This is a genomic window from Neobacillus sp., assembly GCF_031988165.1.
In the GTDB taxonomy this organism is placed as follows: Bacteria; Bacillota; Bacilli; order Bacillales; family Cytobacillaceae; genus Neobacillus; species Neobacillus rhizosphaerae.
The window spans coordinates 1-41364 of record NZ_DALZYO010000045.1; the positions used below are offsets into that span (position 1 = coordinate 1).

The 41364-nt window shown below is 39.4% G+C and carries 39 protein-coding genes, 6 tRNA genes, 1 riboswitch and 1 other annotated feature; of the genes, 16 read left to right on the forward strand and 29 right to left on the reverse strand.

The window, feature by feature from the left end; genetic code table 11:
• Positions 1-113: 113 nt before the first annotated feature.
• The 7 genes from RTR43_RS21610 to RTR43_RS21640 form a co-directional block, all read right to left on the reverse strand.
• A tRNA-Leu gene (locus RTR43_RS21610) sits at positions 114-199 on the reverse strand.
• A gap of 62 nt (positions 200-261) precedes the next feature.
• Positions 262-346 (reverse strand) — tRNA-Leu (locus tag RTR43_RS21615).
• Positions 347-377: 31 nt separating this feature from the next.
• Positions 378-452, reverse strand: a tRNA-Gln gene (locus RTR43_RS21620).
• A gap of 56 nt (positions 453-508) precedes the next feature.
• A tRNA-Glu gene (locus tag RTR43_RS21625) sits at positions 509-580 on the reverse strand.
• 9 nt (positions 581-589) lie between these two features.
• Positions 590-680, reverse strand: a tRNA-Ser gene (locus RTR43_RS21630).
• A gap of 4 nt (positions 681-684) precedes the next feature.
• Positions 685-759: transfer RNA gene (locus RTR43_RS21635), tRNA-Asn, on the reverse strand.
• Positions 760-868: 109 nt separating this feature from the next.
• Complete coding sequence (locus RTR43_RS21640) at positions 869-1342, reverse strand: SprT family protein (RefSeq protein ID WP_312475111.1); 474 nt, start codon at positions 1340-1342, stop codon at positions 869-871.
• Positions 1343-1439: 97 nt separating this feature from the next.
• Here RTR43_RS21640 and cmpA point away from each other — a divergent pair, with 97 nt between their 5' ends.
• Positions 1440-1553, forward strand: coding sequence for a cortex morphogenetic protein CmpA (gene cmpA, locus RTR43_RS21645; protein WP_312475113.1), 114 nt, complete (start codon positions 1440-1442; stop codon positions 1551-1553).
• Positions 1554-1572: 19 nt separating this feature from the next.
• Here the strand turns inward: cmpA and RTR43_RS21650 are convergent, their stop codons facing one another.
• From RTR43_RS21650 to acpS, 6 genes are all read right to left on the reverse strand, one after another.
• A complete protein-coding gene (locus tag RTR43_RS21650; RefSeq protein WP_396954610.1) occupies positions 1573-3759 on the reverse strand; it encodes a Tex family protein in 2187 nt (728 codons plus the stop codon).
• Positions 3760-3931: 172 nt separating this feature from the next.
• Positions 3932-4282: a type II toxin-antitoxin system endoribonuclease NdoA gene (gene ndoA / locus RTR43_RS21655; protein ID WP_007083556.1), complete on the reverse strand. Its 351-nt coding sequence runs from the start codon at positions 4280-4282 to the stop codon at positions 3932-3934.
• A 4-nt stretch (positions 4283-4286) separates the two neighbouring features.
• Complete coding sequence (locus tag RTR43_RS21660; RefSeq protein ID WP_248734830.1) at positions 4287-4568, reverse strand: CopG family ribbon-helix-helix protein; 282 nt, start codon at positions 4566-4568, stop codon at positions 4287-4289.
• Between the two features lie 263 nt (positions 4569-4831).
• Positions 4832-5998, reverse strand: coding sequence for an alanine racemase (gene alr, locus RTR43_RS21665; RefSeq protein ID WP_312475128.1), 1167 nt, complete (start codon positions 5996-5998; stop codon positions 4832-4834).
• Between the two features lie 309 nt (positions 5999-6307).
• Entirely contained in the window at positions 6308-7321 is a 1014-nt protein-coding gene (locus RTR43_RS21670; protein ID WP_312475130.1) for a LolA family protein, read from the reverse strand.
• A 162-nt stretch (positions 7322-7483) separates the two neighbouring features.
• On the reverse strand, positions 7484-7831 hold the full coding sequence (gene acpS, locus RTR43_RS21675) for a holo-ACP synthase (RefSeq protein WP_248734833.1): 348 nt from the start codon (positions 7829-7831) through the stop codon (positions 7484-7486).
• 90 nt (positions 7832-7921) lie between these two features.
• Between acpS and RTR43_RS21680 the strand changes: the two genes are divergently transcribed.
• The 5 genes from RTR43_RS21680 to RTR43_RS21700 all read left to right on the forward strand — a co-directional run bounded on the left by RTR43_RS21680 (position 7922) and on the right by RTR43_RS21700 (position 12939).
• Positions 7922-8650 carry a rhomboid family intramembrane serine protease gene (locus RTR43_RS21680; protein ID WP_312475132.1) on the forward strand — a complete coding sequence of 243 codons (729 nt, stop codon included), beginning with the start codon at positions 7922-7924 and terminating at the stop codon, positions 8648-8650.
• Between the two features lie 240 nt (positions 8651-8890).
• Positions 8891-10441, forward strand: coding sequence for a spore germination protein (locus RTR43_RS21685; protein ID WP_312475134.1), 1551 nt, complete (start codon positions 8891-8893; stop codon positions 10439-10441).
• Positions 10441-11598: a Ger(x)C family spore germination protein gene (locus RTR43_RS21690; protein ID WP_312475136.1), complete on the forward strand. Its 1158-nt coding sequence runs from the start codon at positions 10441-10443 to the stop codon at positions 11596-11598. The genes RTR43_RS21685 and RTR43_RS21690 overlap by 1 nt, the downstream gene beginning before the upstream one ends.
• Positions 11598-11816: a hypothetical protein gene (locus tag RTR43_RS21695; RefSeq protein ID WP_312475138.1), complete on the forward strand. Its 219-nt coding sequence runs from the start codon at positions 11598-11600 to the stop codon at positions 11814-11816. The genes RTR43_RS21690 and RTR43_RS21695 overlap by 1 nt, the downstream gene beginning before the upstream one ends.
• A gap of 10 nt (positions 11817-11826) precedes the next feature.
• Positions 11827-12939 (forward strand): GerAB/ArcD/ProY family transporter, encoded by a 1113-nt coding sequence (locus tag RTR43_RS21700; RefSeq protein ID WP_312475140.1) that lies wholly within the window; start codon positions 11827-11829, stop codon positions 12937-12939.
• A 98-nt stretch (positions 12940-13037) separates the two neighbouring features.
• Here the strand turns inward: RTR43_RS21700 and cshA are convergent, their stop codons facing one another.
• The 5 genes from cshA to RTR43_RS21725 form a co-directional block, all read right to left on the reverse strand.
• Positions 13038-14522 (reverse strand): degradosome RNA helicase CshA, encoded by a 1485-nt coding sequence (cshA, locus tag RTR43_RS21705; RefSeq protein WP_312475142.1) that lies wholly within the window; start codon positions 14520-14522, stop codon positions 13038-13040.
• A gap of 235 nt (positions 14523-14757) precedes the next feature.
• Positions 14758-15447, reverse strand: coding sequence for an alpha/beta hydrolase (locus tag RTR43_RS21710; protein ID WP_248734836.1), 690 nt, complete (start codon positions 15445-15447; stop codon positions 14758-14760).
• Positions 15448-15554: 107 nt separating this feature from the next.
• Positions 15555-16934, reverse strand: coding sequence for a UDP-N-acetylmuramoyl-tripeptide--D-alanyl-D-alanine ligase (locus tag RTR43_RS21715; protein ID WP_312475147.1), 1380 nt, complete (start codon positions 16932-16934; stop codon positions 15555-15557).
• A gap of 132 nt (positions 16935-17066) precedes the next feature.
• A complete protein-coding gene (locus RTR43_RS21720) occupies positions 17067-18146 on the reverse strand; it encodes a D-alanine--D-alanine ligase (protein WP_312475150.1) in 1080 nt (359 codons plus the stop codon).
• Between the two features lie 112 nt (positions 18147-18258).
• Positions 18259-19035, reverse strand: coding sequence for a hypothetical protein (locus tag RTR43_RS21725; protein WP_312475152.1), 777 nt, complete (start codon positions 19033-19035; stop codon positions 18259-18261).
• A 349-nt stretch (positions 19036-19384) separates the two neighbouring features.
• On the opposite strand from RTR43_RS21725, the gene mgtE reads away from it, so the two are divergent.
• The 3 genes from mgtE to uptA all read left to right on the forward strand — a co-directional run bounded on the left by mgtE (position 19385) and on the right by uptA (position 22986).
• Positions 19385-20731 carry a magnesium transporter gene (gene mgtE / locus RTR43_RS21730; RefSeq protein WP_396954611.1) on the forward strand — a complete coding sequence of 449 codons (1347 nt, stop codon included), beginning with the start codon at positions 19385-19387 and terminating at the stop codon, positions 20729-20731.
• Positions 20732-21076: 345 nt separating this feature from the next.
• The gene (locus RTR43_RS21735) at positions 21077-22261 is read left to right on the forward strand and encodes an FtsW/RodA/SpoVE family cell cycle protein (protein WP_312475156.1); all 1185 of its coding nucleotides are present in this window, start codon (positions 21077-21079) and stop codon (positions 22259-22261) included.
• Between the two features lie 131 nt (positions 22262-22392).
• Complete coding sequence (gene uptA, locus RTR43_RS21740; RefSeq protein ID WP_312475158.1) at positions 22393-22986, forward strand: undecaprenyl phosphate transporter UptA; 594 nt, start codon at positions 22393-22395, stop codon at positions 22984-22986.
• Here uptA and RTR43_RS21745 read toward each other — a convergent pair.
• From RTR43_RS21745 to argS, 6 genes are all read right to left on the reverse strand, one after another.
• Positions 22983-23312 (reverse strand): hypothetical protein, encoded by a 330-nt coding sequence (locus RTR43_RS21745; protein ID WP_312475160.1) that lies wholly within the window; start codon positions 23310-23312, stop codon positions 22983-22985. The two genes, uptA and RTR43_RS21745, sit on opposite strands and share 4 nt — an antisense overlap.
• 76 nt (positions 23313-23388) lie before the next feature.
• Positions 23389-23533, reverse strand: a riboswitch (guanidine-I (ykkC/yxkD leader).
• 56 nt (positions 23534-23589) lie between these two features.
• On the reverse strand, positions 23590-25416 hold the full coding sequence (locus tag RTR43_RS21750; protein ID WP_312475164.1) for an APC family permease: 1827 nt from the start codon (positions 25414-25416) through the stop codon (positions 23590-23592).
• 204 nt (positions 25417-25620) lie between these two features.
• A complete protein-coding gene (locus tag RTR43_RS21755) occupies positions 25621-26802 on the reverse strand; it encodes a NupC/NupG family nucleoside CNT transporter (RefSeq protein WP_312475166.1) in 1182 nt (393 codons plus the stop codon).
• Positions 26803-27106: 304 nt separating this feature from the next.
• Positions 27107-28285, reverse strand: a complete 1179-nt coding sequence (locus RTR43_RS21760) for an MFS transporter (RefSeq protein WP_312475168.1) — start codon at positions 28283-28285, stop codon at positions 27107-27109.
• 103 nt (positions 28286-28388) lie between these two features.
• Positions 28389-28856 carry a DinB family protein gene (locus RTR43_RS21765; protein WP_312475171.1) on the reverse strand — a complete coding sequence of 156 codons (468 nt, stop codon included), beginning with the start codon at positions 28854-28856 and terminating at the stop codon, positions 28389-28391.
• A 72-nt stretch (positions 28857-28928) separates the two neighbouring features.
• A complete protein-coding gene (gene argS / locus RTR43_RS21770) occupies positions 28929-30623 on the reverse strand; it encodes an arginine--tRNA ligase (protein WP_312475173.1) in 1695 nt (564 codons plus the stop codon).
• Between the two features lie 55 nt (positions 30624-30678).
• Positions 30679-30892 (reverse strand) — a binding site (T-box leader).
• Between the two features lie 103 nt (positions 30893-30995).
• Here argS and RTR43_RS21775 point away from each other — a divergent pair.
• The 3 genes from RTR43_RS21775 to RTR43_RS21785 all read left to right on the forward strand — a co-directional run bounded on the left by RTR43_RS21775 (position 30996) and on the right by RTR43_RS21785 (position 32302).
• Complete coding sequence (locus RTR43_RS21775) at positions 30996-31250, forward strand: alpha/beta-type small acid-soluble spore protein (protein WP_312475175.1); 255 nt, start codon at positions 30996-30998, stop codon at positions 31248-31250.
• A 104-nt stretch (positions 31251-31354) separates the two neighbouring features.
• On the forward strand, positions 31355-31612 hold the full coding sequence (locus RTR43_RS21780; RefSeq protein WP_312475177.1) for a hypothetical protein: 258 nt from the start codon (positions 31355-31357) through the stop codon (positions 31610-31612).
• A 138-nt stretch (positions 31613-31750) separates the two neighbouring features.
• Positions 31751-32302: a GNAT family N-acetyltransferase gene (locus tag RTR43_RS21785; RefSeq protein WP_312475205.1), complete on the forward strand. Its 552-nt coding sequence runs from the start codon at positions 31751-31753 to the stop codon at positions 32300-32302.
• A 201-nt stretch (positions 32303-32503) separates the two neighbouring features.
• Here the strand turns inward: RTR43_RS21785 and RTR43_RS21790 are convergent, their stop codons facing one another.
• Entirely contained in the window at positions 32504-33076 is a 573-nt protein-coding gene (locus RTR43_RS21790; RefSeq protein WP_312475180.1) for a TetR/AcrR family transcriptional regulator, read from the reverse strand.
• A gap of 346 nt (positions 33077-33422) precedes the next feature.
• Between RTR43_RS21790 and RTR43_RS21795 the strand changes: the two genes are divergently transcribed.
• Entirely contained in the window at positions 33423-34373 is a 951-nt protein-coding gene (locus RTR43_RS21795; RefSeq protein ID WP_312475182.1) for an SMI1/KNR4 family protein, read from the forward strand.
• A 240-nt stretch (positions 34374-34613) separates the two neighbouring features.
• Positions 34614-35168, forward strand: coding sequence for a DUF4240 domain-containing protein (locus RTR43_RS21800; RefSeq protein WP_312475185.1), 555 nt, complete (start codon positions 34614-34616; stop codon positions 35166-35168).
• 364 nt (positions 35169-35532) lie between these two features.
• Here the strand turns inward: RTR43_RS21800 and RTR43_RS21805 are convergent, their stop codons facing one another.
• Complete coding sequence (locus RTR43_RS21805) at positions 35533-36477, reverse strand: helix-turn-helix transcriptional regulator (RefSeq protein WP_312475187.1); 945 nt, start codon at positions 36475-36477, stop codon at positions 35533-35535.
• A gap of 189 nt (positions 36478-36666) precedes the next feature.
• Here RTR43_RS21805 and RTR43_RS21810 point away from each other — a divergent pair, with 189 nt between their 5' ends.
• Positions 36667-37170 (forward strand): DinB family protein, encoded by a 504-nt coding sequence (locus RTR43_RS21810; RefSeq protein ID WP_312475189.1) that lies wholly within the window; start codon positions 36667-36669, stop codon positions 37168-37170.
• 277 nt (positions 37171-37447) lie between these two features.
• Here the strand turns inward: RTR43_RS21810 and RTR43_RS21815 are convergent, their stop codons facing one another.
• From RTR43_RS21815 to RTR43_RS21825, 3 genes are read right to left on the reverse strand one after another with little or no spacing between them, the layout of a single operon-like run.
• Complete coding sequence (locus RTR43_RS21815) at positions 37448-38230, reverse strand: ABC transporter permease (protein WP_312475191.1); 783 nt, start codon at positions 38228-38230, stop codon at positions 37448-37450.
• A 6-nt stretch (positions 38231-38236) separates the two neighbouring features.
• On the reverse strand, positions 38237-39040 hold the full coding sequence (locus RTR43_RS21820; RefSeq protein ID WP_312475194.1) for an ABC transporter permease: 804 nt from the start codon (positions 39038-39040) through the stop codon (positions 38237-38239).
• Positions 39037-40014 (reverse strand): ABC transporter ATP-binding protein, encoded by a 978-nt coding sequence (locus RTR43_RS21825; RefSeq protein ID WP_312475197.1) that lies wholly within the window; start codon positions 40012-40014, stop codon positions 39037-39039. The genes RTR43_RS21820 and RTR43_RS21825 overlap by 4 nt, the downstream gene beginning before the upstream one ends.
• 202 nt (positions 40015-40216) lie before the next feature.
• Between RTR43_RS21825 and RTR43_RS21830 the strand changes: the two genes are divergently transcribed.
• Positions 40217-41122, forward strand: coding sequence for a nuclease-related domain-containing protein (locus RTR43_RS21830; protein WP_312475200.1), 906 nt, complete (start codon positions 40217-40219; stop codon positions 41120-41122).
• The last annotated feature ends 242 nt before the right edge of the window (positions 41123-41364 follow it).

Here is a 41364-nt window from a genome sequence, read left to right on the forward strand (position 1 = left end):
CACAACCTTCTGATCCGTAGTCAGACGCTCTATCCAATTGAGCTACGGGCGCATTTTTTAAAAACAACTTTTAAATCATATCATGCTCAGTCTGGCATGTCAACAACTTTTTTTGGTGCGGCCGAGAGGACTTGAACCTCCACGGGGTTGCCCCCACTAGGCCCTCAACCTAGCGCGTCTGCCATTCCGCCACGACCGCATAATAATTAGCGACAAAAATAATCATAACAGATTATTCATTTTAACGCAAGTGGAAATGATTGGTGCGGGTGAAGGGAGTCGAACCCCCACGCCTTGCGGCGCCAGATCCTAAGTCTGGTGCGTCTGCCAATTCCGCCACACCCGCAAATTAATAATTATAAACTCAAAAAAAGAAATGGCTGGGCTAGCTGGATTTGAACCAACGCATGTCGCAGTCAAAGTGCGATGCCTTACCGCTTGGCTATAGCCCAATATATAACAAGAATAAGAAACAGGAAATGAACTCGAAATCATTCCCCGCTCCTGATGACCCCTACGGGATTCGAACCCGTGTTACCGCCGTGAAAGGGCGGTGTCTTAACCGCTTGACCAAGGGGCCGTTTTTTTATGGCGGAGAAGGAGGGATTTGAACCCTCGCGCCGGTTACCCGACCTACACCCTTAGCAGGGGCGCCTCTTCAGCCTCTTGAGTACTTCCCCGAAATGGCTCCGCAGGTAGGACTCGAACCTACGACCGATCGGTTAACAGCCGATAGCTCTACCACTGAGCTACTGCGGAAAAATTCAATACAATAAGGTAGTTACCTTATCGACTCTTTACATTATAAAGACGAAAAAGGCGAAAGTCAATATCCTTTTTCGATAAAGGTTTCTTCCAATTTATACTGTTATAACAGGATTTCTTCTTTAACTTTTAACAATTTACCTCTACATTTTCCGCACACATATCTGCTTGTATCAATGCTTCTTTTTCTCTTATATGAAAGCTGACATTTTGCGCACTGATATATTAAGATTTTTTTCTGTGTATGTTTCATTTTCATATCAGGGAGTTGTGTGCAAAAACGCGGCGCCCCTACTTTTTTCAATAATTGTTTAAACTCTAGGTCTCGATGTTGATAGCCCTTTCCTTCAAGGTGAAGATGATAATGGCAAAGCTCATGCTTTATAATCCCGATCAATTCTTTCTCACCGAGCTGTTCTAAATACTTTTTATTTATTTCAATATTGTGCGTGCCAAGAAGGTATCTTCCTCCCGTTGATCTTAATCTAGGATTAAACATTGCTTGATGCTTAAACGGTTTTCCAAATGAAGCAACCGATATCTTTTCAACCATTGATTGGAGTTGTCTCTCTTCCATTTTAGAGGCCCTCACTTTCTTAGCGAACGTGACAACCTATTATAGCATATATTGTATATACCTTTAACGATGATGTATTTTTCGGGAGGTTTTACTAATGCCAAATTGGTTGCAAAACCAAATGCAAAGAGCTTTCTATGAGAAGGACCGCTATCAGATCAAGCTATTAAATCAATGCTGGTTTTTTTACAGAAAAAAACACTGCTCCTAAATGCAGTGTTTTCCCTTGTCTATGATGGCGCCAGCATAGTCAATGCCACTCGACCTTTTTTCATATCGACTGAGTCTACCCAAACCGTAACAACATCACCAACAGATACAATATCCAATGGGTGTTTTACAAATCGATTGCTCAGCTTTGAAATATGCACAAGTCCATCCTGTTTTACACCAATATCGACAAATGCACCAAAGTCAACAACATTGCGAACGGTCCCCTGAAGCTCCATGACTGCTTTCAAGTCCTCCAGCTTTAGAACATCTTTTTTCAGAAGAGGACGTGGTAAATCATCGCGTGGATCTCGTTCCGGTCTTACTAAGGCATCAATAATGTCCTTTAAGGTTAATTCACCAATGGCAAGTTCTCCGGCAACAGATTTTAATTCAAGACCGCTAAGGGCAGCCTTCAACTCTTCTGAACCAAGGTCATCGGTTGTAAGACCAAGACTCGCCAATAACTTCTTCACTTCATCGTAATTTTCCGGATGAATTCCCGTTCGGTCTAGCGGCTGCTTTCCATCCAGGACACGTAAGAAACCAATGGCCTGTTCATAGGTTTTTGCACCAAGACGCGGTACTTTCTTTAATTGAACCCTACTAGTAAATTTCCCTTCCTCTTCGCGCTTTTTAACAATATTGCTTGCAGCTGTTTTATTTAGCCCAGCAACATACTGCAAAAGCGAGGAGGACGCAGTATTCACATTGACACCAACACGGTTAACCGCTGTTTCAACGACAAAATGCAAGGATTCAGAAAGCCGCTTCTGGGAAACATCATGCTGGTACTGGCCGACCCCTACGGATTTCGGGTCTATTTTCACCAATTCAGCTAACGGATCCTGCAAACGGCGGGCAATTGAGACGGCACTTCTTTCTTCAACATGGAAATTCGGGAACTCTTCCCTTGCCAAATCAGAGGCTGAGTAAACACTGGCACCGGCCTCATTTACGATTAGATAAAAGATTTCATCCTTCATTTCTTTTAAAATATCTGCAACAAACTGCTCTGTTTCTCGTGAGGCCGTGCCGTTTCCGATAGCTGCCATTTCTACTTTATATTCACGCAGAAGGTTTATAAACTTTTCGCGCGCTTCTTTTGTTTTTGAAACTGGCGGGTGCGGGTAGATAACATCGATTTTCAACACCTTACCTGTTTCATCAACGACCGCTAATTTACATCCTGTTCTGTAAGCAGGGTCGACACCGATGACTACTTTTCCTTTTAACGGTGGCTGAAGCAACAAATTTCTTAGGTTTTCAGAGAATATATGTATTGCTTGTTCTTCGGCTTTTTCCGTTAACTCACTGCGAATTTCCCGTTCGATTGAGGGCTGAATTAATCTTTTATAGCTATCCTCAATCGCTTCATTGACAACAGGTGCTGCTGGAGAATAGTCCTTTTGGATCCACTTTTTCGCGAGATAAGACATAATTAAATCGGAATTCATTTTAATTGAAACCCGAAGAATATCTTCCTTTTCCCCACGATTTAAGGCAAGGCTTCGATGGGGAACAATTTTGTTTACTGGCTCTTCATACTCATAATACATTTCGTAAACATTTTTCTCGTCTTTTTCTGCATCTTTCACTACAGAAACAACAGCACCTGATCTAAATGTTTCTTTACGAATCCATTTGCGGCTATCAGCATCATCCGATACCCATTCAGCAATGATGTCTTTCGCGCCGGCAATGGCATCTTCTATTGTAAGGACTTCTTTTTCTTCCGATAGAAATTCCCGTGCTTTTTCATCGATGCTTTCTTTAGAGAATGTCATCAGCCATTTTGCAAACGGTTCTAAACCTCTTTCTTTAGCAATAGTCGCCTTTGTTCGTCTTTTTTGTTTATATGGACGATATAAATCTTCAACCTCTTGAAGTTTTTCTGCCTTCGTGATGGATTGACTCAGTTCAGCTGTTAATTTTCCTTGTTCTGCAATGATGCGAAGAACCTCTTCTTTTCTTTGTTCAAGATTCTGGATATACTGCCAGCGGTCCATGATGTTTCGTATCTGCACTTCATCAAGGGCACCCGTCATTTCCTTACGGTACCGCGCAATAAATGGTACGGTGTTGCCTTCATTCAATAACGAAATAACACTTTTCACCTGTTTATAGGAAATCGCTTGTTCAGTGGCAATTTTACCTAACAGCTGATCATCTTTTACGACTGTATCATTCACAAAACAATCCTCCATTCCGATAATATTCTTATTGTATCAAAATAGCCTCGTCGTTTCATTAAACGAACCAGCTCCGCCCCTTTTCCACGCAAAAGAAAAGCAAGCTGCAATAGCTTGCCTTTAAGCAGAATTATTAGGTCAGGATATGTACGAAAAAACGCTCTTTCTAAAAAGAGCGTGTTTTAAACTAAAATTCGATGAGACCTAGGCTTACCTGCAAGGCTTCATCCACTTTCTCCATCATTTCATCATCGAGATGGGTAATTTTATCGGTTAACCGCTGCTTATCAATTGTACGAATTTGCTCTAACAGAATGACTGAATCTCGTTCAAATCCGTAGCGCTTCGCATCAATTTCTACATGAGTAGGAAGCTTCGCTTTTTGAATTTGAGCTGTAATCGCTGCAACAATCACTGTGGGACTAAACCGATTCCCGATGTCATTTTGGATGACAAGTACAGGACGGACGCCGCCTTGTTCAGAACCAACAACTGGGGATAGGTCCGCGAAATAAACGTCACCACGCTTGACAATCAAAAGATTATCCCCCACTTACAAGACGTTCAACTGTGTGTTCTGCCTCATATTCTGCTTGAAAGGCTTCAGATGCAATCCCAAGATTAATCTTTGCCATTTCCATGTATCCACGTCTCATGGACTCGCGAATTTGTCTCTTTTTTCGTTCGCGCAAATACATTTTTGTTGCCTGATAGATAAACTCACTGCGGTTTACATTTTCTTGCTTAGCAAAACCATCTAATTCAGTTAAAAGATGTTGCGGTAACTTCACTAAGATTTCCGTAGTTGCGCCGATTTCAGACACAAACATACACCTCCACCATCACTACACACCATTTTTTCGCTAATCAGAATTTATTTCCTAAATTCCGAAAGCATAATTCAACTAAACCTTTGTCTTCGCCAATCGGCGAGTTTTCTTTATCTATACCATATTTTATAATAACACTAAACACACTTAATGCATAGACTAAATATAATTCTACTGTATTATAAGCCAATAAAAGCTGCTTTTATGCACAAAATCATCGCAATATCATAAATATGTGCGATTTTCTAAAAATACGCCTATTTATCGTTAAGAAGATAATTTTTTAAATCGACAATTTCTCCGCCTTTTTTGTAAAGACGCGGAACACGATTCGCAATGATACATGGTACCTCATAGTTAATCGTATCAAGTTTTTCAGCAATTTCATTAATTGAAATGAATTGTTCCGCCTGCCCGCCAATGAGTGTCACCGTTGTCCCAACCGGAACATCGTATGGGAGTAGAATCATACATTGGTCCATGCAAATTCTGCCGACAATTGGCGAACGTTTGCCGTCCACTAACACTTCTTGCCCTTGCAATCTGCGGATCCAGCCGTCTGCATATCCAATTGGAATAGTGCCGATCCACTCTTCTCCCGTACTTTCATAGGTTGCCCCGTAGCTAACCTTTTCTCCCTTTTGCAGTTTTTTCACATGGACAAGCCGTGACTTAAGTGAAAACGCCTCTCTTAGCGGGAAAGGAATTTCCTTTTCCATTTCAAGTGACGGCGTTAACCCATACATGGCAATGCCCAGCCGGACTGTGTTAAAATATGCCTTTGGAAAACGGATGGCCGCTGCACTATTGCTGGAATGAATATACTTTGGTCGTTCCGTCAATGCACTGACTATGTGTTCAAATCGAGCTAGCTGTTCCTCAAAATAAGTTGTATCTAATTCATCAGCTGTTGCAAAATGCGTATAAATCCCTTCAAGATGGAAGCGTTCATCTTCAGCCGCGATTCTCTCGATTGCTCTTAATTCATCTGTGCTTCGAACTCCGATTCTCCCCATCCCTGTATCTACTTTAATATGAATAAGCAGTCTTTCATTTGTTTGAATATGCTTTTTCGCCTCTTGCAGCCATTCCTCTTGAAAAATAGTAAGGGTGATCTTATATTTTACCGCAACGTGTGCATCTGTTGGACGCGTTGCTCCTAAAACAAGAATCGGTGCGCTAATTCCTTTATTTCTTAGGGCCATCGCTTCATCCATAAAGGCAACTGCTAAATAAACCGCTCCTGCTGTAAGTGCGGTTTCTGCTACCTGAACATCCCCGTGGCCGTAAGCATTTGCTTTGACAACCGCAATAACGCCAACATTCTGAGGCAGATGCTTTTTTACAAGGGCAACATTCTCAGAAATGCAATTTAAATCCACTTCTGCCCATGTATCTCGATAGAAATATCCCTGCTCGTCCATACTTCCACTTCCTAATATTAATTAAAACATTATCCCATTTTACCATAAAAAACTATCATGAGCCTCAACTCCCAACCCAACCATGGAAATAAATTTAGAGAACAAGCCGTAGTCACCTAATAAAGGCGGTGAGAGCAGAGCTAGACTTCACATCTTTCGTCTAGTGAAATGGGTATTTCACTTTAACTGGTTAAAGTGATTCATTTTTGCGGCGCTCCGCCCCTTTTCCACAGAAAAGCGCAAACTGCCTTTCGATATAACTTAATAAAAAAACAGACCCTTATTAAAGAGTCTGCAAAATGTATCATGTTATTTAACCGCTTCGCCTTGAACCGATTTTGCTACCTCAATCAGTTCATTCTTGGTAAGGTTCTTCGAGGCAATCATGTAATCTATTCCGTCATGAGACCAAGAAATTGAATGGTCAGAAACGGCACCAATCGTCACACCTAAGTCAACGATATCACCTTCCACATAGGTTGGAGTGGAAGATGCTACCTTCACCGTTACCTTTTCCTGAACAAGTGTATATGATTTTTTACCGTCATAGGTAAGGACAACCCTCTTCCCATCTTCAATCTTGACTTCTTTTTCCCCAATAAACTTCGTCCCTTTAAGTTCAAATGTCGGATACTTAACGGTAAAGGCACTATCTTTACCATTCGCCATGGCAGGTAGCCCAAGCTGGGCACGCGTCATGTTCTTCTTCATATCGAAATCGTCCTTGTCAAAGTTCGTATTAAATTTTACCTTTGAAAATTCGACAGTTACAAGAGCATTCCGGTCGGGATCCATTACCTTAACAATGGCAGGTGATAAGTCACTTTTATTCAATTTAATTTCTTGGAATGGAAGCATGCTATTATTTTGATAACGGGTTTTTGTTTCAAAGATATAATAGTCTTTCGTGGTAGAGAATTTGGCGCTTTTATCCATGACGATATCCTTTATTAGTGATTCATACAAATACGCCTGACTGCTGTTTTGTGGCCAATCGCTTTGGAAACGGAAGCTCTTATTTAGTGCAGGAGTTAGGACAAATACCCCTTGGTTATTTCGTAAAATCATTTGACTTTGGTCTTTTTCAGCATTTTTCAAATTCACCCGATAGAAGGTAGGATCTTTGTGCCAAATTTCCACGTTATAAATCTGTGAATCTGAGCCCATTTTCAACGTCATTTTTGCTTTCACCTTGTAACTGGTTAAGTCCCCCTGTTTACTCTTTAACTCCTTTACCACATCATCTTGTGATTTAGAGCCACAGGCTGCGAGTAGTAAGATGACACTCAGTGTTGTCATAAGCAGCAACAACTTTTTCCTCATTCCTTCAACCCCTTCTTGTCTCATTTCATATGATTATAAGAAGAGAAAGGTAGTGAAGGATTATAGCTGACCTTGTCTCTCCTATTTCCCTATGAATATATGAGACAACCTAGGGGAATATGCTTATGAGGTTGCCATGCTCTTTATATTTATTAAAAAATGTTATTCCTCAATGACAACCTGGGCAACAGCATAGTCTCTGCTGTGGGAGATTGACAAATGGGCTGGAACATCTGGTTTTGCAAAAAACGGTTTCCCGGAATCGTCCGTTCCAATTTCAATATCTAAAAATGACAGTTCTTTCCCGATACCTGTCCCAGCCGCTTTTGAGAAAGCTTCTTTTGCTGCAAATCTTCCTGCTAAAAATTCAACTTTCCTGTGCTCCGATAACTCTTCAAACTTTCCTTTTTCATTACTAGTTAACACACGGTCAACAAATTTCCTTTGTCTGTTGATGATTTCCTGCACCCTGGAAAGTTCTATAATATCAATCCCAATCCCTTTTATCATCATGCATCTTCCTTCTAATTAAATTTCTGTTAGCATATTAGTGTACAAGATAGAAATTAAGTCTATGATGTTAATGAAAGGAGGTTTATCATGTTTACCAGAACCGAAAGCTTTCGCGAGTTTATTCGCTTTTATCCAGTTGTTTCTACTATTATTACCATTCATTTAGCCTTATACTTGTTAACCGTTTTACCAATCTTCCCAAACTATTGGTTCTTTGAAACCCTTTCAGGGGTAAACCTTTATATTATGGAAGGGGAATATTGGCGGTTGATTACACCGATCTTTATGCATAGCGGCTTTACTCATATGCTGTTTAATAGTTTTTCACTTGTGTTATTTGGACCGGCACTTGAGCGCATACTTGGCGGTGGCAGGTTTCTATTCGTTTATCTTCTCTCCGGACTGATCGCCAATGTGGCCACGCTTCTGCTTGAGCCATTAACCTATACCCACGTTGGCTCAAGCGGTGCCATTTTTGGACTGTTTGGCTATTATATTGCCATCATCATGTTTCGAAAACACTGGCTATCCAAGCAAAACTCACAAATTATTCTTACCCTTTGTGTCATCAGTTTGATTATGACCTTTTTACAGCCCAATATAAATATTACTGCCCATCTGTTCGGATTTTTTGGCGGTTTTTTACTTGGGGCGATTCCTTATTTTAATAAAAGGGACTTTTCTGATTCCATCAAAAGCACGGCAAACTGGGCCGGAAACAAGAGGAAGGCCATTTCCTTCCAATCCCCTTGGAAAGTACTGATTTGGGCAGCAATATTCATTATCGCCATCCTAGGATTTTTAACTCAAAAATAACAGGGATTGTAACCGGACCTAACATTCGGCTGCATCCCTTTTTTCTATTTCCGAGAATACCACCCATAGGAAACCATGCCTTTCCTCCTTATTCATTAATCTTCCAATATGTTTAGTATACAAATAGTTCGAACAAAAGTACCACTCAAATTTATTTAGTTGAGACTCTAATATTTATCTAAGGAAAATATTATAAAAAAGAAAGGGAAAGCTAAAAAAAAGTTCGTGGAGTGAAGGAACATGTCGATTTTCTCGAAATTCAAAAATAAGGAAAAGTCTCAACAAGGAACAACAAACGAGCAAGTATTTCTTGGAGAGGATTTTGACGTGCGCTTGAAATGGTTTAAAGATACCTTTCAGAAAAGTGATGATATCACCTTTCATGAAATAATTACTTGTAAGACCCGCTGCGGAATCGTCTTTGTACAGTGTATGGTTAATCAACAAGTATTTGACGATCAGGTGTTAAAGTATATTGTTTCACCTAATTTCGCTTCATCTCGAAAGGAATTAATTCATAAAATACTTGATCTAAAATCGATAAGTACGATGTGTACCAGTATTCTGACAGACATGAAAGAAGCAACTGATCTTGTATTGGATGGAAAAATAATCATCTTTTTCGAAGGTGACAGTCGAATGCTAGCTATTCCGCTCACTAGCTTTGAAAAGCGAGCGGTAGGTGAAACTGCTAACGAGAACGTAATTAGAGGTCCACAAGAAGCGTTTGTTGAGGATATTCATACAAATATTACGATGGTCCGACGAAAAATTAAATCTTCAAACTTAAAAATGGAACAGTTACTCATTGGAAAATATACGAAAACGAAGGTAATCATTAGTTATATCGAAGGAATATGCAAAGAAGAGTTAATCGCAGAAGTAAAACGAAGGTTAAACCGTATCGAAATCGACGGCGTTTTGGGAAGCAGTTATTTGGAAGAGTGTATCGATGATAGTCCATTATCACCATTTCCACAAGCACAAAAGACGGAACGCCCAGATGTCGTTGCCGCAGCCTTGCTGGAAGGAAGAACAGCTATTTTTGTAGACGGAACCCCCATCCCCCTTATCGTACCGGTTAGTTTTTATATGTACATTCAGTCTGCAGAGGACTATTATCAGCGATATTTTCTTACTAGTATTATTCGGTTGCTTCGCTTCGCCTATTTAGTCGTTTCACTGCTTTTTCCTTCGTTTTATATTGCGATTACTACGTTTCATCCGGAAATGATTCCAACCACCTTATTAATTAGCGTGGCTGCTTCTCGAGAATATGTTCCGTTTCCTGGTTTAGTGGAAGCGTTTATTATGGAGGTCGCCTTTGAAGGATTGCGTGAAGCAGGAATCCGTACACCGAAAGCTGTCGGGCAGGCTATTGGAGTACTTGGCGCTTTGGTGATTGGACAAGCTGCCGTGCAGGCAGGGATTGTATCAGCCCCGATTGTGATCATCGTTTCCCTTACAGGAATTGCATCATTTATTATTCCAGCCTATGATTTGGCGTTTGCCATTCGATTACTTCGCTTTCCAATTATGATTTTATCCGGTTCATTTGGCATTTTTGGTTTAATGATTGGCTGTATTCTTATTTATATTCACGTAGTGAGCATAAACTCTTTTGGACTTCCCTATCTTTCACCAACTGCCCCCTTGCGTCCGAGCGATTTAAAGGATGTATTTATACGGGCTCCTTGGTGGTCCATGCAACGCCGGCCGTCATTTGTCGGAACAACCGATTCAAATCGATTAACGGTCAAGAAATCATTGCCTGAGGATGATGAAGATTAATGAGAGCTCTAAAATGGTCTATCGTGTTGAGTACCTTATTATTAACAGGCTGTTGGTCAAGTTATGAAATCAATGACCGCTCCTTTGTTACAGCCATGTACGTTGACAAAGGCAAGGATGGCCAAATGGAGATAACACTTTCGTTTCCACTTCCCAATCGGCTTGTTCCAGGTGGTATCGGCGGCGTCGGAGCAACGGGTAATCCGTATACGCAAGTCTCAAGTATGGGAAAAACGGTTACGGATGCCTATCACAAAATGCAGTTGGATTTACCTCGAGAAATTAGTTGGGGGCATGCAAGGATTATTGTTATTAGCGAGGATATGGCAAAGGAAGGAATTGGACCTATATTAGAATTTATTGTCCGCGAACCGAAATTAAACATCAATAATGCCATATTGATTGCACCAGGAAAAGCCAAAAACATCGAAAATTTAGCTGCGGCTTTCGAACAATTCCCAAGTGAGATTGTCCGAGAATTTACCCAAGAAAAAATCACCTTATATACTACACCAAAGGACTTCCTTGAAACAGAGAATGGCGATATGATTGCTGGCTTACTAACAAAAGGAAAGAAAAAAATGCTTAGTGAGATGGGGAAAGAGAAATTGTGGGTTGGCACAGGAGGAATGGCAATGTTTCATAACTATAAAATGGTTGGCAAGATCGATCCTAAGGAAGGCGACGGAGCTTTATGGCTACGTAACTCCATAAAAAGTACTGTCGTTACCATTAAGTCTCCTACCGACAAAAAGGATATTAGTTTATTAGTTTTAAGGTCAAAGACAAAAATCCGCCCCTCCAAGAACAACCCGTTAACGTTTGATGTTTATGTAACAGCCGAAGATGATATTTCAGAATCTCAATCCAACATAGATGTAACAAATGCAAAGAACATTTATCAGTTAGAACGAATAGCCGAAAAGGATATTACGGACAGGATTGAAAAGGCCTTTAAGGCGTCCAAAGAAGTAAAAGCAGATGTTTTTCAATTCGGTGCATACTTATCATGGTACAAACCGAAAATATGGAAAAAGGTCAAAGAAGATTGGCCTTCCGTCTATCATGATAAAGTGAAGTTAAATATTCATGTAGACTTAAAAATCAAACGGCCTGGCGCAGAAAATAATCCAATTTGGATAAAGGAAAAAAGCTAATGATGATTATCATACTCTTTTTCTTGTTGATTGTTGGTTACGAAATGGCCTATCTAAAGAAAAAAAATCGTAAAAAAAGAACGTACTGGATCGTCTTTTGTATTATGGGAGTTTCTTTTTCTTACTGTATGGCTACAGTAGTTTTCAAGCAAATGCCTAGTCCCAACGATTTGATTCTATTCCTATTTAAACCACTGCAACAAAAAATTCTAGGTTAGGTGGATTAACTTGAAAACTGAGCAGATATCACAGAATCAACTGTTACTTTTTTTCACCCTTTTTTTTTACTCCACCTTAGTAGGGTTTTTTGCTGGTCATTTGATTGAGCTATCCCAATACGATTCGTTGCTGGTCCTTTTTATAGATGGAGTAACTGGGGGCCTTTATGCCTATTTTGTCATCAAGCTTGCCAATCGAAGACCGAATGAATTTTTTGTTAACTATGGAAAAGAAATATTCCCCAAATGGATTCATATCATCTTTATGGTATTCTTTTTCTATAACTTTCTTCATAAAAGCGCCTCTATTCTAAGAGAATATGAAGATTTTATCGTGCAAACCTATCTATCGGCAACACCCAACTGGGCAGTTGGTACTTTACTTGGCTTGGTCGTAGCGATAACGGCACGATTAGGAATTCAAACCTTATTTCGAACAGCTCAAGGATTATTTTTTCTTATCCTGATTGCCGATATAATGAACAACATTTTTATTGGAAAGGAATTGAAATGGGATCGTTGGATGGCCTTTATTACCAACCATAGCGGGCACGGGATATTTACAGGTAGTTACTCTACCATGCCCTTTTTCGGAGAGGTAATGGTATTGGTGTTTATATTCCCTTATCTTACCCAAAAAAGTAAAACGCTTAAATCAACATCATGGGCAATTTTTCTGTCCTTGCTATTTATCATTGTTAAAATTGCTTTTTTATTACTACTATTCGGGCCAAATTTAGCCAGCCATTTAACCTACCCCATGTTAGAAATGGTTCGTTATATTCGCATAGCTGATTTCATTGAAAACTTAGATCCTTTTTTAATATCTATTTGGTCTACAACTGTTTATTTAAAAATTTCTCTTTTTTTCTTTCTTTCAGTTCAAATTCTCACTCAACTATTCCACTTAAAAGATCACCGTCCCCTGACTTTTTCACTAGCGGCTGTGATGATCGCATTATCCTTACAAATTTCAGAAGGCGCAACATCTCTTAATAGTTTTTATGAAGATTCATGGGCAACCTATTCCTATGTTATCCAAGGTATCCCCTTACTTTATTTACTAATTGAAACGATAAAGCGATATATAAAGAAAAAAATTGTAGGAAAAGGAGCATCATGAGTTACACCTTCTCGAGCTAATTAAAAGAGCATGGACAACGTTGTCCATGCTCTTTCTTGTGCTGGTCGCTCCTGATCAAGGCGCTTCCGCTTTTCTATTTATTGATGATTAAAGCTTCTTGGTTTTGATGATTTTCCACCAGTTCTTTTTTCACCACTTCTTGGCTTGACCGGTGCCTTTTTTCTGTTACGATCCCCGCTATACGACCCTCTAGAATCGTCTCTTCTGCGACGATCACGGTCTTGCGGTTTTCTGTCTCTCTTTTGTGGAAGCTGTTCTTCCGTTAGCTTAACCGGTGTCGTATCCGGTTCCTTTGTTAACATTTTCAAAACAGCCGCAATAACTGTTGATGCATCATTTTCTTCTAGTAATTCTTGAGCTGCTGCCTTGTAATAATGTAAGTTGTTCGATTCAATCGTTTGGACAATTTTTTCAACAACCGCTTTTTGCTGGCCTTCTAATGCTTCATCAAGCGTTGGAGCCTTCATTTTTTCCATCTTGCGTTTTGTTGTTTTTTCAACAACTGCTAGATATGACTTTTCACGCGGTGTAATAAAGGTTAATGCGATACCCTTTTTACCGGCACGGCCTGTACGGCCAATACGGTGCACATAGCTTTCTGGATCCTGAGGGATATCAAAGTTATATACATGGGTAACTCCAGAAATATCAAGTCCCCTTGCGGCTACGTCTGTTGCAACAAGGACATCGATCGTTCCTTCTTTAAATTTACGAAGGACAGATAAACGTTTTGCCTGGCTTAAATCGCCATGGATCCCTTCTGCCGTATATCCTCGTAAGGTTAATGCTTCTGATAGCTCATCGACACGGCGCTTCGTCCGGCCAAACACAATCGCAAGTTCCGGTGATTGAATATCAAGAAGTCTTGTTAACACATCGAATTTATTTCTTTCTTGAACTTCAAGGTAATATTGTTCAATCGACGGAACGGTCATTTCTTTCGTTTTAACACGAACGATTTGCGGTTCCTTCATGAACTTTTCTGCCATTCTTTGAATTGGTCCTGGCATTGTTGCTGAGAATAGCAACGTCTGGCGGTCTGCTGGTGTTGAAGCAAGGATAGATTCAATGTCTTCAATAAAGCCCATGTTTAACATTTCATCTGCTTCATCAAGGATCACTGTGTTAACTGTATCAAGGCGCATCGTTTTTCTATTAATATGATCCAATACACGTCCTGGAGTACCAACAATGATATGAGGTGCTTTCTTTAATGATCGGATTTGGCGGCTGATGTCTTGTCCGCCGTAAATTGGGAGTACGCGAACTCTTTTACCGGAACCAATTTTATAAAGTTCCTCTGATACTTGAATCGCAAGTTCACGTGTTGGCGCGATAATAATCCCTTGGATGGCATCCTGTTTCGTATCAACTTTTTCTACCAATGGAATTCCAAATGCAGCTGTTTTACCAGTTCCAGTTTGAGCTTGCCCGATCAAATCAATATTTTTCAAACCCAATGGAATCGTTTCTGCTTGGATTGGTGTTGCTTCCTCAAAACCCATTTTGAGGACAGCCTTTAAAGTGGCCTGGCTTAGGCCTAATTCTTCAAACTTCGTCAATGTTTTCATTCTCCTTCATCTATTTGAAAATATTTTTGCAAAAGTGCTGAATATATTCCACACGCATCAAAATCAAAATGCGGTAATAGCTTCTTGTTTATTTTACCAAAAAAAAGACATTCCTCCAAAAGAGTATGCCCTTTATTTATCGTTCTTAAGACACGTTGATGATTATCATACCACTATTGCTAGTATATTGCAATAAAGACAAGTTTACTTAAGTCCGAAACCGGTCTTACCGCTTCATCAAAAATTCCAGCACTTGAGAAAACAGGGCAGTATTCTCCTCACAGTGACAAATAAGATGATTCGATTGCTTTATTAGCATGAGCTTTTTCTGTTTTGCTCCAATGGTCCGATACAAGTATTCAGCACTTTTGGGCGGCACAATCCCGTCAAGCTCCCCTTGGGCAATTAAGGTCGGCACTTCTACCTGATGCAGTATAGGTCTAATAAAGGAAACAAGCCGACGGAATTGTAATGTTGCCGTTAGTGGGGTTTCTATTATCTTTCTTTTATAGCGCAGAAATAATTCATTATCCTGCAAGTTTCCACTAAAAGATTCCTTAATCATCCTTTTAATATCACGAGCCAGCTGCCGTGGATTTATATAGTAGGCAGCAGCACTTAGCAGAATTAGCTTGTCCACAGGATAATGTGCAGCCAGAAAACTGGCAATCAGACCTCCCATCGAAAAACCAATCACATATACCTCATCACAGGTGTCGATAAGAGTTTTTAATTCTCCCTCAGCACAATCAATCCACTCTTGATAGTGGATCCCCTTTAAAGAGCCAGGTTCGCCATGTCCAGGTAGCGTAGGAACAGACAACTTCCAATCCGTCCTTTCCTGCAGATACCGGGCAAGCGGCTCTACTTCATCAGGAGAACCCGTAAAGCCATGAAGAAATAAACAGCCAATCATCCTTGCTCACCTGCCATTTAGGTCAACTTTTTCATAATATCAAAATTTATATCATTGAAGTTCTTGAAATGTCTAATTCCCGTGCTTAGGAGCTTGCTCTTTTTTCGTTACTTCTTTTGTAAGGCAGTGACGATTTCCTCTAGTTTCATTCCGCGTGAAGCCTTTACAAGAATCAACGTGTTTTTATTTACACGACGCTCTAATTCATGAATGAGCTCGGCTTTATCTGTAAACGCGAGCACTCTTTTCTCTCCTAGAACTGAAGCCGCACCTCGCGCAATATGTCCAGCTAAGCTACCATAGGTAAACACATAATCAATTTTATTTGCGTTCAAGGCTTCGCCAATTTGCAAATGGTATTGTTCCTCTTGCGGGCCAAGCTCAAGCATGTCACCAAGAACAAGAATTTTCTGCTTATATCCCTGGAGGTTTGATACTAATTCGATGGCCGCCGTCATCGAAGTCGGACTGGCATTATAGGCATCATTAATAATTTTTTCCCCGAGCTTTCCTTCGACAAGCTCCATTCGCATATTTGTCAGCTTAATACTTGCTAATCCTGCATTCATTTTTTCAAATGGGATTGAAAAATGATGAGCAATTAGCATCGAGGCAAGCGCATTTAAGATATTGTGGGTGCCAAGAACCGGCAGTTCAAAGGACGCGTGTGATGTATTGATTTTGAAGCTGTTTCCTTGTTCCATCTGGGTGATTTCTAATGGGTATACATCATTGGTTTCACTTCTGCCGAAGGTTTGAATTTGGACATTCCCTTTACTTTGTTGAATCCGTTCCATCAGAAGCGGTTCATCACCGTTTAGTACAGCCAGTCCACCTTCCTTGAGTCCTTGGAGAATTTCAAGCTTTGCTTCTGCTATTCCTTCTCTTGAGCCAAGGTCAAGAAGATGGGATTCGCCGATATTTGTAATGACAACGGCATCTGGACGGGCAAGTTTTGTCAGGAATTCAATTTCTCCTCTACCGCTCATCCCCATCTCAAGGACGGCAATTTCTGTGTCCTCGTTCAAGCCTAAAACGGTTAACGGAAGACCGATGTGATTATTAAAATTCCCTTCTGTTTTTTGCACCTTATATTGTATGGATAAAAGGCCGGCGGTCATATCCTTCGTTGTTGTTTTTCCATTACTTCCCGTGATTCCAACTACCTTAACAGGCAATTCTTGCCGATACTTTCGTGCTAATTCCTGCAGGGCTGCAAGGCAGTCCTCCACAATAAGGATTGGCAAATGCATGGGCGGATTAGGTACATCCTTCTGCCAAAGGGCGGCAGCTGCTCCTCTTTGAATGGATTCCTCTACATACTTATGTCCGTCAACACGGTCTCCTTTAAATGGAACAAACAAGTTTCCTGCTGCTATTTTACGGGAATCAATCGTTACTCCTTCGATCATCAAATCAGAATAAGAGCTGCTATCATTTTCGGTAGAAATCATCGCGGCAATCTGCCTTAGGGATCGTTTGATCATCCTGATCCTCCTCTATTTATAAAATTAAACAAAATATATTACTTTATGCTTCGCTAACCGGGCCTTTCCGCTTTTCTAAAATAGAAACGGACACGACGCTTAGCCGTGTCTGTCGTTGTTGTATTCTCATGATTAAAAGGTGTATTTAATATTTTGCTTTACCGCATGTCTCTCTTGAGCAAGACCAACGAGACGCTCAATTAATTGCGGATACTCCACCCCGGTGTGCTTCCACAAAAGCGGGAACATGCTAAATGGTGTGAAGCCTGGCATCGTATTTACCTCATTGATTAACACTTTGCCTTCCTTTGTCAAAAAGAAATCGGCCCGTACTAGTCCGGAGCAATCCAATGCTTTAAACGCCCGTATCGCCATTTCCTTCAATTCTTCATATTCCTGATCGGATATCTCAGCTGGGATGATGAGTGCCGTTTCACCATCTTCATACTTCGCTTTATAATCGTAGAAGTCCTTTTTCGGAACGATTTCACCGGCAACAGAACATTCCGGATCATCATTTCCAAGCACCCCTACCTCAATTTCACGGGCAACAACACCCTCTTCGATAATCACTTTACGGTCAAATTGAAAAGCTTCCACGAAAGCGGCCTCTAACTCAGCCTGATTCCTGCATTTGCTAATCCCTACACTCGAACCGAGATTCGCTGGCTTTACAAAACAAGGATAGCCAAGTTCTGCTTCGACCTTCGCATAAGCGTCTTCCTTCGCAGACTCCCATTCGCTTTTAATAAAAGCAACATAGTTCACTTGCGTGAGGCCCGCCTGCGCAAAGATATTTTTCATGACTACCTTATCCATTCCCGCAGCTGAAGCAAGAACCCCATTTCCTACATACGGCAAGTTTAACAGTTCTAATAACCCCTGCACCGTTCCGTCCTCACCGTTTGGTCCATGCAACAATGGAAAAATAACATCAAGCGGTTGTCTTTCTTGTTGTTCCGCTTGAAATAGCGCTGGGGCCAATGATAAGGGTGAAAGTTGATTGCCTTCAGAAAACTCTAATGCCTTCACATGTTCAACCGGTTCTGTGAGTTGAGGTCCTTTAATCCAGCGCCCTTCAACATTTATATATATAGGATGAATTTCAAATTTTTCAAGGTCTAATGCTTTAATAACCGCTAATGCTGTCTGTAAGGACACTTGATGCTCCGCGGATTTTCCTCCATATAACAAACCTAGTTTTGTTTTCATACGAAACAAACCTCCATTTTCTCATTCACGGTTTTATTTTAACACTTAATTAATGAAGATAGGAAATCTATATTCCCTGTTCTTAAAAAAATCTCTCCGGATTGGGAGAGATTTAAATGAGATTCAGTTTCCATTCTTTTGTTTTTTTATCAAAGATGATTTTGGCATGGCAGGGCTTATTGGAGATTTGTTCGTATTCCTCATACATATCATCCATATTTGCGAAATCACCAATCACCCAAATGGGAATTTCAATCCGTGTGCGTTGATGGTCCGCATCCCTTAAAGAAAGACAAATTCCTTCTTTGATGAAGGGTGTCAACGAAAGCAAAATTTCCTTATTCACTTGTGGATAAACACGTTTTTTCCTAATCCCGAGAATGGATTTTTCCAACTTAAGCTCCCCTAGCTTGCCGGCAATCGCTTCACTTAGTAAATGGAAAAAATCCTTAAAGCTTCGGTAATAGATTTTGTTATACCAGCCATCATCATGAGCCAGATAAACAAAGCGGTTGCCTAGTTTATTATAAAAAGGCACCTTTAAATGCGTCTTTTGATGACCTAGATATAGTAATTCAGCTATTTCCTGGCCTGATAGTTCATTCAAGACTTCTTCCTCAATGAAATCAATCCAACAGAAATTTCCGTACCCATAAACATCTTCTTGTGATAATTTGTTAATTCTTTCTTCTGGACAATATTCGAGTTGTGTATGCATATTAAAATCAGCGTCATCAAAGCGGTGTGCAAGTAGCAGCAATTGATTTAATGAACCTGAAAAAGCAGCAGCAAATTCACCGAATTCGATACCGTAGGACAATACATACTGGTCTGTTTGGTTTAAATGGACATAGATGAGATCCCGTATGTCTTGATGATGCTTTTTCAAAGCCAAACTCCTCCGATCAACTGTAAAATTTATGTAGAAAAGACAGTTTCCATCCAACTGCCGAATAATATTTTCAGTACTTCCTTATTTTATCAAATAATAGGTCAATAAGCTTATTTCAATTCTTTTACAAATAATAAGTTTGATTAACATCGCGGTCATCCCTTTTCTCGATTGCAAATTATCGGCAGTAATTTGAAATATAGCTATTTTCTTTTCTTGATTACACATACTATTTTATAGTTCTGCCTACTATTTATTGTTTTCAATCATTTTTCATCTATTTACTATTGAAAAAATTATTATCAATCCACTGGAAGAAAGGAGTGTGACAAGTTTGATTAGAGATATGTCACAAGATGAAATTAACCTTTATATTATCAAAACATTAAAGGAAAACAAAAAAACGGAATTTGAAGCGATACTTGAGGAACTTCAGCCTTATGATGTGGCGAAAATTTATGAAGAACTACCGGAGAAACATAAAGGTCGTTTTCTCCTATTTTTAAAAGTTGACGTCCTAGCCGACCTCATGGAGGAGCTAGAGAAGGAAGAACAGCTGGGTCTATTGAACATACTTGGAATTGAGAAGTCCAGTAAAGTCCTTGATTTAATGGATAATGACGATCTAGCTTTGTTGTTAAATGAATTATCTCCAGAGAAAAAAGCTTCCCTCCTATCAGGGATGAAAACAGAAGAATCGAATGCAGTAAAAGGTATTATGAATTACCCTCCAGAAACAGCGGGTAGAATCATGACAAACCGCTTTGTCTGGATTCGCGACTATTTTTCCGTTAGAGAAGCCGTCGATAAATTTAAGATCTTCGCTGAATTTGCCGAATCGATTAACTACCTGTATGTCACTGATGAAGCACGGAAGTTGGTTGGTGTCGTTTCCTATCGGGATTTACTTTTAGCAGAGCCCGAGGAAAAAATCAGCATGATTATGTATGAACGCGTCATTTCCGTTGCGGTTACAACCGACCAAGAGATTGTCGCGCAAATGGCACAACGGTATGACTTCTTAGCTATCCCGGTCGTCGACGAGGACAATGTCCTTGTCGGAATTGTAACTGTCGATGACATTATAGATGTCGTCATCAAGGAAGCTAATGAGGATATTGAAAAATTATCAGCATCAGGGAAATCGATTGATTTTGAAACAAAGACATTTGTCGCGGCTGCACGACGGCTTCCATGGCTGATTTTGCTGTTGTTTATCGGACTTATCTCTGGAAGAATCATTTCAAGCTTTGAGGAAACCCTTCAGAAGGTCGTAGCACTGGCGTTTTTTATGCCGATGATCGCTGGTATGACCGGGAATACAGGAACCCAGTCGTTGGCAGTCGTTGTTAGAGGACTCATTTCTCACGATATTGACAAGAAAGTAATTACTCGTTTAATTGCACGCGAACTTGGCGTTGGTATTACAATCGGGGTGACGTGCGCAGTCCTAATTTCCATTATCGCTTATATCTGGCAGGGGAATCTGATTTTAGGTGCAGTTGTCGGCGTCTCCCTTTTCTTTACCCTTATTATCGGGACACTTGCAGGGACAATCATACCGCTTATTCTTTACCGTTTAAAAATCGACCCTGCGGTGGCGTCAGGACCATTGATTACAACCTTAAATGATATTTTTTCCTTACTCACTTATTTTGGAATCGCGACCATGTTTTTAAAACATCTCGTGTAGTAATGGCTTGTAAGGAAAAGGGGCGAAGCGACGCAAAAACGAATCAGTATATCCGAAAGTGAAGCTCAGCTGTGCTCACACCGCGTGTATTAAGCTCGACTTGGTCTTTGAATGATGTGGTATTTCCAGAGAAGATGGTGGCGTGGAACGCCATTTACGTTTATTAAGAAAATGAAACCTTTCAGCTGGGTAATTCGTTATATTAATAAGGCATTGTTATAGATTACCTCAATGTATTGTAGTCAAACCATTTCTTTGCTAGTCTGAAATAAATTACAGGTTGGGAAAAGTGTTTCCAATAGCGGCTATTGACGACTGTAATTGGAGAAAAAGAGGGTGTGTCCGATGGAAAAATACAAGAAAAAAGCAGATCGTTTTGATTGGACGTTAACCTTATTATTATTTCTTTTTTTCCTTGTTAGCTGTGCCTCCATTTATAGTGCCCAAGCCTCCGGACAATATGGGAAAAATTTTGTGGTCATGCAAATCGCTTGGTATATTGTCGGAGCCGCGATCATTTCTGTTTCCATTTTGATCGATGGCTATCAATATAAGCGGCTTTCCTGGTTTTTATATGGCTTCGGTCTTATTTTACTAATTGCCGTTTACGTTGCCCCAGAATCAATCGCTCCTGTAAGAAATGGAGCGAAGAGCTGGTTTATCATAAAAGGTATCGGGCAGATTCAGCCCTCGGAATTCGTCAAAACCTTTTTAATATTGGCCTTAAGTCGTGTTATTACATCCCACCAAGAAAAGCATCCAGATAAATCGCTGACAACCGATTTCTTTTTACTTCTGAAATTAGGAATCACAACAGCAGTACCACTAGGATTAATCATGCTTCAACCAGACCTAGGGACAGGACTCGTTATCCTATCGATACTAACAGGGCTTATCTTTGTTTCCGGGATTTCATGGAAAATTATTTTACCGATATACAGTGCTGGCGCTTCCCTAGCAGCCCTTATATTCTACCTTGTTTTAATTAAACCGGACTTTCTTGAAAAATATCTCCATGTGCAGACCTATCAATTTAATCGAATTTATGCTTGGCTTGATCCATATAATCATGCTACAGATTCAAGCTATCACTTAATGAAATCATTAAGAGCCATTGGATCAGGACTGATTTCTGGCAAGGGATTTGGCAATCGCGAGGTTTATATCCCGGAAGCCCATACTGATTTTATTTTTAGCGTCATAGGCGAGGAGTATGGCTTTGTAGGTGGCAGTATTGTGATTGGTCTCTTCTTTCTACTTATCTATCATTTAATCAAGACTTCTTTAGATACAAATGACCCATTTAATACTTATGTCTGCGCAGGCATTATCAGTGTTCTTACCTTTCATGTCTTCCAAAACATTGGTATGACCATCCAAGTGCTGCCAATCACTGGAATTCCGTTGCCATTCATCAGCTATGGCGGCAGCTCACTTATGGGGAATATGTTCGCCATGGGTCTTGTTTACAGCATCCGCTTTCATCACAAAACCTATATGTTTTCATCTGAAAATGCGTTAAGTCAGTAAGTAATAGGCAGCGGTTTCCGCTGTTTTTTGATTAAACGGGTATAAAAAAAGGGAAATTACCATATTTATTTCATTATAAGACAAACTGGTATACACTAATAAGAAATAATATACATAAGCGAAGGTGTGTTATGACTGAATTTATTAAAACGATTTTAGAGTTCTTATCACAATTAGGATATCTAGGCATTGCTCTAGGGTTAATGATAGAAATTATCCCGAGTGAAATTGTCTTAGGCTATGGCGGCTATATGATTTCACAGGGTCATCTCAATTTTGTTGGATCCGTTATTGCCGGTACGGTAGGTGGAACGATTGCTCAATTGTTTTTATATTGGGCAGGTTACTATGGCGGTCGTCCGTTTTTAGAGAAATACGGGAAATATGTCCTTATTAAAAAGAAACATATTGACCTTGCCGAACTATGGTTTAGAAAATATGGGGCGGGTGTCATTTTTTCGGCTCGGTTTATCCCTGTCGTCAGACATGCGATTTCCATTCCCGCAGGGATCGCCAAAATGCCTGTTTCAAAATTCACACTTTACACCGTGACTGCTGTATTACCTTGGACTATTCTATTCCTTTATTTAGGGAAGGTATTAGGCAGCAATTGGTCACATATTAAGGAATTTGCACAGCCATATGTAGTGCCGACTATTATTGCAGCTGTTGTTTTAGGAGCCATCTATTTTTTAATCAAGAAAACAAAGAAAACCACCGATTAAGCACGGTGGTTTTCTTCTTTTGAAAATTTCGCTTTGGCCCAGGAGTCCAGCTTTTTAACCTGCTTTTTCCCAAGTGTAAAACCGTAAATGATGAGCAAAACAATGATTAAGGTAAACAAATCTACTTTCTTCGTTGAAATAAAATTGATGATTCCCATCAACACCTGTGGAATCACCCCGGTTAACGCAAATAGAACCGTCGCCACCTTGAACCAGAAGTTCGATTTTAAACCATATCTTGCATATAGCAGTAAGAAGGTTGATGACCACGCTAGCACCTCAAGCCCTACCAATATTGCCCATTTATTCTCAATCAAAAAATTCATTTTCAAAACTCCCTTCCAATCAAATCTCTATTATTTCCAAAAAAAAAGCCAAAAAGAAATATCGGTAATCGATAATTTCTCCCAGGCTTTTATCCTTCCGTGTCCACAGAAAACGGAAGTCCCCGTTGGGCAACGTATGGACTGAATCCGCTCATTTCCTGTGCGTTTTCTCTCGGACCAGTCTGGCCAGTTAAAGCCACGGAACCCTAGAAAACCAGTTATATTAAATTATGAGGTTATTTTATCACAAAAAAGCTCATCGAGAAACTGCCATTATTTACTTTTTAAAATGATAGGGCAGTGTGGCCACAATAACTTTCTTTTTAAAAATAAGATAGGTACGGATTAATAAGCTCGATTGATTGTGCAAAATATTGTGCCAGCTCTTTTTAGTTACGAATTGCGGAATCAACACCGTTACCCGATAATTATTTTCACTTGCTTTATGCTCAACAGTGTCAATGAATTTGGATAATGGCTGAAGAACACTGCGGTAGTGGGATTGCAAGGTTACCAGCCGGACATCGGGCTGCCATTTCTCCCATTTTTCTTCGAATCGTTTCTCATCTTCACGATCAAAAGAAACATACACAGCAAAAATTTGATCCGTTAATGACTTTGCATAATTAATAGAGTTTTCAACAACCTTGGTAATCCCTGCTACCGGAACAATAATGACATTTCCCTCAATCGGAATGGCTAGTTGATCCGGATAAAGCCTTAATTGTTCTCCCACTGCCTCATAATGCTTATTTATCCTTAGGAAGAGCAATACAATTAATGGTAAAAAGATAACCACAAACCATACTTGACCAAATTTTGTTATGAAAAAAATGAGTAACACAGTTAAGGTAATAAGCGCACCAACTAAATTAGCACTAAGCTTTGCCAACCATCCAGCCGGTCTTTCACGAAACCATTTCACAATCATCCCTGTTTGTGACAACGTGAACGGAATAAATACTCCCACCGCATAAAGAGGGATTAAGTGCTCCGTTTTCCCCTGAGATGCAATGATAAGTAAAATAGAAGCTGCCCCCAGTGACACGATTCCGTTCGAGTAGCCAAGGCGGTCACCTCTAATCGTAAACATCCTTGGCATATACTTATCCTTTGCCAAGCTAAACGCTAATAATGGAAAAGCCGAATAACCGGTATTGGCTGCGAGCACTAAAATCACAGCTGTTGTGCCTTGGATAAAAAAGTAAAGATAATTGCGTCCGAATGTCTCCTTGGCAATTTGTGAAACTACTGTTTCATCATGACTCGGGGCAATACCATAATAATAAGCAAGGAAGGTAATCCCCGCAAATAATAAAGCCAAGAGCGTTCCCATTAGAATTAACGTTTTCGCGGCATTCTTTGGTGCCGGGTCTTTAAAGTTTGGAATCGCATTAGAGATTGCCTCCACCCCTGTTAATGCCGAACAGCCCGAAGCAAAGGCCCGAAGCAGCAAGAATAAGGTAATCCCTTGAACCGGTGCCCCAATTGGTGCGTGATGAACAGTTGGAGAAACATTTCCTGTCAATATTTTATAAGCACCAACACCAATCAAAAGGAAAATCGCGACCACAAATAAATAGACTGGATAGGCTAATATCGTCGCCGATTCTGTTAAGCCACGAAGATTTAAAATGGTGATGAAAACGACTAGAATGCAGGCAATCAAAACGGTATGTTGATGTAAAGTTGGGATAGCCGATGTAATGGCTGCTGTACCTGCCGATATGCTGACAGCCACTGTCAATATGTAATCAACTAATAACGATCCGCCCGCAATTAATCCCGCTTTCTCACCCAGGTTCTCTTTTGAAACAATATATGCCCCACCACCATGAGGGTAAGAATAGATAATTTGTCGATAAGATACAATGAGCGCTGCTAACAGAAATAAAACGCCTGCTGCAATGGGTACAGAGTACCAAAAGGCGATGATGCTAATGGTGGACAGTACAATTAGAATTTGTTCTGTCCCATAAGCCACTGATGATAAAGCATCGGATGACAGAATCGCCAACGCCTTAAAAATGTTTAATTTTTGTTCGCCTAAAGCCGTCGATTTTAACGGCCGGCCAATTAGCAGTCTCTTAAAAGAAGAGAGCATGTGACTCACCCACCAAATTTGAAGTAGAATTACCGATTGATTTTATCACAAGATATTCATGAAAATGAAGTGTTTTCTTTTAAACATCTGTATTTTATTTTGTCCTAGATTTGGGGATTATGAGTAAATTCATCATGATCAAATAAAAAAAAACCACATGGTTAGATCAACTATCCTAGATCTACCATGTAGCTGTTAATATAATTAAAGCATTAAACCTGTAATCGCAGCTGTTAATAAGCTAACAAGTGTTGCGCCATAAAGCAATTTAAGCCCAAACTTTGCCACAAGATTGCCTTTCTTTTCGTTCAAACCTTTCACGGCCCCTGTAATAATCCCAATCGACGAAAAGTTTGCGAACGAAACAAGGAAGACAGAAATGATCCCCACTGTTCTGCTGGATAATGAAGCAGTAATTTTTGCTAAGTCCATCATCGCAACGAATTCATTCGATAGCAATTTTGTCGCCATAATTGTTCCTGCCTCCACCACTTCTGAAGAAGGCACCCCCACGATAAAAGCGAGTGGGGCGAACACATAACCAAGCGCCATCTGGAAGCTGATGCCGAAAATCGCGGCAAATAGATGATTAATCATGCTGATCAAGGCAACAAAACCGATTAGCATCGCCCCGACAATAATGGCCACTTTGAATCCGTCCAAAATATATTCCCCAAGCATTTCAAAAAAGGATTGTTTTTCTGTTTCTTGAATTTCGATAATATCTTCTTGTTCTGTTACTTCATAGGGATTAATAATATTGGCAATGATAAATCCGCCAAATAAGTTTAATACCAATGCGGTAATCACATATTTTGGGTCAACCATTGTCATATAAGCCCCTAAAATCGATGCCGAAACCGTTGACATTGCTGAGGTGCACAATGTATACAGACGATGTTCAGGTAGGTAGGGGAGCTGTTTTTTTACAGAAATAAACACCTCAGACTGGCCAAAAACAGCAGATGCTACCGCATTATAAGACTCTAATTTTCCAAGACCATTCACCTTACTTAAAATGAAACCAAGGAAACGAATGATGATCGGAAGGACTCTAATGTATTGGGCAATTCCGATCAAAACAGAAATAAAGACAATCGGCATCAGAACGTTTAAGAAAAAGGGAGCTGCCCCTTTCATCGCCATTCCGCCGAATACAAAGTTTATTCCTTCAGCTGCATAGTTTAGAAGATGTTCAAATAACCCTGATACTCCTCTAATAATGATAAGCCCTACTCCTGTATTAAGCAGTATATAAGCTAATAACAGCTGCAAACCGAGCATAATCGCAATCGGCTTAAACTTTATCCCTTTTTTATCGCGACTAACAAGATAGGCAAGCAAAAAGATTACAACCAATGCCGCCAAAAACAATACAAATTTCAAAATATTTTTCTCCTTTTCCTGTTGTTATCTCTGTGATGTAAAGAAAGAACAAATATACATTTTTCGACAAAAATCGACAGCGTTTTCACACATAAATCTGATTATAGAATTGTGCATCATACGTGTCAACCTTTTGTAAGGAAGTAGTAAAATTCAGGATATTCGCTCTCATCAAATATTATTTTTCCTTTTTTTATACCTTTTGATTCATAGAGGATAGAAAAAGGCATGGAGGCTATCCTTCTCCATACCTTTAAGTAACATTACAAAACATAATCCATTGCGCTAATTCTACCTCTTTTTATCATCCTTGTTGTGCCACATTTACCCGCTCTTTATATAAGAAATAGACATAGAGTAGCATGGAAATGAAGATCGAGACAGCTGAGGTACTATAAATGCTGCTGTAGCCAAGAAGGTGGCCAATCTGACCAAACACCATCGCCCCTATGCCGACACCTAAATCGAAAAAAGAATAGAAAGTGGCATTCGCCATGCCTCTTCGATTGTTTGGGACTTTTTCAATAGACCATGCCTGCAGGGCTGGCTGTACCGTTCCAAAGCCTAGACCATATAAAACAGCCGCTACAAATAGAATTGTGCTATTAGGGAGCCACGATAACAAAATCATTGCCGTTAATATTAACAATGTTCCCGGAATAAAGACGGCTTGATGTCCTTTTCGATCATAAAGCTGTCCTGCAAATGCCCTTGTGACCATCAGTGCAATTGCGTAGAGCAAAAAATACAATTGAATCCCGGCAATATGTTTTTCAGCCGTATATAATGGGAGAAAGGCAGCAATCCCGCCAAAGGTTACTGTGATAAAAAACATCAGCATCGAAGGCTTCAAAGCACCTTTTTCGTAAAGATCAAGTTTAGCCTTTGCCCTTGCCGGCTTTTGCTCGACCTTTTTGTACGATATTCTAGATGACAACAAAAGAGCCATCAGTCCTAATCCTGCACAGATAAGGAAAAATTGTTTAAACGATATGATGCCGGTTAAAATCAGCCCCAAAGATGGGCCAAATGCTAGTGCCAGATTTCCTGATAGCCCGTAATAACCCATTCCTTCTCCTCTTCTAGAAGCAGGGATTAAGTCAGTGGCAATCGTTCCTGATGCCGTAGTGGAAAACCCCCAGCCAACCCCTTGAACGACGCGCATCACAAATAAGAAAACGATGCTGGTTAAAAACCCAAAGGATCCGACTGAAAGGACAAAAATGGCTAAACCAATGAAATAAACAAAGCCTCTTCCTTTTGTTTCAAGTGACTTTCCCGCATACGGTCGAAGTAGTAAGGATGAAAAGGTAAAGATCCCTACCACAAATCCGATCAATTGATCATTTCCTCCTAAATCTTCCACAAACAGAGGAATGGTTGGTAGCGTCATTTGAAATCCAAGAAAGATAAAGAAATTAGCTAAACAAATAAGAACAAAGTCTTTTGTCCATATTTTCTCTTTCCTCAACTGTTTTTCCATATAAGATGAAGTCTTCCTCTCTTTTTTATTAAGAATTTATGATTTCTTTTCAGACAATGAAAAATCGTTTCTACGACTAGTAGAAACGACCTTTCACAAAAAATTATTTTGCATTAGCTGCTTCAATGACGCGTTTCATGGCCTGCATTTGTCCTAAATGAAGGGATTCATGGAAAATCGCAAAGTTGGCAAGTTCGCCAAAGGTTTCTAGCCCTAGGAATGGACTTTTCAGCCTTTCGTTAAAACTTCCCTCTGGAATTTCTTTGATTCTCTTGATTTGCTCTTTTAACTGTGCCGTCAATTCCTGTACCGATGGAACATCACCATGCCAATCAGCCGGCTTAGTTCCTGTTGCAAATAACTCGATATAGTTTGCTGGTAAGTTAGTCGATTTTTTTGGGAAACCAAACATAAATTGCTCTGCGACGGTTAATATGTGGCCAACATGCCAGTGAATCGTATTGTTAAAACCTTCAGGCTGCACGTCCACTAGACCTTCATCCAGCATTTCCACGTTTTTCACGAAATATCCCCTCGTTACCTCAAAGCTTTTAAATAATAATTCACTCATTTCTTTTAACCCCCTTTGATTTGCCTAGCTATAGTTTATACCATATTAAGCCAATTATGAAACTAAACAAACTTACATTTCTTCGGGTGCTTCGATTCCCAATAATCGCAAGCCCTCTTTTAGGACGACGGTTACACTGTAAACAAGGGCTAAACGTGCTGACTGCTCCTCATTTTCTTCAAGAACTTTAACTTCCGCATAATATTTATTGAATGCTTGTGCAAGGTCAACCACATATTTGGCCACCTGTGACGGGTCAAGGTTTTCACATGCCCGTTTAATCGCATTTGGGAATTCCATAAGCAAGCTTGTTACTTTCCACTCCTTTTCCCAAGCAGCAAGATATGCTGCAGGAGGTACATCAGTCTGCCAATTTCCTTTTCGTAAAATAGAACATGCCCGGGCAAATGTATACTGAACGTATGGGCCTGTTTCGCCTTCAAAGCGCAGCATTTCCTCTAAGGAAAAATCGATGTCGTTCATGCGATTGTTCTTTAAGTCGTGGAAAATTACCGCTCCGACACCCACTTGTTTGGCCACTCCGTCTTTGTTTGCCAGGTTTGGATTTTTTTCTTCAATATTGTGGCGTGCCATCGCAATCGACTCTGTTAACACTTCTTCGAGTAAAACTACCTTACCTTTACGCGTCGACATTTTCTTGCCATCCTTTAACATCATCCCAAACGGAACATGAACCATTTTCTCAGCCCAGGTATAACCCATCTTTTTTAGCACAGCGATTAGCTGTTTGAAGTGAAGGCTTTGCTCATGGCCCACAACATATAAGGATTTTACAAACTTGTAGTTTTCCTTACGATAGAGGGCAGCTGCTAAATCGCGGGTCGCATAAAGTGTTGCGCCGTCTGACTTTTTAATCAGGCATGGTGGCAATTGTTCGTCGGTCAACTCTACCACCTGTGCCTGATCAGATTCAATCAGGAGTTGTTTCTCCTCAAGAAGCTTGACGACCCGATCCATTTTATCATTGTAAAATGCTTCGCCGGCATAGGAATCAAATTGCACGTTCATCAAGTCGTAAATTCTTGAAAATTCCTTTAGGGATTCGTCACGGAACCATTGCCAAAGCTGTAATGCTTCCACATCGCCATCTTCAAGTTTTTTAAACCAGCTGCGCCCTTGGTCTTCAAGTGACGGGTCCATTTGCGCTACTTCATGGAATTTAATATATAAGGCTAATAGCTCCTTGATAGGGTTTTGTTTTACCTTTTCAGCATCGCCCCATAATTTATAGGCTGTAATTAACTTTCCAAACTGCGTACCCCAGTCGCCTAGATGGTTAATTTTAATTGGTTCATATCCGCATTTCTCCACAATAAAAGCTAACGCGTTTCCGATAACAGTTGAGCGCAAATGCCCCATCGAGAAAGGCTTGGCGATATTTGGTGATGACATGTCAATTGTGACATTGCCTCCGCCCTCTAATTCTTGTGATCCGAAAAGGGATTTTTTCTTTATAATTTCGCCGACAATTTTTTCTGAAACTTCCTTTTTATTTAAAAATATATTAAGGTACGCCCCCACCACTTCAATTTTTTCAAAAGTTGGGGATTGAATCTTTTCACCTAGTTCTAGCGCAATCAAATTAGGTGACTTTCTTTTTAACTTTGCTAATGTAAAACATGGAAAGGCTAAATCACCGCGTGAAGCAATTTTCGGTTTTTCAATCATAAGTTCCAGTTCAGTCAATGATATTTCTTTTCTAAGCAGTTCAAAAAGAACAGTTGCAAGCTCCTTCTTAAAATTCATTTAAAATGACCTCCTTATTTTCTATATATAAATACAAAAAACTCCCGTCTCTATAAAAAGAGACGAGAGTTTGAATATCCCGCGGTACCACTCTAATTGTTCAAAAAGAACCTGCTTTCCCTTTGTAACGGAGCATTCTCCGACTTACCCTACTAGTTTCAGGCAGGCATCTCAAAAGTGCGCTTCATTATCTGATCCGTATCAGGCTTGCACCACCCCTGATTCGCTAAAACATCCTAGATAATTACTCTCTTTTTCATTGATTTTCCCAACTTGATTACCAGTTATTATACTGGAAAGATTAGGATTTATCTAGTCCTCATTGATGATTTTTTTTGCTCTGGTAATCCTAACAGTAAAGGAGGGATTTTAATGGCCAGAAAAAATAAAATACTTGTTCCAGAAGCAAGAAATGGTTTAGATGCGTTGAAAGCAAAAGTCGCCCATGCCAGGAGCCCAGAAGAGGCGAAATTTGAAGCAGCCCAAGAAATGGGTGTTCCCTTAAAAAAAGGCTATAACGGTCAGCTTACATCTGAACAGGCCGGAAAGGTTGGCGGCAGACTAGGCGGCAGCATGGTCCGTGAGCTTGTCAAAATGGCACAGGAAAACCTTACTAAAAGACAATAATTTTTTGGGGTCTAAAACCTTATTAGACCCCTTCTTTTATTTCGAAAAAGTTTGACAATTTTGTGACAATTGGTAGAATATTCAGTAATAAAGGAGTTGAGGGAATGCAAGAAGAACACTTAAAGAATTTACAACCCTTTAAAACGGCAGCCTTCTTTGGAGGTGGATTTGGACTAATTTTTCTTTTATTCAGCCCTTTTGCAAGCGGTTACGCTATTCTTTTAGGGCTTGGAATCGGAATAACGGCCGCTTCCGTGGTTCTTTTCCTGTTTGGAACCTTTTTGTGCTTAATGGAAGAGTATACCGTCAGTAGTAAAGGTAAAATGAAGATTGCTGAATCTTCAACAAAGTCTTATAATTAAGTTACTTTAAATTCGAGGAGATGTGCCAATGCTATCGCTCATTGCAGGAATCCGAAATCGCTGGTAAAACCGGGGGCCCAGGATAGCCTGAAAGATGCGCTGACTGCCCCCAATAAATAGTAGGGGGAACTAATGATGATGATCCATGATTTATTTACAGGAAAACTGGTCAAATTAACCGCTCCAAGAGATTCAGATGCAGCGGAAATGGCCAAGTGGCAAGAAAATAGTGATTATTTGCGAAACGTTGATACCGATTTTGCTGTACCAAAGTCGGTTGATGCCTTAAGAGAGCATGACTCTGCTAAAAGCCACGGTTCGAGTAATTTCGAGTTCAGACTGCGTACGATTGAGGATGACAGGCTAATTGGCTTTGTCGCTCTTCACGGTATGGAATGGAACAATCAGGCATGTTTGCTGGCGGTTGGAATTGGCAATCCGGAATATCGTGGCAAGGGCTATGGAACCGATGCCTTAAACTTAATGCTTCGCTATGCTTTTTATGAATTGAACCTGAATCGCGTCGGTCTAGACGTTATCTCCTATAACCTTCAAGCGATTAAAGCTTATGAAAAGGTTGGTTTTAAGGTAGAAGGACAGATGAGAGACGCTGTTCTTCGCGATGGGAAGAAATACGACCGTGTGATTATGGGGATTCTTCGTGATGAATGGCTAGAAATGCAAAAATAAACGCAAACAGACTTGTGTAGCTAATAACACAAGTCTGTTTTTTTTGAATTTTTTATGAGTTTTGTATATATTCAAAGGTGTTTTGCACATTTTCTATGGGCTTTTGTACACTTTTTTCAAAAGGTTTTGTACACTTTTTCAAAAGGTTTTGTACATTTCTTCATAGCTTTTATACAATCATTCATTTTCAACTAAAAACCATTACCTCGGAAGCCCTTGCAATAAAAACACCTTCATAATTTCGGCGATTTGCTCCGAGCTTAACGGTGCATGATTTCTCTCCCAATCGGAAACAAGAGCGATATACATTTTTAAAAGGAGATAACTTGTCATTTCGGTGTTAGCAGGTGGGATGGCTCCCTTTGCAATTGCTAATTCAATTTTTTGCTTCAAGTAAGCAACGATCTCATTTTCCATATGCTGGAGCATTTCTGAAACCGCTAATGTTCCCATCTCCGCTTCCTCTTGAACCAGCTTAATCATGAGCTGATGTTGGGAACGAAATTCTAATAAGCGATATAGGGCCCGATGAACATTTTCCGTAACCGGTAAATCCGGCTGGATGGCTGCCTCTGCTTCTACAATCATTTCTTTCACTAACGTGGAAATAATCTCTTCAAATAATTCTTCTTTATTTTTAAAAAAAGTATAAATCGTTCCTTTTCCTACATTGGCAAGCTTTGCAACCTGATCCATTGTCGTTGCTTTATAGCCAAATAATGAAAAGGATTTTGTCGCCGCTTCAACAATCATCTTTCTTCTGTCGGGTGCCATGCAAACTACCCTCCTTTTTGACTAATTTAGTTTTTCGGTCAATTACTTATAATTTTACTATAGCATAGCCTGTATTTCGTTTCAAATTTTTCTCTAAAGTGTTTGAACATATATGTATACTGTTGAGTGACAATAAAGTTGTTTAATTACAAAAAAATCGTTAAATTTACAATACAGATGTTTAATAAATTCTAGCCATACCATATTCCATTAAAGGGCCATATTCTTGAATAACACTCAACAACGAAATTGGTAAATTTATGTTAAAATATACTGAGAAGATTGTGAAGAAGTGACGTTACAAATCGAATAATTCTCCAATAATTTTAATAAAGGTAGGTCAATCATGAAAAATCTAATAGAGTTGCTCCCAACAAGAAAACCGGGAGTGGATGAAATACATATAAAAGCAGCAGAAGAGAAGTTAGGTGCACTGTTTCCAGAAGAATATAAAGAACTTTTTATGTTGATAAATAACCCTGAGATTGGCGATTGGATTCTCTATCCGATTAAGGATAGCCTAAATCCAAAACATACGTGGGACGATATCGTAAGACAAAACCTAGAACAAAGAGAAGAAGCTTTATCAAATGATTTAATAGCGATCGGTGAGAACGGAACAGGAGATAAACTATGCTTTCGTGTTAGAAAAAAGTTCATGCAAAGTCAAGTATATGTCTGGGATCATGAAACAACCCGGGCTAGGAGTGTAGTCTTATCATTGAAAGAATTTATCGAACGTGAGGTTGCTAAATATAAAAATGAAACAATCTCCCTAGGGACATTCCAAGTGACGAGTGGCAAGCTTATTATAAGCGATCCTTGCTATGGTTACGACGAAGAAAATACTGAAGATTTGCAGGTTCTTTTAAAGCCAGCTAAACTAGGGGATTGGTCAGCTACTGTTTCTTATAATGAGGAAGAGGTTGTCCATCAACTTGTAGTCTTTTGGGGAAATACGGAGCCCGAAGGGGTATGGGTCCCAATCGATCAGTTGCTCGCGGTCGATTCAGCCCAAGCTGGGATTTTTGATTTCGCTTTCTTTGATGATGATGAAAAAATAATTGATGAAGTAGAAAATGTTTATGATATTGAGATAGATGACGATGTATCCAAATATTATGTTGCATGCTGCGATGCAGTTGCTTCTGAACAGCAAAGTGGTATCGTCCCCGGTGGTGCGGTAGCGATGTCAGGATATGGCGATGGCTTATACCAAGTTTATATCAAACAGGATGCGTCTGGTGAATTTGTTTCTGTTATGATTGATTTTTTGGAAAGCGATGAGGATGAATAAATATTTAAAGTTAAAAGAAGATTGCTCTTTCTTCTTTCTTAGGTGATTGTCTGTTGCTTAAAACTGAGCCGTTTTTTCAAAAGTCGTATCCCTAAACAATTGCGCTTTGCCTAAATTAGATACGGAAAATTATTAACTAAAGGACGCTTTTGAAAAAGGCGATTTTTTTATAAAAAATTTATTATTAAAGGAATTCTGTTAGATAAAATTGAATAACTCTCATAACTAATTTAGAAAAGGGTGTATCTATTGGAAAAGAAGGAATTTTGGAGATTAATTGAAAAGTCCAGAAAATTTGATCAAGCGGAATGGTTAACAGAGAAATTAGCTCAAAAGGGATTAGAAGAGGTATTAGACTTTGAATTTTTATTTCAAGAATTAATGAACACTAGTTACCAATCTCGTTTATGGGGAGCGGCATTTGTTCTGATGGGTGGCTGTTCTGACGATGCTTTTGACTATTTTAGAGGATGGCTGATTGGACAGGGAGAAGAAATATATAACAAGGTATTGAAAGACCCCGAATTTTTAGCAGAATACATAAATGAAGATAACCTTGATGATGAAGGCTTCCCTCAAAATGAAGAATTGCTTTCGGTTGGAGTAGATGCCTATACGCTTTTAAAGACGGGTGATATTGAATGGGATGACGATATACATAATGAGTTATTAGAAGCTCTTGACAAGAAGGGGCTAAAATCAGTAACTGACATAGAATTTGATTGGGAAGAAGATGATTTGGAAACTCTATTTCCTGTTCTATGGGAAAGATTTGGAGAAGAACCACTAGGTTAAAAGAAAACAACTGAATTAAATAGTTATCCTTACAAAAGAAATTAGAATCTACTCTTCAACAAACGGACGCGATTTTTTAAAAATGATTGCGTCTATTTCAAGGTTGGACGCTTTAATGGGGTAATGATCACAGAAATGATCAAACTTTTTTATAAAATAATGATTCAATTGAATAGGATAAAGCGTGTTTTGATCAAACTTTTTTCAAGACACGCTTTTTCTATTTGCTCTTTTATCAAGGTTTATAGAGTTAATTTAATTTAACTTTATTTCAAAGCTACACCAAGAAGGGGTACAAACTCGTTTTTTCTAATTGTACCCCCTTCTTCTATTGAAGGATCTTATAGTTGAAGAACTTTTTTCATTAGTTATACTGGTTCAATATTTGAATTAATTTTTCTTTTGTACATTCAATTAATTCAGATGGACTTTTAATAAAAGCTTCTTCACCAAAAGTAATAAAATAATTACAAAAAAAGTAAATATCACTTTTTGAGATATTACCTTTCAAAATTCCAGTACCATCTTCTCTTTTAGACAACTCTATATTTGCCCATTTTTCCGATTTATACATTTCCACTCCCTTGTTAGTTAGTTCCACATTTAATTGGTATGTATATTCTTTAGTATTAATAAGGCTAAAACGGTTTTTTAAATAAATATTTGATAAATCTATAGGGTGATTATTTTCATCACCTTCTACGGATTTTATACGATCACATCTAAAGACTCGATAATCCTTACTAAAAAAACTATAAGATGGACAATACCACTTTCCCCCATTTGCATAAATACCAATTGGTTGAATGCTTCTATTAGTTATTTCTCCATTTTTTTCATATTTTATTATAAGTACTGCCTGCTCGATTGATGCCTCTAATAATCGCTTTAAAAACGGAATCTTTTCCTGTTGGTAAACAGATACAAAATCAACTCGATCTTTCATTTTATCAATCGCATCTCTTATATCTCCAGAAAGATTTAAATAAAATTTCTTTTTTATAGATTCATACTCAGTATCAAAAGGAAGGGAAATGTAGTGTCTTAAAGCATGAATCGCAAAAAAAATAGAGATAGCTTCATCTTCACTAAAAGCAATTGGAGGGAGAATTCTTTCATTTAGGACTTGATAACCACCATGAGGGCCTGCTTCAGAATATAATGGGACACCCATCTCACTTAATTCTTGCAAATCTCTCAAAATGGTTCTTTTTGAAACCCCAAATTCTTGTGCTAATTCCCTAACGGTAAATCTCTTTTTTCGATTAACCATCATTATCATTTCATTTAATCTTTTTGCCTTAGACATGCATACCTCCAAAAAATAACAGTGACATAAGTTGTCACCATCATAATATATAATCACAAATAGATAAAGAAAAGGGGGATGCGAGTCTAATTAGAAATTCCTAACAAATGCTATGGGAGTAACTGAAAAAAGTAGGTCATTACATTTGTCTTAGAATTATCAATTGAATGGAATATGGAGGAAATAAATATGTATGTAACGATTTTAGACTTTATTAAAGAATGGAATTGGGAAGCAATGCTAACTCAAAAAGTGTTGGATGGTTTAACGGATGATTCATTAAATCAAAAAGTTTATACAGAAGGTCGTACTTTAGGAAGGATTGCGTGGCATTTAACGACTAATATCCCAGAGTTCTTAGCAGATTTCGGGTTGAAGGTAGATAGTTTTGAAAATGGTGAGAGAGTCCCAACATCGGCAAAGGAAATCGCTGAAACCTTTAAAAAAATAAGTTCTAATGCAGCCGAAGTTATTGAACAACAATGGACAGATGATTCTCTGAAACAAGTGCAAAATGCATTTGGAAGGGAAAATTCGAATGCTCAAATTTTAATGGGACTAATCAAGCACATTATTCATCATCGTGGACAAGTTACTGTTCTAATGCGTCAAGCAGGAATAAAACCTTTTGGGGTTTATGGACCACCAAAAGAAGATTGGATTCATTTTGGGGTGGAAAATCCACCACTTTAATAATATTGTACTAATGGTGCTTTTCTCTAATAAAGTTATCTTCAACAATCAGGCGCTTTTCTTGAATAAAACTCTTTAGATTTATACGACTTTATTGTTATATTTTTAGTGCACTGACTAATGTATATCAAAAGTTAAACAACTTTATTTTAACCCCGTTCTTTATATAAGGACGGGGTTAAACGTGTTTTGGTATTAAAAATAAATAACTTTATTGTCACCCTACATATACACCCTCTCCTAATTTAAAAATGATCTACATGGTGGTCTTCCTATGTTAGGATCCCGTTGATCGATAATGTTTAACCCCGAATTGCCAAATAAAGAAACAAGGAAAGATAAAAAGACTTCCCAAAGCTGGGGTTAGCATATAAAGCAGGTCATTCCCTTCATTTCTCCCAAGAATGTACATCAAGGGCAAATAGTTGACTGTACCGAAAGGAATCACATAGGTAAAGAAACGAGCTACCCATTTTTGATAAATATTTAATGGATATTGGGCCATCTCACGACCGCCGTCGGTAAAGATATTCGCCACCTCGAGCCCTTGGACGGTCCAAAAACACAAGGTCGCTGCAAGCATATAGATTCCTGTAAAAATTAAAACGCCGCTTGTAATCATAAGTAAAAGGGTGATTGCTTTTATCAGGCCCCACTCGATAGGGAGATTGCTTATGGCCCATATTAATACGATAAAGCTTTGAAATAGTCTTCCAATTTTAGAGAATTCAAACTTGGAGCCAAGCACCTGAACAAACGTGCTTCTTGGCCGCACTAGTAATCGATCAAATTCTCCCTTAACAATTAAGTTGGAAAACATATCAAAACCACGGGCAAAACACTCGCTTAAAGAGAACGACATATGGATGATCGCAAAGCAGAGCGCAACCTCAAAGAACTGCCAGCCTTTAATTTGACCAAACCGTTCAAACAAAAGATAAAGACCAGCAAAAATAGCAAAAGGAATAAAAAATTGTCCAATCAACATCAGGAAAAAAGAGGTACGGTATTGCATTTGTGACTTGAAGTGAATCAGCAAATACTTAAAATAAAGATTCAAAATTATTCAGCCTCCTTGAACAACGACCCGTCGTAAAACACGATTAAGCGCGGTTCTGCCTAACCAAACGAGAACAATTAAATATACAAGCTGGATGAGGATACCGAGGACTGCCTCATTCTGGGGAATATGTCCAGAATAGACCCTGAACGGAAAATCCGCCGTCCAGCGAAACGGGAGTACATTAGCCATTTTTTGCAGCCATATTGGCATTAAAGGAACAGGAATAATTAAACCAGCAAAAAATTCCCCCAGGACAGAGAATACTAACAGGGAGCCAACTGGTGACATGGTAATAAATACGGATATATATAGGAGCATAGAGATTGCTACTAACAATAGTAAGCCAAGCAGTAAAGCACCAAGAAATAATAAAAAGGTAGTGAGACTAGGCGGGAGGGTCATGTTGTAGGGATAGGGTAAACAGAAAGCCACAATTAATATGGGAAAACAGCGCAATAGGGCGCTCGACAACCGCTGCGCTAGAAGCTTCGCATACCAAAAGCCGTAAAGCTCACAAGGGCGGCACAGCTCATAGGCGATATTTCCGCTGGTAATTAGATCAAACAGCTCGTTATCGCGAAACCACATCGTAATAAAAACAAGAAAAGCCTGCTGCAGCCATATGTAAGTAATTAATTCCTTTATGGAAATGGGCGGAGTATTCGTTGCGTATTCATAAAATGCTTCAAATACCATAATCGTGATAAATCCCCAGAAAAATTGTGTCGCCACTCCAGCAAGTGCCGCGGCACGGTACTGCATTCCATAAAGAAGACGGAGCTTCAAAACTGAAAGATATACCCTCATATTTGATACTCCTGATAGAGTTGGACAATTATTTCCTCAATTGGTTGTGTTTCAACCGCGACATCTTGGAGTTCCACTTGGCTAGATAGTTGGGTGATTACGTCGGAAGTCTTCACCAGCTCTGTATCAATGCTCAGCACCACTCGTTCCGGTGACCACGAAAGCACCTCTGCCCCAGCAATTTTTATTGGGTTTGTATTTTTTCGATAATCAGCGGTAATCGTTTTATGTGTGCCAAACCGAGCCCTTAATTCTTCCAAATGACCGTCATACAATAAGCTCCCTTTCCCAATTAAGATGACCCTGTCAGCTAATGCCTCAATGTCATTCATATCATGGGTCGTGAGAATAACCGTGACTTCCTTTTCTTTATTAATCGTTTTAATAAACTGGCGGACTGCAATTTTCGATACTGCATCGAGACCGATGGTTGGTTCATCTAGAAATAAAATCTTCGGATTGTGGATGAGGGAAGCGGCAATTTCACAACGCATTCGTTGTCCTAAGCTGAGTTGACGGACAGGCGAATTCATGATTGCTTCGAGTTCAAGGGTTTCAATAAGTAGATTAATGGTAGTTTTATATTCTTGCTGTGGGACCTTGTAAATATCTTTTAATAGTTCAAATGAATCTATCACCGGTACATCCCACCATAACTGGGAGCGCTGCCCGAAAACAACTCCAATATTTTTTACATATTGGGTTCGGTCTTTCCAAGGTGTGTAACCCATAATCGTGCAATTACCGGTGTCAGGCACCAGTATTCCACTCATGATTTTAATCGTCGTCGATTTGCCCGCCCCATTTGGGCCGATGTAGCCGACGATCTCTCCTTGATTAATAGAAAAAGAGAGATCTTTTAGTGCATCGACAATCGTATGTTCCCGGTAAAAAAGTGCCTTCGCTGCCTGGCGCAATCCAGTCTGGCGCTTGGCAATCTTGAAGGATTTGCTTATGCCTTCTACGTGGATCAAATCGTTTCCCCTTCCCTTCTCATTAGAGTCACAGAGGAAAATAATAGCACTCTGGATGCAACGCTGTCAAGAATTTTCTGAATAATTGAAAGAATGGTTTTTTTAGAAAGGTTAACAAAATATTCATTCATATAGCCTAACAGCAACTGTATTTTTTTATAAAATGAAATTGGAATGTAAAAATTTAGAAAGGCTGTGCCATATGAATAAAAAACCGCTTACTAAACCTCCTGACTTAATCATTCTAGGCTTTTTAAACACACGGATGAATTTGCCTAAAGATGATAAGCAAAACTATTTAAGTCTTAAAAAAGGCTATGAAGGTGAGGTGATGTTTAATTCATTGACAGAAAATCTTGAGTGCAATTGTTTGATATTAAACGGGCTGTTGCTTGAGGTCAACAATACCAAGTTCCAAATTGATTCATTGATCATTACACAACAAACTATTTACATGAACGAGGTTAAAAACTTTGAAGGAGATTACTATTACGAAAATCAAAGGTTCTATTCCTCAAATGGTACTGAACGAAAGGATCCACTTCTCCAGTTGAAACGAAGCACATCCCTGCTCCGCCAACTGCTCCAAAATCTCGGGCTTTACTTGCCCATTGAGGCATGGGTGGTCTATATCAACCCCGAGTTTACCCTATACCAAGCACCCCGTAACGAGCCCATTATTTTTCCAACTCAGACTAATCGTTATTTAAAAAAAATAAACACGACCCCTTCAAAACTAAATGGAAAGCACGAGAAACTAGCTGACAAATTTATTTCACTTCATATGGAAGAATCTCCTTATCCCAAGTTACTAACCTATAATTATGACCAGCTACGAAAGGGTATTACTTGTGAAGTGTGCCATTCCTTTTCGATTTTTGTCCGTGGCAAGAATTGTGTTTGTGGCGAATGCGGTCACGAAGAAGAGGTTGAATCTGCTGTATTGCGTAGTGTGGAGGAGTTTAAGCTCCTATTTCCAGATTGGAAAATTACAACCCATGTGATACATGATTGGTGCAGGGTGGCTGTGTCTAAGAAGAGAATAAGCAGGATTCTTAGGAGAAACTTTAAGATTATCGGGGATCGTAGATGGGTTTTTTACGAGTGAAAAAAGGACCCATGCTAATCTTATTTTCCGAGGTGTGTGTTTACTACTTTTCACTATAGACCTTCCATTAGGGGGTACCCGGGGATTTTGTCCTTTAGAACTCTTCTATTAGACGGGGTCTCTGGGGCGCTCAGGGGTTTTGTCCTTTAGGGCTCTTTTATTAGACAAATTTACTGGGGTGCTCGGGGATTTTGTCCTTTAGGACTCTCCTATTTGACAATTTCTCCGGGGCGCTCGGCGTT

Excerpts from the sequence above, each read along its gene's own strand:
- RTR43_RS21640 (WP_312475111.1), bottom strand. The coding sequence starts at position 1,342 with ATGGAAGAGAGACAACTCCAATCAATGGTTGAAAAGATATCGGTTGCT.
- cmpA (WP_312475113.1), top strand. The coding sequence starts at position 1,440 with ATGCCAAATTGGTTGCAAAACCAAATGCAAAGAGCTTTCTATGAGAAG.
- RTR43_RS21650 (WP_396954610.1), bottom strand. The coding sequence starts at position 3,759 with ATGGAGGATTGTTTTGTGAATGATACAGTCGTAAAAGATGATCAGCTG.
- alr (WP_312475128.1), bottom strand. The coding sequence starts at position 5,998 with ATGGACGAGCAGGGATATTTCTATCGAGATACATGGGCAGAAGTGGAT.
- RTR43_RS21670 (WP_312475130.1), bottom strand. The coding sequence starts at position 7,321 with ATGAGGAAAAAGTTGTTGCTGCTTATGACAACACTGAGTGTCATCTTA.
- acpS (WP_248734833.1), bottom strand. The coding sequence starts at position 7,831 with ATGATAAAAGGGATTGGGATTGATATTATAGAACTTTCCAGGGTGCAG.
- RTR43_RS21680 (WP_312475132.1), top strand. The coding sequence starts at position 7,922 with ATGTTTACCAGAACCGAAAGCTTTCGCGAGTTTATTCGCTTTTATCCA.
- RTR43_RS21685 (WP_312475134.1), top strand. The coding sequence starts at position 8,891 with ATGTCGATTTTCTCGAAATTCAAAAATAAGGAAAAGTCTCAACAAGGA.
- RTR43_RS21690 (WP_312475136.1), top strand. The coding sequence starts at position 10,441 with ATGAGAGCTCTAAAATGGTCTATCGTGTTGAGTACCTTATTATTAACA.
- RTR43_RS21695 (WP_312475138.1), top strand. The coding sequence starts at position 11,598 with ATGATGATTATCATACTCTTTTTCTTGTTGATTGTTGGTTACGAAATG.
- RTR43_RS21710 (WP_248734836.1), bottom strand. The coding sequence starts at position 15,447 with ATGATTGGCTGTTTATTTCTTCATGGCTTTACGGGTTCTCCTGATGAA.
- RTR43_RS21715 (WP_312475147.1), bottom strand. The coding sequence starts at position 16,934 with ATGATCAAACGATCCCTAAGGCAGATTGCCGCGATGATTTCTACCGAA.
- RTR43_RS21720 (WP_312475150.1), bottom strand. The coding sequence starts at position 18,146 with ATGAAAACAAAACTAGGTTTGTTATATGGAGGAAAATCCGCGGAGCAT.
- mgtE (WP_396954611.1), top strand. The coding sequence starts at position 19,385 with ATGTCACAAGATGAAATTAACCTTTATATTATCAAAACATTAAAGGAA.
- RTR43_RS21735 (WP_312475156.1), top strand. The coding sequence starts at position 21,077 with ATGGAAAAATACAAGAAAAAAGCAGATCGTTTTGATTGGACGTTAACC.
- uptA (WP_312475158.1), top strand. The coding sequence starts at position 22,393 with ATGACTGAATTTATTAAAACGATTTTAGAGTTCTTATCACAATTAGGA.
- RTR43_RS21745 (WP_312475160.1), bottom strand. The coding sequence starts at position 23,312 with ATGAATTTTTTGATTGAGAATAAATGGGCAATATTGGTAGGGCTTGAG.
- RTR43_RS21750 (WP_312475164.1), bottom strand. The coding sequence starts at position 25,416 with ATGCTCTCTTCTTTTAAGAGACTGCTAATTGGCCGGCCGTTAAAATCG.
- RTR43_RS21760 (WP_312475168.1), bottom strand. The coding sequence starts at position 28,285 with ATGGAAAAACAGTTGAGGAAAGAGAAAATATGGACAAAAGACTTTGTT.
- RTR43_RS21765 (WP_312475171.1), bottom strand. The coding sequence starts at position 28,856 with ATGAGTGAATTATTATTTAAAAGCTTTGAGGTAACGAGGGGATATTTC.
- argS (WP_312475173.1), bottom strand. The coding sequence starts at position 30,623 with ATGAATTTTAAGAAGGAGCTTGCAACTGTTCTTTTTGAACTGCTTAGA.
- RTR43_RS21775 (WP_312475175.1), top strand. The coding sequence starts at position 30,996 with ATGGCCAGAAAAAATAAAATACTTGTTCCAGAAGCAAGAAATGGTTTA.
- RTR43_RS21780 (WP_312475177.1), top strand. The coding sequence starts at position 31,355 with ATGCAAGAAGAACACTTAAAGAATTTACAACCCTTTAAAACGGCAGCC.
- RTR43_RS21785 (WP_312475205.1), top strand. The coding sequence starts at position 31,751 with ATGATCCATGATTTATTTACAGGAAAACTGGTCAAATTAACCGCTCCA.
- RTR43_RS21790 (WP_312475180.1), bottom strand. The coding sequence starts at position 33,076 with ATGGCACCCGACAGAAGAAAGATGATTGTTGAAGCGGCGACAAAATCC.
- RTR43_RS21795 (WP_312475182.1), top strand. The coding sequence starts at position 33,423 with ATGAAAAATCTAATAGAGTTGCTCCCAACAAGAAAACCGGGAGTGGAT.
- RTR43_RS21805 (WP_312475187.1), bottom strand. The coding sequence starts at position 36,477 with ATGTCTAAGGCAAAAAGATTAAATGAAATGATAATGATGGTTAATCGA.
- RTR43_RS21810 (WP_312475189.1), top strand. The coding sequence starts at position 36,667 with ATGTATGTAACGATTTTAGACTTTATTAAAGAATGGAATTGGGAAGCA.
- RTR43_RS21820 (WP_312475194.1), bottom strand. The coding sequence starts at position 39,040 with ATGAGGGTATATCTTTCAGTTTTGAAGCTCCGTCTTCTTTATGGAATG.
- RTR43_RS21830 (WP_312475200.1), top strand. The coding sequence starts at position 40,217 with ATGAATAAAAAACCGCTTACTAAACCTCCTGACTTAATCATTCTAGGC.